Genomic DNA, 57566 nt, shown 5'->3' with positions numbered 1-57566 from the left:
CTTCAGCCGCGACAGGCTTTACTGACAATGCCTGTCGCGGCTGAAGCCGCTCCTACAAAAATGTCGCTACTCCTAACCGGCGCACACGGCGCTGCATTGGCTCGGCGCTGCAATCCTGTTGTCGCTGCTCAGCGCGAACGCAGCGCTGGCGACGCCCGGATCCGCTCGACCTTGTAGCCGCGCGCGCGCAGCGCTTCGACCACGCCGTCGGGGCCGAGCAGATGCAAGGCGCCGACCACCACCAGGGTGTCGCCCTGGCCATCGCGCAGGCGCTGTTCCAGCCGCGGCAGCCAGGCCTGGTTGCGATCGACGTTGATGCGCTGGTACAGGCGTGGATAGTCGCGCTTCATCTCCACGCCGATCTCCTGCCACAGCTGGCGCTCGTCGCCGCGGCGCCAGGTGTCGTGCAGGCGCCGGGTCTGCGCCGCGCCCTGTTCGGCATCGTCCAGCGCTTCGATCAGCATCTGCCGCTGCTCGACCGGCTCCATGCCGTCGAGCATCGCGATCTGCGTCTGCGCGGTTTCCAGGCCTTCCACGGCCTTTCCGGCCTGCACCGCCATGTCCATGAAATGCCGGTCCAGGCCGGCGTCGGCCTGCAGGCCCTGCGCCTTCATCTCGGCGATGCTGATGCTCAGGCCGACGAACCACGGCTCGAATCCGCCCATCTGCTGCAGCGGCAGGCCGTGGCCGTCGGCGTAGCGGCGCAGGCGCTGCCAGGTGGCCGCATCCAGGTCGTCCTGCAGGCGCTTGCCATCCTGGCGTTGCGCCGCCTGCAGCATCTGCGCGCCCAGTTGCGGCGCGTCCACGTCCTGCGGCGAAAGTTCGAACAGCAGCCGCGGCGACGCCGCGTACGCCGCATCGACCTCGCGCGCCAGCGGGTAGTCGTCCGGCTTGAGCAGATGGAACGAGCCGAGCAGGTACAGCGCGCCGCGCGGACCGTCGACCTTCCACAGCAGCGGCGTCGGCGGCGCTGGCCTGGCGCTGGGGGTAGCGACGGGAAGCGGTGCGCGCGCCGGCGCCGGTACGGCGGCGAACAGGGTCAGGCACAACAGCAGGCTGCGCAGCAGGCGCGGAATCGGCGTCATCGGAGTCTCGGGTCAGTCAGTGCGCGGCGGCGTAGCTCTTCTCGCCGGCCTCCACCGCCAGGTCCAGCCGGTTCTCCGGCGGCGGCAGCGGGCAGGTCGCGAACGGGGTGAACGCGCACGGTGGGTTGTAGGCGCGGTTGAAATCCAGCACCACGCTGCCGTCGGCGTCGGGCGCCGGCACGTCCAGGAAGCGCCCGGCCGGATAGCTGCCGCGGCCGCTGGTGCGGTCGGCGAACACCACGAACAGCGGGCGCCCGGGTTCGCCGATCGCTTCCAGGCGCAGGCGCTTGCCGTCGCGCTCGAACTCCAGCGCGCCGGCATTGGGCGAGTCGGTGGTGACGCCGATGATGTCGACGATCGGCAGGGTCTTGCCCGGCGCGTTGGGCACGAAGCGGCCGCGGATGCGCCAGGATTCGGCCGGCGGCCAGTCGCTCAACCCGGCGAAGCCGAGCCGGGTCGGCGCGTCGGCGTGCTTGACCCGCAGCGCATAGCGGCCGCCGCGCGCGATCAGGCTCAGCTTGCCCTTGCCGTCGTCGAACTCGACCACGCTGGGCGTGGCGTCGTGGTCGCTGTACAGGCGCGTGCGCCGCTGCAATGGCTTGCCGTCCATGCGCAGCGCCGCGCCGGGCTCCGGGGTCAGGAACACCTGCCCGTCCACGCGCGACACCAGCGCCATCCGCGCCGGTCCCACCGCCAGGCGGATGCCGCTGCCGGGACCGCTGCCGATGTAGTGTTCCTTCAGTTCCAGCCAGTGCAGGCCGACCAGGCTGGTCCAGCCGTCGGGCGCCTGCAGTTCCTGCCTGCGCTGTTCGCGCCAGCGCTGCTGATCGGCCAGGAACGCCTTGTCGGCGAGCGCCGGCGCGGCCGGTGCCGGCGCCTGCTTGCCGCATGCGCCCAACGCGAGCAGCGCGACGAGCAGCGCCGTCGTTCTTCCCCACTTGCCCATCAGCGCCCCCGTAAGAACCATCGATCGATCTCGCCCAGCGTGAAGCGCGCCCAGGTCGGGCGTCCATGATTGCACTGCCCGGAGCGCTCGGTGGCTTCCATGTCGCGCAGCAGCGCGTTCATTTCCGGCACGGTGAGGCGCCGGTTGGCGCGCACCGCGCCGTGGCAGGCCATCGTCGACAGCAGTTCGTCGCGCGCGCCGGCGACGCGGCGGCTGTGGCCGTGCTCGCGCAGGTCGGTCAGCACGTCGCGCAGCAGGGCTTCCGGTTCGGCCTGGGCCAACAGTGCCGGGATGCTGCGCACGTGCAGCGACTGCGGGCCGCTGCGGGTGATCTCGAAGCCCAGCGCGGCCAGTGTGTCCGCCTCGCGCTCGGCGGTGTCGGCATCGCGCTCGCCCACCGCCAGGGTGATCGGCACCAGCAGCGGCTGCGCATGCAGGCCGATGCCGTCGTGCGCGTTCTTCAGCCGTTCGTAGCCGATGCGCTCGTGCGCGGCATGCATGTCGACCACGATCAGGCCTTCAGCGTTCTCGGCCAGGATGTAGATGCCGTGCAGCTGCGCGATCGCATAGCCGAGCGGCGGCACGCCGCTGTCGGGCGAGGTCGGCGGCAGGCCGCCGGCCGCATCCTGGGCCTGCAGCGGCAGGGTCGCCGCCGCCCCATCGGCGCTCCCCGCGGGCGCGGCATACAGCGCCGCGTAGGCGGCCGGGGCCTCGTTGACGCGCAGGCCGAGCGGCGATTGCGCCGGGCGCCATTGCGCGCCGTAGCCGCCGCCCCCGGTGCCGCTGCCCATCGCGCCGGACATCGGCAGCGCGCCGCCGGCATACGCCATCGGCGGCGCCTGCGCGGCATCGCCGGCGGTCGGCGTGCTGCCGGCGCGGGTCTGCGCCAGCGCGTCCTGCAACGTGCGATAGACGAAGTCGTGGATCAGCCGCGCATCGCGGAAGCGCACCTCGTGCTTGGCCGGGTGCACGTTGACGTCGACCCGCGACGGCTCCAGTTCCAAGAACAGCACGTACGCCGGCTGGCGGCCATGGAACAGCACGTCGCCGTAGGCCATCTTCACCGCATGCGCGACGCTGCGGTCGCGCACCGAGCGGCCGTTGACGTACAGATACTGCTGGTCGGCGCTGGCGCGCGAATAGTGCGGCTGCGCGATCCAGCCGTGCAGGCGCAACCCGGCGCCGCTGTGGTCCACGCGCAACGCCTGGCGCGCGAAATCCTCGCCGAGGGTCTCGCCCAGCCGCGCATCCGAATACAGGTCGCCGGGCTTGTAGCGCCGCGACGGCTTGCCGTTGTGGGAGACGCGCAGCTCCACGTCCGGGCGCGCCAGCGCCAGCGAGCGCAGCCATTCCTCGATGTGGCCCAGCTCGGTGCGCTCGGCGCGCAGGAACTTGCGTCGCGCCGGCACGTTGTAGAACAGCTCGCGCACCTCGACCGTGGTGCCCGGCGCCTGCGCGCGCGGCTGCACCTGGCCGACCTTGCCGCCGTCGACCTGCAGCGCCACGCCATGTTCGTCGCCGGGACGCCGCGAGGCCAGGGTGAAGCGGCTGACCGAGGCGATCGACGGCAGCGCCTCGCCGCGGAAACCGAGCGTGCCGACCGACTCCAGGTCGTCGAGCGAGGCGATCTTGCTGGTCGCGTGCCGCGAGACCGCCAGCGGCAATTCCTCCGGCGCGATGCCGCCGCCGTCGTCGCGGATCCGGATCAGGCGCACGCCGCCCTCTTCCAGGTCGATGTCGACGCGGCGCGCGCCGGCATCCAGCGCGTTCTCGACCAGTTCCTTGACCACCGAGGCCGGTCGCTCGACCACCTCGCCCGCGGCGATCTGGTTGATCAGGATGTCGGGCAGCTGGCGGATGCTCATGCCGGCTCCCGCTTGCGCTGCGGCGCACGCGCGCAATGCGCGTGCCGGGCGATCGCGCCAGGCCCGGAATCGGGAGAACAGCAACGGTTACGGGACATCGGCACGGCTCACGGCGCGGACGCCGTCATGAGGATCAGCCGGCGATGATAGCCGAGCGCCTCAGCGGCTGCCGCCGGCGACGGTGCTGGCCGCTTCGGCCTCGGCCTGCGCGCGCGCCGCGAACAGCGTGCCCGGCGGCGGCTGCCGGGTGAAGAAGGTATTGACCCCGTCCAGCACCGCGCCGGCGAGGCGCCGCTGGTAGCCCGGATCGGTCAGCCGACGCTCTTCGTCCGGATTGGAGATGAAGGCGGTCTCGACCAGCATCGCCGGCATGTCCGAGGTGCGCAGCACCGCGAAGTTGGCGCGCTCCAGTTCCGGCTTGTGGTTGTTGCCGATCCGCTTGAGTCCGCCCAGCACGTGTCCGGCCGCGTCTTCGGAGGCCTTCATGTGCCCGCTCTGGGCCAGGTCCAGCAACACGCTGGCCAAGGTGCTGTCGGTCTTCTGCAGGCGCACGCCGCCGACCAGGTCGGCCGCGTTTTCCTTGTCCGCCAGCCAGCGCGCGCGCTGCGAGGAGGCGCCCTTGGTCGACAACACGTAGACCGAGGAGCCGGTCGCGCTGCGGTTCTCGGCGGCGTCGGCGTGGATCGAGATGAAGATGTCGGCCTTGGCCGCGCGCGCCTTCTGCGCGCGCATCGGCAGCGGGATGAATACGTCGCTGTCGCGGGTCATGTAGGCCTTCATGCCTGGCGTGGCGTTGATCTGCCGCGCCAGTTCGCGGCCGATCGCCAGGGTCACGTCTTTCTCGCGCTTGCCGGTCGGGCCGGTGGCGCCGGGATCCTGGCCGCCGTGGCCGGGATCGATAGCCACGATCAACGGCCGCATGCCCGGCTTCATCGCCACCCGCGACGGCGCGCTCGGCATCACCGGGCGCGCTTCGGCCGCGGCAGCCACGGCCGCGTCGTCGGCGCTGGCTAGGGCGTCGGGCTTCGCCGGGGTCGGCGCTGCCGCGACGCCCTGCTGGGCTGGCACGGTGCTGCCGGTCGATGGAGCCGGCACAAGGGTTCCGGTCGCCGCCACCGCGGCCTGGGCCGCAGCGGGCGCCGCCATCGCACCGGCCATCGGCGCCGGCGCCGGCGTCGGCGCTGCGCTGGACGCTGTCGTGGGTGCCGGCGCAGGCGCTGCACGCTGCACCACCGACGAGGTCAAGGCCGCGGTCGCGCGTGCCGCTTCCTGACGCGGATCGGGGGTCGGCTTGGCCGCGACCGCATCCGCGGCGGCGGCAGGCAGGGGATTGCTGGACGCGGTCGATGCCGGCGCGGCGGCACTGGCGCTGGCCACCGGCTTGGCCGACGCCGCATCGCCCGGCCACTCGATCACCAGCACCGAACTGCCGCCGACGGTCTGCATCTGCGGCTTGAACGCCACCACCGGGCTGCTCAGGTCGAACACGATGCGCAAGGTGCCGGGAACCGGATGGCCGGTGCGTACGGCGGTGACCACGCCGTTGCCGGCGGGCAGCTTCAGGCCTTGCGCGGCGGAGGATTCGGGCAGATCGACGACCAGCCGGTTGGGATTGGCCAGGGTCAGCGTGGTGAAGCCGCCGCTGCCCTGCAGCCGGATCTCGGCGCGGGTGCCGGTGGCGCCATTGCCGACCGACACCGCCTGCACCTGGCCCGCAAACGCCGATTGCGCCGCTAGGCACCAGCCTGCGGCGATGGCGGAACAGGCGAAAAATCGGATCCCCAGGCGCATAGGGGCGATTCAAGCATCACCGCGCCATAAACACAAGCGGTTTTCCCTTAATAATCCATAACCTGCCTGCACTTCCTAGTGTCAGCCGACAGAAAGACCGTGCAAGTCGTCCCGTTCTGCGACCCGCGCCAGCCACGCCTCGCCCACCGCGGTGCCGGCCCGCAACTGCACCGAGCGTCCGGCATCGTGCAGTGCCAGCGCCACGGCCAGATCGGCGGGCGGCAGCATGTCGCCGCCGCGTTCGGGCCATTCCACCAGCCACAGCGTCGCCGCGGCCTCGTCCAGACCCAGAAAATCCAGTTCGCCGGCCGCGCCGATGCGGTACAGGTCCAGGTGCCAGGCTTCGCCGTCGGGCAGCGGATAGCGCTCGACCAGGGTGTAGGTCGGGCTGCGGATCGCGCCCTGCACCCCCAGCGCGCGCAGCAGCGCCCGTGCCAGGGTCGATTTGCCGGCGCCCAGATCGCCATGCAGGTGTACCGTCGCCAGCGCAGGGCGGGTAGCCGCCAATAGCTGGCCCAGGCGCTCGGTGGCGTCGCTGTCGTGCAGATGGAGATGCATCATCGCTCCGCTTGCGGATTGGCCAGGTGGCGCAGCGCCGGCAGCAGGTCGGACGGCAGCAAGCCGCGCTGGCCGGCGGCGGCGGCGCGATCGCCGGCCGCGGCATGCAGCAGCGCACCGACGCTGGCCGCGTCGAACGCGTCAAGGCCCTGCGCGCGCAGCGCGGCGATCACCCCGGTCAGCAGATCGCCCATGCCGCCGACCGCCATGCCCGGATTGCCGGCGGCGATGACCCGCGGCACTCGCCCTGGCGCGGCGACGATGCTGCCGGCGCCTTTCAGCACCACCGTCGCCCGGTAGCGCTCGGCCAGCGCCGCGGCGGCGGCGAAGCGGTCGCGCTGCACCTCGGCGGTGGCGATGCCGAGCAGGCGCCCGGCCTCGCCCGGATGCGGGGTCAACACCGCGTCCGGCAACGCGCGCGGCGCTTGCGCCAGCAGGTTCAGCGCATCGGCATCGATCACCATCGGCAGCTCCGCCGCCAGCGCCAGCCGCCATAGGCCCTGCGCCCACTCGTCCTGGCCCAGCCCGGGACCGAGCGCGACCACGCTCGCCTTGCGCAGCAGCGGCGCCAGCGTGGCGCCGTCCTCGACCGCATGGGTCATCGCTTCCGGACACCGCGCCAGCAGCGGCGCCACGTGCAGTGCGCGCGTCGCCACGCTGACCAGGCCGGCGCCGGCGCGCAACGCCGATTCGGCCGCGAGCATGACCGCGCCACCGCTGCCGAGGTTGCCGCCGATGCACAGCACGTGGCCGGAATCGCCCTTGTGGCTGTCGCGCCGGCGCGGCGCCAGGCGCGTGCCCAGCGCCGCGGCGGCCCAGGCCTGCGCCTGCGGCGTGCAACCGTCGAATGCGGCGGCCGGCACGTCCAGCGTCGCCAGGGTGGCGTCGCCGACATGGTTCAGCGCCGCGCCGGTGTGCAATCCGGCATGGGCGACGATGAACTGCACGGTCAACGTCGCCGGCAAGGCCGCGCCGGGCACGCTGCCGTGCTCGGCATCCACGCCGCTGGGCACATCCAGCGCCAACACCGGCGCACCGAGCCCGGCGAGCGCACCCAGCAAGGCGGCCAGTTCGGCGTCGGGCGCGCGATTGAGGCCGATGCCGAGCAGCGCGTCAACGACCACGTCGGCCTGGTCCAGCGCGGCATCGAAGACCTCGATGCGGCCGCCGACGCCGATGTAGTCGGTGCAGGCGCGCTGCGCCAACGCCGATTGCGGGCCGCGCCCGGGAAGATGCAGCACGCGCACGCGGCGTCCGGCGCAATGCGCGAGCCGCGCCAGCACGTAGCCGTCGCCGCCGTTGTTGCCGGTGCCGCAGGCCACCAGGATGCGCTGCGCCTGCGGCCAATGCTGCAGCAGCGTCTGCCAGGCGGCCTGGCCGGCACGCTGCATCAGCGTGTAGCCGTCGCCGCCGAGCAGGGCCGTGGCCTGCGCGTCGAGGCGCCGCGCGGCGGCGGTGGCGTAGAGATCGAACGAGTCGGACATGCGCGAGATTCTATACTTGCGCCATGTCCAGCAACGTTGCTCCTGTCGACCCCCATGCCGCGGCTGCGCGCATTCGCGCGCTCGCGCGCGAGTTCGGCTTCCAGCGCTGCGGCATCGCCGGGATCGAGCTGCAACAGGACGAGGCGCATCTGCGCGACTGGCTGGCGCAGGGCCTGTACGGCACGATGCAGTGGATGGCGCAGCATGGCGACAAGCGCGCACGCCCGGCTGAGCTGATTCCGGGCACGCTGCGGGTGATCTCGGTCGGTCTGGACTACGGCCGCAACGACGACGATTCGGCCTGGGACACGCTGCGCGACGGCGAGCGCGCCTATGTCGCCCGCTACGCGCTGGGCCGCGATTACCACAAGCTGATGCGCAACCGCCTGCAGAAGCTGGCCGAGCGCGTCCAGGCCGAGATCGGCCACTTCGGCCATCGCGTGTTCGTCGATTCGGCGCCGGTGCTGGAGCGCGCCCTGGCGCGCGACGCCGGCCTGGGCTGGATCGGCAAGCACACCTGCCTGATCGACCGCAACGGCGGCTCCTGGTTCTTCCTCGGCGAGATCTACGTCGACCTGCCGCTGCCGATCGACCCGCCTGCCAGCGCGCATTGCGGCACCTGCACGCGCTGCATCGACGTGTGCCCGACCCAGGCGATCGTCGCGCCGTACCGACTGGATGCGCGCCGCTGCATCGCCTACCTGACCATCGAGCACGACGGCGCGATTCCCGAGGAACTGCGCCCGGCGATCGGCAACCGCATCTTCGGCTGCGACGACTGCCAGCTGGTGTGTCCTTGGAACAAGTTCGCCAAGCGCAGCGACGAGCCCGACTTCCGCGCCCGCAACGACCTCGATCGGGCCACGCTGGCGCAGCTGTTCGCCTGGGACGAAGACGAATTCCTGCGCCGCACCGAAGGCAGCGCGATCCGCCGCAGCGGCCACGAGCGCTGGCTGCGCAACCTGGCGGTGGCGCTGGGCAATGCGCCGACCACGCCGCAGGTGCTGGCCGCGCTTGGCGCGCGCGCGCAGCACGCTTCGCCGCTGGTCCGCGAGCATGTGCAATGGGCGCTGGCGCGGCATGCAGGCGCAGCGTCCACAAGCGACGGCGCCATGCCGCGACCGGCCGATCACGCCGACGTGCGACGATAGCCGCCCGCACCCATCGCAACGCCCGCATGCCCGATCGCGACGACCAGATCCTCAGCCCCAGCCAGCTCAACACGCTGGCGCGCGACCTGCTGGAAAGCGCGTTCCCGCTGGCCTGGGTGGAAGGCGAACTGGGCAACGTCACCCGACCCTCGTCCGGGCACCTGTACTTCACCTTGAAGGACGCGCGAGCGCAGGTGCGCTGCGCGATGTTCAAGCCGAAGAGCCAATGGCTGAAGTTCGTGCCGCGCGAAGGCCTGCGCGTGCTCGCGCGCGGCCGGCTGACCCTGTACGAGGCGCGCGGCGACTACCAGTTGGTGCTGGATCATCTGGAGGAAGCCGGCGAAGGCGCGTTGCGCCGCGCCTTCGAGGAACTCAAGGCCAGACTGGCCGCCGAAGGCCTGTTCGCCAGCGAGCGCAAGCGCGCCCTGCCCGCCTTCGTGCGCCGCCTGGCGGTGATCACCTCGCCCAGCGGCGCGGCGGTGCGCGACGTGCTGAGCGTGCTCGGCCGGCGCCTGCCGCTGCTGCAGGTGGACATCCTGCCGAGCCTGGTGCAAGGCGACAGCGCCGCGGCGCAACTCACCTCGCTGCTGCAGCGCGCCGATGCCAGCGGCCGCTACGACGCGATCCTGCTGACCCGCGGCGGCGGCTCGCTGGAAGACCTGTGGGCGTTCAACGACGAACGCCTGGCGCGGGCGATCGCCGCCGCGGCCACGCCGGTGGTGTCGGCGGTCGGCCACGAGACCGACGTGACCCTGGCTGACTTCGCCGCCGACCTGCGCGCGCCGACGCCGTCGGTCGCCGCAGAACTGCTCGCCCCCGACCAGCGCGATCTCGCCGCGCGCCTGCGCGGCCAGCACGCGCGGCTGCTGCAGTGGCAGCAGCACCGCCTGCGCCAGGCGATGCAACGCGCCGATCGCGCCTTGCTGCGGCTGCAGGCGCAGAGCCCGCAAGCGCAGCTGCAATTGCTGCGACGGCGCCAGCAGGATGCCGCGCGCCGCCTGCTGGCGCTGTGGCGGCAGCAGCAAGAACGCCGCGGCGCGCGCCTGCGCCATGCCGCCGCGGTGCTGCGCACGGCGCAACCGCAACGGCGCCTGGCGGCCCTGCGCGAGCGCCTGCTGGCGCTCGGCAGGCGCCCGCAAGCGGCGATGGCGCGCCAGCTGCAGGCCGACGCGCAACGCCTGCGCGCGCTGGCCCGCGCGCTGGAAACGGTCAGCCCGCTGGCCACGGTGACGCGCGGCTACGCGATCCTGACCCGGATCGACGACGGCACGCTGGTGCGCTCGACCGCGCAGCTCGCGCCCGGCGATCGCCTGCGCGCGCGGCTGGCCGACGGCGAGGTGACGCTACGTACAGAATGAGTGCGGCAACCTGTCGCGACCGTTGCTCATCGTTGCCCCCCTCATGCCACAGCAAACTTCCAACGAGCAACGCATCAAGGCGGTGCTGCAAGGCATGCGCCGCGCCGAGCGCGACAGGGCTGGCCAATTGTCGCGCACGAACGACACGCTCTCCCTGATCGGCGGCGCCACCTACGGCTCCGCCGGGGACGCGCAACGTGTGATCGACTGGCTGGCGCGCGATGTGCACACGCTGCCGCAGTTGCGTGCCGAACACCTGGCCGATGTCGGCGAGACCATCTGCATCGTCTGGAACGGCTGCGGCGGCGACCATGCCGCGCTGTCGCAGTGGTTGAACGGCCGCCATGCGCAGCTCGACGGCCATACGCCGCGTCAGCTGCTGCAGGACGGCGCCAGCGCCCGGCTGCTCGCCGCGGCCCGCGTGTCCTTCGCCGCTTAGCGGCAATGTGCCGCGCGCGCCGTCGCCGGAGGACCGGCGTGCGGACTCAATCCAGCGGTGCGACGACCAGCAACGGATCCAGGTCGTAGCCCATCGCCACCGCCCTGGCCTTGATCTGCTCGAATAGCGCACGCGGCATCCGCGGCGAACGCGACAGCACCCACAGGTATTTGCGGTCCGGTTCGCCGATCAACGCCCACTGGTAGTCCGGATCCAGCGCGATCACCCAGTAATCGGCCCAGACCATCGGCACCCAGGCCAGCCAATCGGGCGCGAAACGCACCTGCAATCGCCCGGGATGGCCTTGGACCCGCCGTGCCACGCCCTCGGCGGCGAGCACGCCGTCCTTGCCGGTCCGGCAGGCGTTGCGCACGCCGACCAGTCCGTCGTCGCGCAGCATGTAGGCGGCGGTGATGTCGCCGGTGCATTTCTTCTGAAACGACACCGGCAGGTGCGCGATTTCGTGCCATTGCCCGGCGTAGCGACCCAGGTCGAACTCTGCGACCGAGCTCACCGGCTGCGCGGCCCGCGCCGGCAGCGCTAGGCACAGCACACAGGCCAGCAGCATCGCGATCGATGAATGACGCATGCGCGATCCAGCAAGGGGAGAAGACAGCCTTATGCAGCAGCGCGGCAACGATGTAAAGCCGCGGCGCGACCGCGCGCGGCGATGCGGCAGGCGATTGGCCGCGGCGCAAAGTTGCCATGCGCGCGTCGTCCGCTGCGACTGCGCACGCGATGCGTGCGCGCCTTCCGCACGCCATGGCATCCGGGTGGGTCGCGCTGGCGCCGCTAGCTCAGCGCGACGGACCGGCAGACGCTGGCGCTGTTTGAACCGCTGGCGCCGGACCGGAACTCAGGATCGACGCGCCACCAGGCGTCAGGGGAACAGATCGGCGACTGCGAGATCCTCGCTGTGGCCGCCGCACTCCACCGGCTCGCGCAGGACGACCTGCTCGGCGACACCATCGCGGTGATGCAGGTACACGTTGACCTGCACGCATTCGGCACCGATCTGCTCGATGTACGGCGCGCCGTTGCCGACACCCGCCTGGGAGGCGGCATCCGCATCGGAAACATCCGCTGTTGCAGCGGCGCTCGCAGCTCCCGCAAACGCCCAGGCCATGGCACACAAGCAAAACCGCAACAATCCGCTGTTCATTGGCTTCCCCTGTTGGCCATGTACCCAATGATTGCGACAGCCGCGGCCAGTAGTTGAGCGGTATATTCCGAAAAAAGGCCGTATCCCATCATTTGTCTACGGCGCGTGAACATGCGCCCCCGTACGTGCGACGTCCTGTAAATGGTCGCGTCTGAGGCAGAAAGGCGGGGCAACGGCATCGGACAAAACATGAGTGACGTGCGGAAATCGGCATATCGCGTCGCTCAGCGCTGGCGCCCGCGCAGGCATGTACCGCGGAAGCCCGGGCAACGCGGTCGCAGCCCTCGGCGCGTATGCGGCGGCACGGCGCAATCGTGCGGCAGCGCTTGCCGCAAAGAAAAGGGCCTGCATTTCTGCAGGCCCTTGATGTAATGGTGGCCGAGGACGGAATCGAACCGCCGACACGGGGATTTTCAATCCCCTGCTCTACCAACTGAGCTACTCGGCCACTGCGCAACGCGGCAGGACCGGTGCGAGGACGCGCATCATAGCGATGCTGTCGGAATTGGGCAAGTGTGGTGTCTCCGGAATTTCCCTACCGCACGGCAGGGCGTGCGCCGACTGCACCGGACGGCAGCGCGCCCCATGCTGCAGGCGTCCTCGGCGCCTAGTCCATGCACGGCACGGATGCCGCTGGCGATGGTCATGGACCAGGTCGCCGAGGACAGCGCGACGTGGCAGGATCCCGCGCCACCGGCGTCCAAGCCGCTGCCATCGGAACGTTTTGTGCCGCTGGCGGTGGCACGTCCGATCCTTTGGGTCAGCCGGCGCGCTATGAAGGACTACTGCCGTATCTGCTGCCGGAGACGCATGATCTGCCTTGCAGGTGGGATCGCACTGCACATGCGGGTGCCGCGCTACCGGTTCGCAGGAGCGGTGGCGCTGCGACCAGCGCTGCGGCGCTGACCAAGCCGACGAGTTCGCGCAGGTCCAGGTGCAGCGAGCCTGCGGCGCCGATCTGCCCGCCCATGCTGTAGCGCGCGCCGCCGATCGAGACCGCGCCCGGCATGGCTGCGCTGCGGTACCGCGACACGGCGTGCATGGCGACGGGACGCCACGAGACGGCGAGCTTCTGCCGGAACCTCCTGCCGACAGGAATGTCCAGCGTCCACGCGCACGCCTTCGGCGTGCCCGCCCCACCACGCAGTGCCCAGGCGCCGTAGTATTCTTCGCCGATCTTCACGTCTTGGAATTCGGTTATGGGTCAGCGGCTTCGCTTCGGCTTGCTCGTGTTGTGCACTGCGCTGCTGGCTGGCTGCGGCGACGGCATGGTGCGCCGCGTGTCCGACCCCGCCGCCAGCGTGCAGCAACTCACCGTCAACATGGACGGCAGCTGGAAGGTGGACCTGCGCCTGCAGAACTACAGCAGCATCCCGATGCGCTACGACACCGTGCGCCTGGAACTGGGCGTGGGCGGCGAAGCCGCCGGGACCGTGCAGACCGCGCCCGGGATCTCGATCGGACCGGAAACGGCGGACGTGGTCAGCATCGCGCTGCGCCCCAGTTCGGCCGCCCGCATCGCCGTCGCCGACGCGCTGGCCGGGCGCCGCAGCCTCGAGTACACGCTCAAGGGCAGCATCGACGCGACGCCGGAAGAGAAGAAGCAGCGCAACTTCGAGATCGACACGCGCAACATGCTCAGCCCGGCGCCTGGACTGGACGGCGTCCTGCGTTGACGCCAACCGCCGCGCTGCCGGCGCTGCGGCGCGGGCACTGCGGTACCGGTATCGGCAGGCGACCTGCACCTGCCTGCCGCCTGGGCAGAATGTCTCCTCGACAAAGAAATAGCCTGAACTTGCTCCGCAGCGATTGGTCGTCATAGCGCGGCGAAGCGCTGCGGCTCGCGGCTGTATCGACATCGCCAAGACCTTCGCTGAACCCGGCAACCCTGCCGGCTCGCACTGCCCGAAGCGCCATCACCGCGCCAGTAGCTCGCCCAGAACCTCGCCGGTCGACGCCATGCCGTCGACCGGCGCTTCACCGATCGCAGCCACGACCTTCGCGGGCCCGCTGCTGTACTGGCCATCGCCAGCGCCCCACTGACCCACGCACCCGCCTCCGGCGGTCTGCGCCATCGCCAGCGCCGGGCGCATCGACGAGCCGCAGAACATCAATGCTCCACAAGAAACTGGGCACGTTCAGCTGCCATTACCGCCAAATTACTACATAAATGTAATATATATATATGTACGAAATAGGCAGCCACGCATGAGCCGCTTCGGTGCCACCGAACAGCGCCTGGACGTCACCGGCCGCAAGCATCCGGGTTTCCCGCGCGACGCGGCCACGGTCGTGCGCCTGATCAAGCTGCTGCACAAGCTGATCCTGGACCAGGGCAACGACCTGCTGCGCGCCTATGGCCTGAACTACTCCGAATACAACGTGCTGATGATGATCGACGCCAGTCCCGACGGAACCCTGAGTCCGTCGCAGCTGAGCGACGCGGCCAGCGAGAAATCGGCCAACATCACCCGCCTGACCAGCCATCTGGTCGACAAGGGCCTGATCCAGCGCAGCCCCAGCGCCGAGGACCGGCGCATGTTGCTGCTGCGCCTGACCGCCGAGGGCGAGCGCCTGATCGCGGCGTTCATGCCCGACGTGTTCGCGCAGCTCAGCGGCTATGCGCAGCACCTGCAGCGCGCCGAACTGGCGCAACTGGAAGCCCTGTTGAAGACATTGCTGCGCGGCGTGGAGCGCGACGCATGAGCGCGCATCGCGCCGATGCCGGTACCGGCGCGCCCGCAGGCGCGGCGCCGCCGCAGCGCCTGCGCACGCTGCTGGCCGAGGCCTTGCGCGGCGAAGGCGACGCCTGGCTGTTCGTGCTGCGCACGCTGCTGTCGATCTACCTCGCCGGCTGGATCGCGCTGCGCCTGGACCTATCCTCGCCGATGACCGCGATGATCACCGTGGTGGTGGTGATGCACCGACAGACCGGCATGGTGTTCGCCAAGGGATTCTATCGCGTGCTGGGCACGCTGATCGGCAGCGTCGCCGCGCTGGCGATGGTCGCGCTGTTTCCGCAGGAGCCAGTGCTGTTCGTGCTGGTGCTGGCGCTGTGGATCGGCCTGTGCACCGGGGGCGCGCTGCTGTACCGCAACTTCAAAGCGTATGCGTTCGTGCTGTCCGGCTATACCGTGGCGCTGATCGCGCTGCCGGCGGTGAACCAGCCGGAGAACGTGTTCACGCTGGTAGTCGCGCGCGTGACCGAGGTGCTGCTGGGGCTGCTGGTGACCGGCGTGGTCAGCGACGTGGTGTTCCCCAGCCGCCTGCGCCAGACCCTGCGCGATACCGTGCGCCGCGCCTACGACGGCTTCCTGGATTTCGTCCGCGACGCCACCGGCGGCCAGCTGCCGCGCGCGGCGATGGAGCAGGCGCACCTGCGCTTCGTCCGCGACGCGGTGGAGATCGAGGACCTGCGCAGCTCGGTGGTGTTCGAAGACCCGGAGGCGCGCGTGCGCAGCGGCCGCCTGCGCCTGCTCAACCAGCGCTTCATGGCCGTGTCCACCAGCTTCCAGTCGCTGCACCACTACATCAACCGGCTGCTGCGCCAGGCCGAAGGCGAGGTCGCCGAGGCGCTGATCGGCCTGTACCGACCGCTGAAGGCGGCGCTGAGCGAGCGCGGCGGCCGCGAGCGCACGGCCGACACCGCACGCCGGCTGGCCGAGTGCCGCGACGCGCTGGCACCGCGCGCCGCCGTGGTACGCGACACCCTGCCGAGCGCGCGCCATGAGGATTTCGATACCGGCGTGTCGCTGCTGCGGCGCTTCTTCGGCGAGTTGCACGACTATGTCGCCGCCGAGGCCGCGCTGGTCGCCCCGCAGCAATGGCGTACGCCGCAGGAGACCGGCGACACCGCGGTGTTCCTGCGCGGCAACGACTACGCGGCGGCGGCGCTGACCGCGCTGCGCAGCGCGCTGCTGGTGGCGGCGATGTGCTGGCTGTGGATCCAGGCCGGCTGGATCAGCGGCGCCACCGCGGTGTTCCAGGCGGTGGCGTTGAGCGCGATCCTGTCGTCCAGCGCCAACGCGCCGGCGGCGGCGCGCTCGCTGTTCAAGGGCTTCGTGTTCGGCGCCGCGCTGGGCGCGGTCTGCCAGTTGCTGGTGCTGCCGCAGATGGACGGCTACGTCCTGTTCGTCGCCGGCACCGCGCCGTTCCTGCTGCTGACCCTGTACCTGGCCTCCAAGCCGGCGCTGTTCGGCTTCGCCACCGGCACCAACCTGGCCTTCATCTCGATCCTGGCGGTGCAGCCCACGCCGCGCTTCGACGCCGTGGCCACCTTCAACAGCGTGGTGCCGTTGCTGCTGGGCACGCTGGCGGTGAGCGTGGCGTTCGTGTTCGTGCCGCCGGTGATCGGCACCCGCTGGCATCGCCGGCGCCTGCTGGAACAGCTGCGGCGGCAGACCACGCTGGCCGCGCGCGCGCCGCTGCCCGGCCTGCAGTTGCGCCTGGAAAGCGTCAACCGCGACCTGTTCCAGCAGATCGTCGCGCATACCCCGCCGGGCAGCGACGAGCTGCGCGACCTGCTCGGCTGGGCGCTGTCGGTGCACGAGACCGGGCGCACCCTGGTCGAGCTGCGCCGCGACGCCGCCGACGGCGACCTGCCGGCCGCGCTGGCGGCCGACGTGGACGCCGCGGTGCAGGCGCTGGCCGCGCTGTACCTGGCGCCCTCGCCGCCACGGCACCGCCTGGCGCTGCAGCGCATCGACGCGGCGCTGGCCGCGAGCCGGGTCGATGGCCAGGTGCCGCTGCGCTGGAAACGCACCCGCGAGCACTTGCACCTGCTGCGCGGCGCGCTGCTCGATGCCGATTCGGTACTTGCCGCACTCGCCAGCGGGCACCCGCCCGCCCCGCCCTCGCCAGGAGCCGCCGATGTCGCTGCCCGCTGAAATCTCGATCGCCGGCGTGTACGTGCCCGGCCTGTTGGTGCTGGCGGTGCTGCTGCTGTTCGCCGCCTGGGCGGTCGATGCGCTGGCCGGCCGCGCCGGGCTGTACCGCTACGCCTGGCACCCACCGCTGTTCCGCCTGGCCTTGTACGTCGCCGTGTTCGCCGCGTGCGGCCTGCTCCTTTTGCCGTGAGTCCCGCCATGAAGACCCCTGCCCTGATCCGTTTCACCCTGACCGCCGCGGTCGTGCTGATCGCCGCCCTGCTCGCGCATGCGCTGTGGCGCCACTACATGCTGTCGCCGTGGACCCGCGACGGCCGCGTGCGCGCCGAAGTGGTGCGCATCGCCCCGGACGTGTCCGGCTTGGTCGATGCGGTCGCGGTGACCGACAACCAGCACGTCGAGCGCGGCGACGTGCTGTTCAGCGTCGATCGGCGGCGCTTCGAGCTGGCCCTGGCGCAGGCCCGCGCCGACCTGGCCGCGGCGCAGGCGCAGGCGCGCTCGGCCGGCGCCAGCATCTCCGCCGCGGCCGCCAGCCAGGCGGCCAGCGAGGCCGAATTCCAGATGCGCCGCGCGCAGGCCGAACGCCGTGCCCGCGCCGCGGCGGTGATCTCGGCCGAGGCCCGCTCCGATGCCGAGGCCACCGCGCGCTCGGCGCAGGCCGACGTGCACCGCACCGCCGCCGTGCGCGGCCAGGCCAGCGCCGCACAGGCGCAGGCGCTGGCGGCGGTGGAGCAGGCCCAGGCCGCGGTCGACCTGGCCGCGCTGGATCTGCAACGCACCCAGGTCCGCGCCACCGCCGACGGCTACGTCACCAACCTGGACGTGCGCGTCGGCGACTACGCCCAGGCCGGCGGCGCGCGGTTGGCGCTGGTACGCGACGACGCGATGTGGGTCTACGGCTACTTCGAGGAAACCAAGCTGCCGCAGGTGCACGTCGGCGATCGCGCCGATATCCGCCTGATGAGCGGCGGGGTGCTGCTGCACGGCCGGGTCGAAGGCATCGCCCGCGGCATCGCCGACAGCGACAACCCGACCAGCGCCTCGCTGCTCGCCGACGTCAGCCCCACCTTCAACTGGATCCGCCTGGCGCAGCGGGTGCCGGTGCGGGTGCGCATCGACCCGGCCAGCGTGCCGGAGGGCACGATCCTGGCCGCGGGCATGACTGCGACAGTCACGGTGCATGGAAAGCCGTGATTGGGGAGTCGGGATTGGGGATTCGTAAAAGCCAGCTGCGGGCCCCGATCCATCCACACCGCGCGACCGCCGTTACGAATCCCGAATCTCCAATCCCCAATCCCCAATCCCGGCCCCACATCCATACGCCGTAGTATCCTGCGCATCTCGGCCGCGCCGCGGCCTCTGTTCCGAGCGACCGCATGAGCACCTACCAAGCCCCGTTGACCGACCTGCGCTTCGCGCTGCACGACGTGCTGCAGGTGGAGGCCCTGTTCGCCCGCCTGGGCTACGCCGAGGCCACCGCGGACGTGGTCGATGCCGTCCTGGAGGAAGCCGCGCGCTTCACCGGCAGCGTGCTGGCGCCGCTGAACCGGGTCGGCGACGAGCATGGCTGCACGCTGGACGCGGCCACCGGCGCGGTCACCACCGCACCCGGTTTCCGCGAGGCCTACCGCCAGTTCGCCGACGGTGGCTGGACTGGCCTGACCGCCGCGGTCGAATTCGGCGGCCAGGGCCTGCCGCACACGCTGGGCGTGCCGCTCAACGAAATGGTCAACGCCGCCAACCTGGCCTGGGGCAACTTCCCGCTGCTGTCGCATGGCGCGGTCGAGGCGCTGAAGCAGCATGGCGAGGCCTGGCAGCAGGAGGTGTTCCTGAAGCCGCTGGTCGACGGCCGCTGGACCGGCACCATGTGCCTGACCGAACCGCACTGCGGCACCGACCTGGGCCTGCTCAAGACCCGCGCCGAACCCAACGCCGACGGCAGTTGGTCGGTCAGCGGCACCAAGATCTTCATCACCGCCGGCGAGCACGACTTCACCGACAACATCGTGCACCTGGTGCTGGCGCGGCTGCCGGACGCGCCGGCCGGCGCCAAGGGCATTTCGCTGCTGGTGGTGCCCAAGTTCAAGGTCGCCCGCGACGGCAGCGTCGGCGAGCGCAACGCGGTGCGCTGCGGCTCGCTGGAGCACAAGATGGGCATCCACGGCTCGGCCACCTGCGTGATGAACTTCGACGGCGCGCAGGGATACCTGGTCGGCCAGCCGCACAAGGGCCTGCAGGCCATGTTTACGATGATGAACACGGCGCGGCTGGGCGTCGGCCTGCAGGGCATCGGCCTGTCCGAGCGCGCCTACCAGAACGCCCTGCGCTACGCGCGCGAGCGCCTGCAGTCGCGCTCGCTGACCGGGGCCAAGCTGCCGGACAAGCCGGCCGACCCGATCCTGGTGCATCCGGACGTGCGCCGCATGCTGCTGACGGTGAAGGCGCTGACCGAAGGCAGCCGCCTGCTGGCGCTGCACGCCGCGACCCTGATCGACGTCGCCCACCATGCGCAGGACCCGGCCGAGCGCGAGCGGGCCGACGTGCTGGTCAGTTTCCTGACCCCGATCTCCAAGGCCTGCCAGACCGAATGGGGCGTGGAGAACACCTATCACGCGCTGCAATGCTTCGGCGGCCACGGCTACATCCACGAGCACGGCATGGAGCAGCTGGCGCGCGATGCGCGCATCACCACGCTGTACGAAGGCACCACCGGCATCCAGGCGCTGGACCTGATCGGGCGCAAGACCGCGTCCAGCCAGGGCGCCGGGCTGAAGCTGTTCCTGGCGCAGATCGAGGCCTTCACCGGCGAGAATGCGGACAATCCGGCGGTGGCCGAGTTCATCGCCCCGCTGCGCGAGAAGGCCGGCGAATGGGCGGCGCTGACCAAGCGCATCCTGCAGCGCGCCGCCGGCAATGCCGACGAGCTGGGCGCGGCCAGCTACGACTACGTGTTCTATTCCGGCTACGTGGTGCTGGCCTACTGGTGGGCGCGCAGCGTCGCCGCGGCCGAGGCCTCGGCGCAGAGCGAGGCGTTCAAGCAGTCCAAGCGCGAGACCGCGCGTTTCTACTACGCCAAGCTGCTGCCGCGCACGCTGACCCACGCCGCGGTGATCGAGGCCGGCGCCGAACCGCTGATGGCGATGGCCGACGCGCACTTCTGAACCCTGCGCAAGGCGCGACCGGCAGCGCATGCGCCGGTCGCGCAGATCCGTCCCGGTTCGATACACAAATCGTCAACAATCGGGTATAAGCTGTTTTCCCGATGGAGACAGACACAACAACGCTTGGTCTGATCGATACCGGAGCCTTCGCCGCTTCGGCCGGCGGCGCGTCGTTGCCGCCGCCCCCCTCCCACCTGCCTTCGGTCCGCCTGCTGTCGCTCGATGCGCACGGCCGGGTGCTGGACTGGATCAACTGGCAATCGGCCGCTTGCCTGTATGCGCGCGGCGCGGTGGCCTGGACCCTGGGCGAACCGTGCATGCACATCCATGGCGGCATGTCGCGCGCCAGCGGCGAGCGCAGCGTGCTGCACCTGCATCCGATCATCGCCGCGCGCGGCCATGCCCGTTCGCGCGCGCTCGACCCCACTCCGACCCTCACCAACACTGCGCTGTTCGCCCGCGACGCGCAGCTGTGCCTGTACTGCGGCCAGCAGTTCAGCCGCCCGCAACTGACCCGCGACCACGTGTTGCCGGTGTCCAAGGGCGGCCGCGACACCTGGGAGAACGTGGTCACCGCGTGCTTCCACTGCAACTCGCGCAAGGGCAACCGCACCCCGCAGCAGGCGTCGATGCCGCTGCTGGCGGTGCCCTACCGGCCGAGCTGGATCGAGCACCTGATCCTGTCCAACCGCAACATCCTGGCCGACCAGATGTCGTTCCTGAAGGCGCAACTGCCCAAGCGCTCCAAGCTGTCGGTCTGACCCGCCACGGCGGCGCAGTCGGCGCCCGTCCCTGCGACGGATTGCCGCACCCGGGCGCCGCAGCGGCCCGCGCTGCGCCCAGCTGAACCGGTTTGCTTGCCCGTCTTCGGAATGGGGAGGAAAATGATCGGTCCGCTGAATCCAGATTCCGATGATCGATCCCACCCGCTATCCGCGCCTCTCGCGCATCCAGATCCCCGCCGAACTGCGCCGCTTCGAGGAATCCGAGCTGCCGGCGATCGCGGAGGAGCTGCGCGCCTACCTGATCGAGTGCGTCGGCAAGAGCGGCGGCCATTTCGGCGCCGGCCTGGGCGTGATCGAACTCACCGTCGCCCTGCACTACCTCTACGACACCCCCGTGGATCAGCTGGTGTGGGACGTCGGCCACCAGACCTACCCGCACAAGATCCTGACCGGGCGCCGCGACCAGATCCACACGGTCAAGCAGGCCGACGGCGTGGCGCCGTTCCCCAAGCGCGAGGAAAGCGACTACGACACCTTCGGCGTCGGCCATTCCTCCACCTCGATCTCCGCGGCGCTGGGCATGGCCATCGCGCTGCAGCGCGCCGGCGACGAGCGCAAGGTGGTGGCGGTGATCGGCGACGGCGCGATGACCGCCGGCATGGCCTACGAGGCCTTGAACCACGCCGGCGGCATGGAGCCGGAGCCGAACCTGCTGGTGATCCTCAACGACAACCGCATGTCGATCTCCGAGGCGGTCGGCGGGGTCACCAAGATGCTCGGCCGGATGAGCGGCAGCAAGACCCTCAATGCGATCCGCGAGGGCGGCAAGAAGATCCTCGGCGACAAGAAGAGCAATCCCACCGCGCGCTTCGTGCGCCGCTGGGAAGAGCACTGGAAGGGCATGTTCGTGCCGTCCACGCTGTTCGAGGAGATGGGCTTCCACTACACCGGCCCGATCGACGGCCACGACCTGCCGGCGCTGATCGGCGCGCTAAAGACCCTGCAGACCCTGAAGGGGCCGCAGCTGCTGCACGTGATCACCACCAAGGGCAAGGGCTACGAACTGGCCGAAGGCGACCAGATCGGCTACCACGCGGTCGGCCCGTTCGACCCGAGCAAGGGCCTGGTGTCCAAGCCGGGGGCCAAGGCGCCGACCTATACCGACGTGTTCGGCGAGTGGATCTGCGACATGGCCGCCGCCGAGCCAGCGCTGCTGGCGATCACCCCGGCGATGCGCGAGGGCTCGGGGCTGGTGCGCTTCAGCAAGGAATACCCGCAGCGCTACTTCGACGTGGCGATCGCCGAGCAGCACGCGGTGACGCTGGCCGCGGGCATGGCCACGCAGGGCGCCAAACCCGTGGTGGCGATCTACTCGACCTTCCTGCAGCGCGGCTACGACCAGCTGGTGCACGACGTGGCGGTGCAGAAGCTCGACGTGCTGTTCGCGATCGACCGCGGCGGCGTGGTCGGCCCGGACGGCGCCACCCATGCCGGCAACCTGGACCTGAGCTTCCTGCGCTGCGTGCCGCACCTGGTAGTGATGGCGCCGGCCGACGAGGCCGAGTGCCGGCAGATGCTCAGCACCGGCCTGCAGCATGCCGGCCCGGCCGCGGTGCGCTACCCGCGCGGCACCGGTCCCGGCGTGGCGCCCGGCGCGACGCTGGACACGCTGCCGATCGGCAAGGCGCAGCTGCGCCTGCAGGGCGCCACGCTGGCGCTGCTGGCGTTCGGCGCGACCGTGGCGGCGGCCGAACAGGTCGGCCGCGAACTGGGCTTGAGCGTGGTCAACATGCGCTTCGTCAAACCGCTGGACCGCGCGCTGGTGCTGGAACTGGCGCGCAGCCACGACGGCTTCGTGACCATCGAGGACAACGTGGTGGCCGGCGGCGCCGGCTCCGGCGTGGCCGAGCTGCTCAATGCCGAAGGCGTGCTGCGCCCGGTGCTGCACCTGGGCCTGCCGGACGCCTTCCAGCACCACGCCAGCCGCGAGCAGTTGCTGGCCGAAGCCGGCATCGACGCCGCCGGCATCCGCGCCGCGGTGCTGGCGCGCTGGCCGCAGCTGGCCGCCGGCGCCAGCACGCCGCGCACCGCGGCAGGCTGACGCCGGCCAGGCTCGGCACGCCGGGAACGACAGGCGCGGCGCGCCCAGGCAGCGCGCGCCGCACGTCGGCGCATCAGGGCGCGATCACCTCGTAGCCGCGTGCGCGCAGCCGGTCCAGCGGGCCGTCGGCCTCCTGCAAGGTCTGCATCGACAACACCGCGAAGCTGGAGCGGTGCTGCGTAAGCGCCCGCTCGGCCGTCTCCAGCCATTTGTCCCGCGCACGCCGGCGCACGTCGCCCAGGCCCAGCTTGCGCGCGATCGCCGCTTCTCCCACCGCATCCACGCACACCCGGTACTGGTCGTTGCCCGGCAGCCCGGCGAGCGCGTCGAGATCGCCTTCGGACCAGGCATTGGCGCGTTGGCGCATCGTCTCCAGGTCGCTCTGGATGACCTGCAGGGTGCGCGCGAAACAGCGGCTGTCGTTCAACGAGGTGGCGCGGAATTCCTGCAGCGCGCGCTTGGCGTCGGGCACCTTCACTTCCACCACCACCGGCACGATCGGCACCTTGGCGCGCTTGGCCGCGCGCGCGATCACCGGCTCGGTGACGCTGGCCATGCTCAACCCCGACTTGCGCATCGCCGCCTCGTAGAGTTCCTGCGCGGCGAAGACCGGGCGCCATTTTTCCACGCTGCCGTCGCGGCCCAGGTAGCGCGCCTTCAGCGGCAGCCAACGCGCATACAGATCCGCCGGCAGCACCTGCTGCAGGGTCTTGTCGTCCGGGTTGCGCCGCGCCTTCAGCAGCGACGGCAGCAACAGCATGCTGCGGAACACGCCCAGATCGGCGGACAGCGACAGCGTCGGCGCGGTGATGACCTGCTGCGACTGGCCGATGACCCGCTCCACTTCGCCCGATTCCCACTGCATGCGCTTGGGCAACGGCGACACCGTGCCCAGGATCCACAGCACATGCTCGCCACGGCGCACCTGCCACAGCCCCGGACCAGGCTGGCGGCCGGTCACCAGCACCGCGTCCAGGTCGACCACCGGCGGCGCAGCGGCCGGCACTGCCGGCGGCGGAACCGGCTGCGCGGCGGCCAGCGCCGCGCATGCCAGCAACACCGCGGCACAGCCACCTCGTACCGCATTCGCCAAGCGCATCCGGCCGCACTCCAGGAATTGGATCGGCGCCGAACCCGGCGCGACGTTGTTCAGACCGCCAGCGTAGGCAGTTCCGCGGCCAACGGATCGGCAGCGGACAGCAGTTCGAAGCGTTCCCACAGAAAGCCCGGCGCCACCACGCAACGCACCAGGCAATAGTCGTCCAGCGGCCGCGCCGCTTGCCAGCTGCCGGCGGCGATCACCACGGCGGCCAGGCCGCCGCGTTCGCTGGCGTCCAGCCGATGGCGTTGCAGGCCGTGCTGCGGATCGAAGCTCAGCAGTTCCAGCGCGCCGCCCTCCTCCCACTGCCAGGTCTCGTCGGCATCGATCCGGTGCCAGTCGCTGTGTTCGCCGTGCACCAGCAGGAAGCGGATCGCGGTGCAGGCCGGACGCGTCGTCGCCTCGTGCTGGACCTGCAGCGTGGAGGTATGTACGCGGGCATAGTGCCCGCCTTCGGGATGCGGCTGCAGCGACAGCTCGCGCAGCAGGGTCTGGATACGGGAGGAGGATGCGGTCGCCATGCGTCAGTCTAGGGTTCGCCAGCGCGATTGGAATAGGCCATTGCGCACGGTCGCGTGGCCCATCGTGCTGTGCCAACCGATCGCACGCGGCACTGTGTGCCGGCCGGACCCGGCCGCACGCACCGGCACTTCCTTCCGTGCACGCGCCGATGCGTGATCGCTGCGGCGCGGTTCAGGGCGTGCGCTGGATTTCCGGCACCGTCGTCCCCTGGCCCAGGCGCCGGCCATTGCACAGGCACACGCCGAAGAACACCAGCAGGTCCCAGCTGTAGCGCTTGAGCAGGCGGCGCGGCTCGCGCAGCAACCGGTACATCCACTCCATGTGCAGCCGCCGCACCCATTCGGGCGCGCGTTGCGCCTTGCCGGACAGGAAATCCAGCAACGCGCCGACCCCGAACAGCAACGGCGCGCGCAGCTGCGCGGCGTGGTCGAGGATCCAGGTTTCCTGCAGCGGATTGCCGAACGCCACCAGCACCACGTCGGCGCCGCTGGCGTTGATGCGATCGGTCAACCCGGCGCCGGCGGCGGCGAACTCGGCGTAGCCGTCGCAGGTGCCGACCACGTCCTGCCCCAGCGTCTGCCGCAGCGTCTGCGCGGCGGACTCGGCCACGCCCGGACGGCCGCCGAGCAGGAAGAAGCGCAGCGGCCGCTGGCTGTGCCGGCACAGGTACGGGATCAGGTCGGTGCCGTTGAGGTTGCCGGCGAAGCGCCGGCCGTGCACCAGCAACGCGCCCAGGTCCATGCCGATGCCGTCGTTGACGATGCGCACGCCCGGCGCGCGCAACCGCGCGCGCAACGCCTGGCACTGCACCACGAAGTTGGTGTTGGCGAAGAACACCTGGCGCTGCTCGCCGCGCGCGCGCGCCTGGAACAGCGCATGCGCGAACGCCGCTTCGGTGGTGCGCAGGATCGGATAGCCGCCCAGCGCCATCACCTCCTGGGTTTCGGGCTGGCGGTCACCAGAGGTCATGGGGGAAGCTGTCCAACAGACCGCGCTGCACGCTGTCCAGATCGAAACCCGCGTTGCCGCCCAAGGCCAGGCACTCCTCCACGCTGTGGCCGGCATGCCACTGCATGCGTCCGGTGCCGTGGTAGTAATCGTCGTACTTGAACCGGTCCTCGCCATTGCCCCAATCCAGGTAGACCGACGGCACGCCGTAGGCCTCGGCCAGGATCAGGCCGTGCAAGGAGCTGGACACCACCAGTTCCGCGCCCAGCAGTTGCCGTACGAACGTGGCTGGTTGCCGGTTCGGCAACACCAGCTGGTCCTTGTAGCGCGCATATTTTTCCGATGGTTCGTTGAAGTGCGGCACGATCAGGAACGGCTGCCGCGTGGCCGGCGGCGCCAGCGCCTCGCGCGGGAAGAACAGCGGCATCAGCAGGCCCGGATCGCCGTAGATCTCCGGCACCTCCAGCCCGCGCTCGCGCAGGAACGCGCGGGTCTTGGGGCCGCGCACGGCGCGCACGTCGAGGCTGCGGAAGGTATGCCGGTCGGCCGGAATCTTGCCGTTGATGCCGCTGCCCCACACCGTGTCGCCATCCCTGGCGAAGTGCAGCACCGAGCCGATCGCGATCAGGCGCCGGCGCTTGTCGCGCTTGTCCAGCAGGGTGCGGTCGCGCTGGCCGAGGACATTGGAAACGATGATCTTGGACAGGTGATCGCCGACATTGATCTCTCCGTTCTTCGGTTTCCACCAGAACAGCGCACGCCGTTCTTCGTAGTCAATCCATTTTTGCAATGCGGACATGCGGGCTCCTCCTCCAGATGCGCATACGATCTTGGTTCGATAGTGGCGGGCTGCCGGCGTCTCAGGTCGCGCTGTCGGCGAACAGCCGCGTTTCCGGATAGGCCGCCGGATCGAGCACGCGGTCGGTGGTGTCGGACCAGCTCAGGCACTGGCGATGGCGCTCGTGCGGCGCCTGCAGCGCCTGTCCGATCGCCGCGACGATCGAGGCCTCGTCGCCCGGCGTGTAGCCGAAACGCGAGGGATAGCGGCCGACCACCGCGTTCGGGCACACCGCCGGCAGGCCGAAGAAATCGTACTGCAGCAGCTTCATCGAACTGTCGGCCAGGTATACCGGCACCTGTTCCGAGGCGTACGGGGCGATGCCGAAGCGCGCGTGCTTGATGTAGCGGATGGTCTCGGCGTGCTTCATCTCGCCGTACACCACCACGTTGTCGCCGTAGCCCGGCGCGCGGCCCATGCCCGAACCGATCACGTGGAAGGTGACCTGCGGGAAGGCGCGGCTGGCGGCGACGAAGAAGTCCGGATCGAACAGCATCGAGCCGACCGCCACTGCATGGATACCCTCGGCGTACGGCGACGGATCGCCGAGCGTGTCCAGGTTGTGGTCCACGCCGTGGCCGACGTGGAACACGTTGTGGCGGCTGGAGATCTCGTCGGCCATCGCCGGCGATACCAGCGCGATCACGTCCAGGCTCGGCGCCACCCGCTCGAACTCGCGCTCGATGTAGTCGGCCACGTTGATCGTGCTCAGCCCGTCGGAGGCGCGGTAGACCTTGCGCGCGGTCGGGTTGATGCGCGCCGCCAGCTCGATGAAGGCCACCGCGATACCGCTTTCGAACACGATCACGTCCGCTTCCTGCATCCAGCGCAGCAGCGTGGCCGGCGGCTTGGCCGCGTACAGCTTGAACATCAGGTCTTCCAGCGGCCGCAGCCAGCGCCGCCGGGTGTTGAACGGATGCACGGGCGCGCGCCACAGGTAGCAGTCCACGCCGTTGTGCCTGACCACGGTGTTAGCGGTGGCGTCCAGCGGCAGGCGCAGGTCGCCCTTGAGCCGCGACAGCAGGCTGTAGCGCAGCGAGAAGAAGCGCGTGGTGCCGCGCTTGGCCAGCTCGTCGGCGATGAAATGGATGTTGGCGCGGCGCGGCGTGCGGTAGTCGTGCGCCGACAGCACCAGGTAGCACGGTGGGCGTCCGGCGATGGCCGCGGCCGGTGCCGCGGCGAGCGTCGCCGACGCGGAAGAATCGCTCATGGCATCGCTCCTTTGCGGGAAGGGGTTTCGGGAAATGTCGCCTGGCCGCGGGTCATCGCTTGGCCCTGGCATCGCGCAGCAGCGTACGCATGTTGAGGATCGCCATCACGTCGCGGCGGAACGCCGGCCACAGCGCGAATACCAGCACGCAGCCCAGCGCCATCGCCGCGCTGCCCACCGCCAGCTGCTGCCACAGCGAACCGCCGCCCCACTGCTGCGCGGCGAAGTACGCCGCCACACCGCAGGCGCCATAGCCTAGGATCGCGCGCAGGCCGTTGTTGAACAGCTCCATCGCCGGCACCTGCGGCGCCACCTTGGCGATCCAGATCACCGACAGCGGCCACATCACCAGCAGGCCCAGGGTGTAGCCGACGGTCACGCCCATCACGCCCCAGATCGAACCGGCGAAGATGCAGGCGATCAGCATCACCCGCCCGACCACCGAATACACCAGTTGCTGGCGCATCAGGCCCAGCGCCAGGAACACCCAGTAGGTGGCGTAGGACGCGGTCTGGAAGATGCCGCCCAGGGTCAGCACCTGGAACAGCGGCACCGCCGGCCGCCACTGTTCGCCGAGCACCAGCACGATCAGCGGCAGCGCCAGCGCGCAGGCGAAGGAGAACAGCGCCACGATCAGGTGCACCATCACCGTCTGCCCGCGCAGCAGGAAGCTGCCGAAGCGCGGCGGATCGTCCTGCAGCTGCGACAGCACCGGCAAGGCCACCGAGGTGGCCGGCGCATTGATCTGGTTCAGCGGCATCATCAGCAGCTGGAACGCGCGGTTGTACAGGCCCAGCGCCTCGGCGCCGATGCGGTGGCCGATGATCACCTGGCCGACGTTGCGGCTGGCGTAGCCGAGCAGCTGCGCGGCCATCAGGTTCCAGCCGAAGCTCAGGAACGCGCGCATCGGCGCATCGCGGCGGTAGCCGCGCGGCAGCCAGCGCGCGCAGGCGCCGGCGATGGCCAGGTTGACCAGCGCCTGCACCACCTGCTGCCAGACCAGCGCCCAGTAGCCGTAGCCGGCCAGGGCCACGCCGACGCCGGCGATCAGGCCCAGCACCTGCGCGCCGACGTCGCTCAGCGACACCTGGCCGAAGCGCAGCCCGCGGCTCAGGTGCGCGCGGTACTGGGTGGTCATGCCGTTGAGCAGGAAGGTCACCGCCAGCGCCTGCGAGATGCCCAGCAGCGCCGGTTCGCGATAGAAGTGTGCGATCCACGACGAGGACAGGAACACCACCACCGCCAGCACCAGGCCGATGCCGCTGTTGATCCAGAACAGGTTGTCGCGCTGCTCGCGGCTGACGTGCTTGGCCTGGATCGCGGCCGAGGACAGGCCGAAGTCGCGCAGGATCTCGGCCATGCCGACGATCGCGGTGACCATCGCCATCAGGCCGTAGTCGTAGGGCGTGAGCAAGCGCGCCAGCAGCACGATGCCGCCGAACTGCACCACCATCTTGGCCAGCTGCCCGGCCATCGTCACCGCCGCGCCGCCGGCCGCGCGCGACCCCAGGCTGCGTTCCGGCGGCGCGGCCGGCGGCGGCGCTCCGGCCACGCTCATGCCAGCGCCTCGACGCGCTGGCCGAGCGCGTCCAGATAGCTGCGGTAATGCTGCACGCCGATCGCGCTCCAGTCGCGCCGCGACAGGTCCGGCGTGGCATCGGCCGGCAGCCGCTGCGCCTGCGCCAGCGCGTCCGCCAGCTGCGCCGCATCCAGCTCGCCCCGGTACAGCAGCACCCACTGCGGCCCGACCTCCGCGGCGATCGCCGCATTGGCTTCGTTCCACGGCGCCAGCACCGGCCGCGCCAGCGACAAGGCCAGCAACAGCGTGCCGGAGTTGTGCATCTGCCGGTACGGCAACACCACCAGTTCGGCCTCACCCACCTCGCGCGCCAGCACCTCGTCCTCCACGTACTGCAGGCGCGCGCTGATCCGCGGATCGGCGGCGCAGGCCTGCTCGACCACGGCACGGATCTGCGGATTGATCGGGTTGCCGGCGATGCGCAGGCTCAGCGTCGGATCGGGCAAGGCCTGCAGCGTCGCCACCAGCGTTTCCACGCCCTTGTACGGACGCAGCAGGCCGAAATGCAGCAGCCGCCCGCGTACCCGCGGCGGCTGCGGCATCGCCGCGTACCAGTCGCGATAGTGGCCGTGCAGGATGGTGTCGGTGGCCGGCGCGCGCTCGGGCGTGGTGGCGTTGATGCGGATCCAGCGCGCGGTCAGCCGATCGGTCCAGCGCAGCAGCTGGCGCTCGCGCCAGCCCTTGTCCTCGTGCGGGGCCACGTTGTGCAGCGTGCGCACCAGCGGCACGCCGGTGAGCCACAGCCGCAGCAGCAGCAGCGCCATGCACGCCTGCTTGGCCAGCGTGCCCAGGCCGCTGCGGTGCCGCATCATGTATTCCGGCCAGTGCACGTGCAGCACGTCGTAGCGCGACAGCAACGCCGCGCGCATCGAGAAGAAGCGCAGCTGCACCTGCTGCGGCAACGCGGCGTACAGCTGGGTCAGGTACGGGTTGGTGGTCGCGGCCGGCCGTTCGGTCGACAGCAACACGGTGATCGACGGACCGGGCACGCGCGCATCGCCGCTGCAGCGCGGTTCCACGCTCATCGCACGCCCTCCGCAGTGCCCAGCGCCGCGCGGTACTCGTCCAGGTAGGCGCCGACCACCTGCTCCCAGTCGTAGCGCTGCGCATAGGCCATGGCCGCCTGCCGCTGCGCGGCGAACGCAGCGTCGGTGGCGGCCGCATAGGCCTGCACCGCGTCGGCGGCGCGCTGCGCATCGGCCGGATCCACCAACACGCCCTGCGCCGATTCGCGCACCAACCGCGCGAACGGCGGGATGTCGCTCAACACCGGCAGCAGGCCGGCGCTCATCGCCTCGACCGCGGCTAGGCCGAAGCCCTCGTGCCGCGACAGGCACACGAAATACTGCGCATTGCCGAGCAGCTGCGCCAGTTCCTCCTGCGACGGCGCCACGTGCAGCTGCACGCGCTCCTGCAGGCCGCGCTCGGCGATCGCCTGCAGCAGGTCGGCATGGGTGAAGTCGTACTCGCGCCCGGCCACGATCAGCCGCCACGCCGGATCCTGCGCCGCCAGCGCGCGCAGCAGGTCCAGCGTCTCCAGCAGGCCCTTGTTGACCGACCAGCGCCCGAAATAGATCAGCGTGCGTCCGGGCGAGGCGCTGCCCTGCCCGGCAAACTTGCTCACGTCCACGCCGTTCTCGATCACCCGCAGCCGCTGCGGCGCGACCACCGCGGAGAACACTTGGCCGTCGTTCTCGCTGGTCGCCACGATCCGCGCGTAGGCCCAGGCCGAGGCCCGGGTCAGCGTCTTGAACCACAGCATCTTCAGCCGCGAGGCATAGGTGGTGTGGAAGAACCCGCCGTGGGTGGACACGATCATCGGCGTGCCGTGCAGCAGGCGGGTCAAGGCCAGGAAGTCGTAGAAGAAATCGATGCCATGCACGTGCACCAGGTCGGCGCCGCGCAGCGTCGCCAGCACCTGCGGCGCCAACGGATAGCGCGAGGAGCCGCGGAACGGCACGCGCACGATCGGCACGCCCTGGTACACGTCGTGTCGCGCCAACCGCTCCTGCGGCCGGGTGAAGACCCGGTCCAAGGTGACCACCTCGACCTGATCGCGGCCCTGCTGCAGATGCCGCCGCGCGATGTTCAGCACCACCTCCTCCATGCCGCCAACGGACGGATGGAACTGGCGCACGACATGTACCACTTTCATTGAGCGCTCCCGTGCGACAGCGCACAGCGTTGTTGCGATGGCGCCATCAGGGCGCCTCCTGTCTGGCCGGTTCGCGGCGCAGCCCGATCATCCACGGCGCCACGCGCACGATCACCGCGCGGATCGGCACGCTGGCGATCACCGCGAGCACGCCCACCGATACCGCCCAGGTTGGCCCCCAGGCATCGCCGCGGACCAGGCCGGTGCGGCTGGCGACGCCGGCCATGACCGAGAACAGCAGCGTATGCGTGCACAGGATCAGCAAGGTGTTGCGCCCGATCCACTGCACCCAGGCCCATTCCTGCACCAGTCGCGCCGCGCATAGCCCCATCGCACTGCCGAGCAGGCTCGCCGCCAGGAACGCCAGCGGCGAATGGCCGAACTTCATCATGTTCACGTCCACCCGGCCGTTGTTCCAGGCGATCGCGTACCACGCCGCGCCGAGCAGCAACGCCGCCAGCGCATTGCCCATGCGGCTACGCGGCAGGCGCGCGCTGCGCTTGGCCGCGGCCGCACCGACCGCGAAGAAGCACAACGCCACCGGCAGCACATCCAGCGCGAACGGCAGCCGGTAGTCCTGGGTCGGGAACCAGATCGCCCAGCCCCAGGCCAGCAGCAGCGACAGCAGCGCCAGCACGTCCAGCGACAGGCGCCGGCGCAGGTACAGATAGGCCAGCGTGGTCACGAACAGCGCCGGCAGGAACCACAGCGCCGGCATCACGTAGAGCTTGGGGCCGATGCCGCTGACCAGGCCCAGCAACGGTTCCCACCATGGCCGGTCGCCCCACAGCTGCGCCTTGGAGCCGATGTTGCGGGTCAACATCCAATACGCGTACGCGACCACGAAGAACGCCAGGTACGGCAACAGCAGGCTGCGCGCCAGCTTGGTCCAGGTCGCCACGCCCAGTGGCCGCTTGCCGAACGCCTCCCCGACCCAGCCGGACAGCACGAAGAACATCGGCACGTGGAAGCTGTAGGCCAGGATCACATAGGCCTGCGGGATGCCCTTGGCATGACCGAACACCACCAGCAGGATCGCCAGCGCCTTGGCCGCGTCGATGCGCGCATCGCGCGCGGCGCGGGTCCCGCGCACACCGGTTTTGGTCGGCTCCTCGGCCAGCACCGTCTGCAACGGCTGCGTCGCTGCGCTCATGTCGCCACCGCCTCAGGTCGTTGCGTATCAGTGGCCGGCGGTAGCGCGTCCAGTTCGCGCCGCCGCGGCACCATCTGCCACAGGCAGCCGCAGACGAACCACCACAGCGCCGCGGTCTTGATCGAGAAATAGCCGTTGGACACCAGCAGGCTCAGCGCGAACGCGAAGATCAACAGGTTCTTGAACAGTTGGCCCTCGATCGTGCGCATCAGCATCGCGAACGAATAGGCGAGCAGGAACGCCAGCACCATCACCACCGACTGCGAGGAGATGAAATAGGCGATGCCGCTGTCGAAATACGTGTACGGCGACTGGGGATCCAGGCCCAGCCACGATTCGGGGGTCATGTTGCGGATCGAATAGACGGTGAAGAACACGCGCCCCAGGGTGGTGTCCTCGTAGCTCTGGATGCCGGACGCCCACACCATCAGCCACGCGCCCAGCAACACGCCGAAGAAGATCAGAAAGCCCAGGCGCTGATCCATGCGCCGCAGCAGCGGGGTCAGCAGCACCATCATCACGCAGGTGCCGGCGGCCAGGCGTCCATCCGAGGCCACGATCAGGAAGCCGATCATCGCCACCGACGCGGCGATGGCCAGCGGCCGCATCCAGCGCCAGAAGGTCAGCAGGATCGCGGTGAAGAAGATGATGAAGTTGCCCATCGTCACCGGCTCGATGAACACCGAGGAGGCGCGCGGCAGGTTGGAGGACGGCAGGAAGTTGCGCGCGCCCGGCCGGGTCGCGCTGACGAACAGGTTGCTGTCCGCGTTCCAGAAACTGGACGCCGCGGCGCCGCGCGCATTGACGAAGTAGCTCTTCGGATTGACCACGTCGCCGTACAGCTTGGGCAGCGCCAGCTCGAACAGCGCCACCAGCGACACAATCAGCGCCATGCGCAGGAACAGCTTGGGCAGCGACCCGGTATAGGCCGCGCCCAGCACCAGGAACGCGAACGGGATCAGCGCATCACGGAAGAACTTCGGATCGATCGACCAGACCAGGAACAGCCGTACCAGCATCAGCAGCACGATCGCCGCGAGCCCGGTGAACACCAGGGCGGTGCGCTTGCGGTCCAGCGCCCACAGGCCGATCACGAAGCAGGCGCCGTAGACCCCCAGTTCGGCGACATAGGTCATGGCCGGGCTGACCCGGAACACCTTGGCGTTCACCAGCGCGAGCAGGAAGTTGTAGCCGATGGCGAACAACAGCAACAGCTCGATCAGCAGGTTGCGGCGCCGCTCGCGCAGCGTCATCACCGGCGCGGTCAGCACGCGCCGCCTCGCGAGACGGAAAAAAGCGGCACAACGACGACGCGGCGACCACGCACGCGACAGCTGGCCACCGCCCTCATCGCGCGGCGGCATGCGCCCCGGCCGCCGCCGTCCCCGCTGCCGACGGCGACGACGGGGCGGCGCCGGCAGCGGGGACGGTCGGCGGAGTAACGGTACATCGGGCGCATCAGTAGGCGGTCTTCTGCCCGAGCACCTTCACCGCGGTGAGCACGATGATCCGCGTATCCAGCCACAGCGACCAACGCCGGATGTAGTCCAGGTCGTACTGGATGCGCTTCTTCATCGTCCGCAGCTCCGGCGTCTCGCCGCGGAACCCGTTGACCTGGGCCCAACCGGTGATGCCCGGCTTGACGTAGTGCCGCTGCATGTAATGGTTGATCAGCTTCTCGTAGTGGGTGTTGTGCTGCGCCGCATGCGGACGCGGCCCCACCACCGACATGCTGCCGCCGAGCACGTTGAACAGCTGCGGCAACTCGTCCAGGCTGGTGCGGCGCAGGAACGCGCCGAACGGCGTGATCCGGCTGTCGCCACGCGTGGCCTGCACCACCACGTCGCTGGGCTCCTGCTGCACGCGCATCGAACGGAACTTGTACATGTAGAACTCGCGCCCGCCCAGTCCATGACGGCGCTGGCGGAAGAACACCGGACCCGGCGAACTCAGCTTCACCCCTACCGCCACCGCCAACATCACCGGCCACAGCACCGCGAGCGCCGCCAGCGCCACCACCTTGTCCTGCAGCGCCTTGGCGACCACGAAGTAGGTGTTGCGGTCCACCCCGCCCTGGCGCAGGTTGATCACCGGCACGTTGCCGATCTGGTCGCCGGACTGGTTGAGCATGCCGAAGTCGAACAGGTCGGGAATCAGCCGGACCTGGATCGGATAACGGTCCATCTGCTGCAGCAGCTGCTTGATGTGGTCGCGTTCGCCCAGCGGCAGCGAGATCCACACCTGCTCGACCTCGTTGTTGTTGAGGTACTCGATCAGCGATTCCGGCGTGCCGGCCCCCAGGCACTGCAGCTTCTTCGGATGGTCGGCCACCGACAGGTCGTAGTCGCTGCTGAAATAGCCGACCAGCTGCATGCCGACCCATGGGTTGCGGCTCAGGTAGTTGTGGATCTTGACCACCGGGTGGCGCAGGCCGACCACGACCACGCGCTGCACGTCCACGCCTTCCGAGCGCAGGTGGTTGAGCACGCCGCGAACCATGGTGCGCGAGACCAGCAACGTGGCCAGGCTGCTGGTGAACCACAGCCCGATCCACAGCCGCGACACCTGCTGTCCGAACTGCACCACGAAGGCGTGCACCGCGAACAGCGCGAACACGCCGCTGCAGGCCAGGCCCAGCACCATCATTTCGCGCAACAGGCCGCGTCCGCGCCAACTGCGGTACAGCGGGAACAGCGCGAAACAGATCACCGCGTACAGCAGCGTGGTGCCGATCGCGACCCGGTAGGACGCTTCCGGCAACCAGTTGCCGAACAGCAGGCGGTGGCTGACCAGCGCCGCGGCGACGATGACCGTCAGATCCGAAACGCGGAGCACGATATCCGCCGCGGCCGCATATTTGGACAGCAGGCGGGGGGACGAAGTTGTATAGGTGGCGCTACTCAGGTCTGCCAAAAGCATGGTCGGGATTCCCATCCAAACTCGGGTCGGTGGCATGCGGGGGAACATGCGACGTCGTCGAGCCTCGATCTCATCTGCCAGTGGACCGCTGCGGTGCCTTCCTCACCGACCCCAGGTCCACGGCAGCCCGTGTTACTTCAACAGAACGACGACTGCGTACAACCGGTCAGGAAAATAATCGATCGCCTTGGTTCTTAGCTGAATCACGTATCACCTCGCTGAAGAATTTGCGTAGAAAAAATGACGTGTGCTCGCATCGGCGCAGCGATCGCGATCGCGATCGCGGTCACGCTGCCGCATGGCGCCGGGCCATTCATGCCGCGGCCGCCGCATTGGCTTCGCGCAGGAAATAGCGGATCAGAGCGATCGTGATCGCCATGAACAGGCCGAACACGAAGGCCAGCGCCAGGTTCAGCAAGGTCTTGGGCGAACTCGGCCGGCCCGGCACGTCGGCCCGGTCCACGATCGACACGTTGTTGGTGCCGACGTTGCCGGCCACGCCGATCTCCTTGTAGCGCTGCAGCAGCGCGTCGTAGAGCTGGCGGTTGGTGTCGGCTTCGCGCTTGAGCATGTTGTAGCGGATGCTGCGGGTCTGCAGATCCAGCTCTTCGTTCTTCAGGCCGGAGATGCGCTCGGACAGCAAGGTCTCCTGCTGCCGCGCCGCCTCGTAATCGTTCTTCAGCGCAGTGCGGATGTTGGCGATCTCATTGGCGATCTGCCGCTTGGTCTCCGCGATCTGGTTCTGCAAACGCTGCATTTCCGGATAGCCGGGCTGGAAGGTCGCCAGCTTCTGCTGGTACTCGGTCGCCAGCCTCACCTGTTCGGTCCGCAGGTTCTGGATCAGCGGGCTGCTGATCACCTGCGGCAGGCCCAGGCCGTCGCCGATCCCGGCCTGGCGCCAGGCCGACTCGGCCTTGATCCGCGCATCCTGCGCGGCCGCCAGGCGCACGTTGAGCTCGCTCATGTTCTGCGTCGGCAGCGACGGCTTGTCGTCGCCCAGCGACACGATCTGCTCCTTGCTGGAGTAGTCGACCGTGTTCTTCTCCGACTCCTCGACCTTGTCGCGCAGCTGTTCCAGCCGCTCGGACAGGTACTTGGACGCGAACGAGGACGCCTGCAGGCGCCGCTCCTGGGTCGAGGCGATGAACATCTTGGCGTAGGTGTTGGCCACGCGCGCGGCCAGCGCACGATCGGGCGAATCGAAGTTGATCCGCACCAGCCGCGAGTCGCGCACCGGCTCGATCTGCAGCGCGTCAAGCACCGGCCCGACCAGCGCGTTCTCGGCCGCGGTGGCGCGCGCCTGCGGCGACGGCGCGCGGCCATCGCCATTGCCTTGCAGCTTCTCCAGCGCCTCGTCGACCAACGGTTTGAAGGTCGGCTCCTGGGTCAACCGTGCCTCGCGGATCACCGCGCGGGCCAGCGAACGGCTGCCGAGCAGCTCGTACTGGGTCTGGTAGAAATCGCGATCCTGCGGCGATTCCACCGGCATCAGGTTCGCCACGTTGGTGACGTTCAAGGCCTCGCGCTCGATCTGCAGCACGCTGGTGGCGCGATACTTGGGCGTCATCAGCAAGGTGACCAGCAGCGCCAGCAGCACGACCGCGGCGGTGATGCCGACGATCAACCAGCGCTGCCGGTACAGGGCGTTCCAGTAGTCCAGCAGGCTGATGTCGGCCGGGCTCAGCGGTGCCGATGCCGAGGAGGAGCGGTGATGCATGCCGTGGGTACTCATCGGTAGGCCCGCCAGATCATCACGAACGGCGTCAGTTCCACCAACGTGCGCAACAGCAGGCGCGCATCGGAGCGATACACCACGACGATGTCGCCGCCGTAGATTTCAGGATCGGGGGATGCGCCCTTCTCGATATCGCCAAGGTCGAACCGCGCCAGCATCTTCTGCCCACCGACGTTGCGGAACACCACCACGTTGCCGCGGCTGGCGACATTGTTGACGCCCTTGCCCAGCGCCAGCGCCTGCTGCAGGGTCAGCGCGGAACCTGCGATCGGATAGATGCCCGGCTCGGTGACCGCGCCGCTCACGGTGACCCGGTTGCCGGTGAATTCGTCGACCAGCACCGACACCTGCGGGTTCTGCACATAGCCGTTGCGATAGCGCTGGGCGATGTCCTTCTGCAATGCGTTGACGCTGAGCCCGGCCGCCTTGACGTCGCCGATCAGCGGCAGCGAGATGCGGCCCTCGTTGTCGACCCGCACCTGGCGTTCCAGGTCGTCGATCTGGAACACCTTGACCGTCAGCAGATCGCCGGGGCCGAGCAGGTATTCCGGCTGCCCCATCGAACCTGCCAGCGGATCGCCTGGAGGCAAGTCCGTCCGCAGCTTCGGTCCGCTACTGCAGGCGGACAGGAAGACCAGACAGGAAAGGGCCAAGCACAGTGCCCAGTTGAACGTGCCGAAAAGTTTACCCATGCGCGATGCCGATGCCCTCTGTCGAGTGGTTTTGAGAACGCCGCACTCTCCCCACCGGCCGATGCTCCATCACCGGTCGGGTAAGACGATTGCAGTGTCATTTCCAGCCTCGGGCGACTGCCCGGGCCAACAGTGAAGCCTCGTGTTGCAGTGCACTATGGCACAGCTGTCTGCCCTCACCAAGACGTCATCCGACATTTTTTTGACGCCATACCGGAGGGATTCAACTACATGTCCGGATATTCAGCAATGCGAACGACGCAGTGCAGCAAAAGACACGACGTTAACGTGACGCATGTCAAAGCCTTGACGGCCCTCCTCCGCACTTCCGCGCCGGCTTCCCGGCGTCGCCGGCAGTCTGCCTTCCCGGTGCGTGGATTGGATGAGCCGAAATTGAACCGGCGTCGGCGCATTTGTCTACACCGCCGCCCGATTCCAGCCGCGGCAGTGCCCTGCGCCGGTCATCGGCCCATTTAGCGGAAGCGGCTTCAGTCGCGGCACGCCTGACCGAAAACGTATCGCACCCGGCCTGCTCCCCAGCGCCACAGCGTCCGCGACGGCCATTCCGGCGCGCAGATTCGGCGCTGCACTGCGGCACATACCCCTCCAGCCTACCGTTCATCCGCTCGCTGAGGCCATGGCCAATGTTCAGAACAAGGCGGGCCGCCGACTGGGCGCAAACGAAAAAGGCCCATGTCGCTGACATGGGCCTTCGAAGATGGTCGGGGTAGCCGGATTCGAACCGACGACCACTAGTCCCCCAGACTAGTGCGCTACCAGGCTGCGCTATACCCCGGTAAAAACGTCCGCCGTTGCGGCGGTCCCGCCTCGCGGCGAGCTGGCGATTATAGCGGGATTGGCGCGGCCATTCCTAGCCGGTTGCGCCGCTGCGCTCACCGCCGCAGCAACTGCAGCACTTCTTCCAGTTCCTGCCGCACCTGCTTGATGATCTGGTTGCTCAGCGCCGACTCCTGCCGCGCGCCCTCGCCTTCCAGGCGCAGCCGCGCACCGCCGATGGTATAACCCTGTTCGTACAGCAGGCTGCGGATCTGCCGCACCATCAACACGTCGTGGCGCTGGTAGTAACGGCGGTTGCCGCGGCGCTTGACCGGCTCCAGGCTGGGGAATTCAGTTTCCCAGTAGCGCAGCACGTGCGGCTTGACGTCGCACAGCTCGCTGACCTCACCGATGGTGAAGTAGCGCTTGGCCGGAATCGGCGGAAGTTCGCGGTTACTGCCCGGGTCCAGCATAAGCCTCCACTCGCTCCTTGAGTTTCTGTCCCGGGCGGAAGGTCACCACCGTCCGTGCCGAGATCGGAATTTCTTCGCCGGTCTTGGGATTGCGACCGGGCCGTTGGTTCTTGCGGCGCAGATCGAAGTTGCCGAAGCCGGACAGCTTCACCTGCCGTCCCTGCTCCAGCGCATCGCGCAGCACATCGAAGAAAGCATCGACGAATTCCTTGGCCTCGCGCTTGTTCAGCCCGACTTCGTCGAACAACCGTTCGGCCATTTCCGCTTTGGTCAACGCCATTGCCCTGCTATCCCCGTACGTCTCAGCCGCGAATCCGCGCATCGTGTTCGCGCGCCAGCGCCGCCACTGCATCGGCGACCACGGCATCCACATCGCGATCCGTCAGAGTGCGCGAGTTGTCCTGCAAAATCAAGCCCATAGCGAGACTCTTGAAACCCGCCTCGACCCCCGGCCCGACGTAGCGGTCGAACAGCACCACCTCGCGCAGCAGCGGCCCGACCGCGCCGCGCACTCTGCTGGCCAGCGCCGACCAGGCCACCGCCTCCGGCACCAGGAACGCCAGGTCGCGGCGTACCGACGGGAACCGCGACAGCTCGGCGGCACGCGGCAGCGCGCGCGCGGCCAGCGGCGCCAGGTCCAGCTCGAACCCGAGTACGTCCACGTCGATCTGCATCGCCTGCAGCACCCGCGGATGCAGCTGGCCGATCCAGCCGATCAGGGCGCCGTCGCGATACACGTCGGCCGAGCGGGTCGGATGCGCGAACGAACGCGCCGATGGACGGTAGTCCAGGCGCGCGCCGGCGGCGCTGGCCAGCGCCTCCAGGTCGCCCTTCAGATCGTGGAAGTCGACCTTGCGCGCCGGCAGGCCCCACTGCAGCGCGTCGGCATCGCCGCACACCGCCGCGGCCACGCGCTGGGTCTCGGCTGGCGCCGCGCCGGCCGCCGCGGCCGCCTCGAACGCCTTGCCCAGCTCGAACAGGCGCACGCGCCCGGCCTGCCGCGCGGCGTTGCGGCCCAGCGCCGCGACCAGCCCGGGCAGCAGCGCCGGGCGCATCACCGCCAGTTCGGCGCTGAGCGGATTGGCCAGCGCCACGCGCCCGGCGTCCAGGCCCCACTGGTCCAGCAGGCCGGCATCGACGAAGGCGTAGTTGATGGTTTCCAGCATCTCGCGCGCGACCAGCTGGCGGCGCACGCTCAGTTCGTCCAGCTGCGTCTCGCTGCCCATGGCGATGCGCGACGCGCCGCCAGGCAGCGTGGTCGGCAAGCGGTCGTAGCCGTGGATGCGCGCCAGTTCCTCGATCAGGTCTTCTTCCAGGGCGATGTCGAAGCGGCGGCTCGGCGCGGTGACCTGCCAACCGTCGGCGGCGGCGGCGACGGCCATGCCCAGCGCGCGCAGGATGCGCTCGACCTCGGCGTCGGCGATCTCGATGCCGAGCACGCGCACGATGCGCGCGCGGCGCAGCGCGATCGGCGCCGGCGCCGGCAGGTAGTCGGGCAGCTCGGCCTCGACCACCGGGCCGGCACGGCCGCCGGCCAGTTCCAGCACCAGCCGCGTCGCCAGTTCCAGCGCCTGCCGCGGCAATGCCGGATCCACGCCACGCTCGAAGCGGTGGCCGGCATCGGTGTGCAGGCCGAGCTTGCGGCCGCGGCCCATGATCGCCGCCGGCGCGAAATGCGCCGCTTCCAGGAACACGTGCCGGGTCGCATCGGTGACGCGGGTGTCGTAGCCACCCATCAGGCCGGCCAGGGCGACCACGCGGTCGTCATCGGTGACGGCCAGGAAGCCATCGTCGAGCGTCGCGTCGCGGCCGTCGAGCAGCTTCAGCGTCTCCCCGGCGCGCGCACGGCGCACCCCGACCGGGCCGTGCAGCGTGTCCAGGTCGAAGGCATGCATCGGCTGGCCCAGTTCCAGCATCACGTACTGGGTGACATCGACCAGCAGCGACACCGGGCGCACGCCGCTGCGGCGCAGGCGCTCGGCCATCCACAGCGGCGTCTTCGCCGCCGGGTCCAGATCCTCGACGACGCGGCCGCAATAGCGCGGCGCATCGCCGCCCGCCTGCAGGCGCACCTCGAGGCGGCGCCCGCTGGCGACGGCGACCGGCTCGGCCGCGAACGGCAGCACTTCGCTGGCGCAGGCCGCAGCCACGTCGTAGGCGATGCCGCGTACGCCGAAGCAGTCGGCGCGGTTCGGGGTCAGCTTGATCTCGATGCTGGCGTCGGGCAGGCCCAGGTACTCGGCCAGCGCCTGGCCGATCGGCGCGTCGTCGGGCAGTTCGAACAGGCCGGACGCATCGCTGTCCAGGCCCAGTTCCTTGGCCGAGCACAGCATGCCGTTGGATTCCACGCCGCGCAGCTTGGCCGCCTTGATCGCGATGCCGCCGACCTGGGCGCCGACCAGCGCCAGCGGCGCGACCAGCCCGGCGCGCGCGTTCGGCGCGCCGCAGACGATCTGCAGCAAGCCGCCCTGCCCGGCATCGACCTGGCATACCTGCAGCCGATCGGCCTCCGGATGCCGCGCCGCTTCGACGATGCGCGCCACCACCACCTGCTGCAGCGACTCGCCAAGCGGCGTGACCTCTTCGACTTCAAGACCGATAGCGGTCAGGGTCGCAGCCAGTTCGTCGCGCGAGGCCTGGGTGGGGACGTGGCTGCGCAGCCAGTTTTCGCTGAATTTCATTGAGAGGCCGGGATTTGGGATTCGGGATTGGAGATTCGTAACAGCGGCTTCATGCGGGACCAGAAACCAGGATGGACCCGCTTTCGCGAATCCCAAATCCCGAATCCCCAATCCCGGCCCTCAGGCAAACTGCCTGAGGAACCGCACATCGTTCTCGAAGAACGCGCGCAAGTCGTTGACGCCGTAGCGCAGCATCGCGAAGCGCTCCACGCCCATGCCGAAGGCGAAGCCGGTGTAGCGCTCCGGATCGATGCCCACGCTGCGCAGCACGTTCGGATGGACCATGCCGCAACCGAGCACCTCCAGCCAGCGGGTGCTGCCGTCGGGCTGCTGCCAGGCGATGTCCACTTCCGCGCCGGGTTCAACGAACGGGAAATAGCTGGGACGGAAGCGCATCTCGAAATCGCGCTCGAAGAACGCACGCACGAACTCGGACAAGGTGCCCTTGAGGTCGGCGAAGGTGGAATGCTCGTCGACCAGCAGGCCTTCGACCTGGTGGAACATCGGCGAATGGGTCTGGTCGCTGTCGCTGCGGTAGACCTTGCCGGCGGCGATCATGCGCAGCGGCGGCGCATGCTCGGCCATGTAGCGCACCTGCACGCCGGAGGTATGCGTGCGCAGCAGGCGGCCGTCGCCGAAGTAGAAGGTGTCGTGCATCGCCCGCGCCGGATGGTGCGGCGGAAAATTCAGCGCCTCGAAGTTGTGCCAGTCGTCCTCGATCTCCGGGCCGTCGGACAGCTCGTAGCCCAGCCGCGCGAAGATCTCGGTGATGCGCTCCAGCGTGCGCGTGACCGGATGCAGTCCGCCGCGCTCGCCGCGCCGGCCCGGCAGGGTCACGTCGATGCGCTCGGCCGCCAGGCGCGCGTCCAGCGCTGCGCTTTCCAGCAGCGCGCGGCGTTCGGCCAGCGCCGCGGACACCGCATCGCGCGCCTGGTTGATCGCCTCGCCGGCCAGCTTGCGCTGCTCCGGCGGCAATGCGCCCAGCTGCTTCAGCTGTGCGGTGATGCTGCCGCTCTTGCCCAGCAGCGCGACCCGCAACTGCTCCAGCGCCTCGGGACTGTGCGCGGCGGCGATGTCCGCCAGCGCCTGCTCGCTCAGGGATTGGATTTCACTCATTGCACTCGCGCCTCAATTCAGCCGACCACCCGATCCGGATACGGTGCTCGGGAGACACCCGATCGCGCGCAACACTCGCCATCGGGATGCACAAAACGCAAAAAGGGGAAGGACTCGCGCCCTTCCCCTGCATGTCTGCTATTTCCCTGCTGTTGTTCAACAGTCCGCACATGGATGTGCGGGCCGTTGCAGAGGGACCTGCATTATGCCGCCAGCGCGCCCTTTGCCTTCTCCGCCAGGGCGGCAAAGCCCTGCGCGTCGTGCACGGCGATGTCCGCCAGCACCTTGCGGTCCAGGGTGATGCCGGCCTTGAGCAGGCCGTTCATGAAACGGCTGTAGCTCAGGCCGTTGATGCGGGCCGCCGCATTGATGCGGGTGATCCACAGCGAACGGAACACGCGCTTCTTCTGCTTGCGGCCGATGTAGGCGTACTGCTGCGCCTTGATCACCGCCTGCTTGGCGACGCGGAAGACCTTGCGACGGGCGTTGTAGTAGCCCTTGGCCAGGTTCAGAACTTTCTTGTGACGACGGCGTGCCTGGACGCCACGTTTTACTCGAGCCATGGTTCAGTCCTCAGAGGTAAGGCAGCATACGGTCAAGACGGCCAGCGTCCTCGGCACGAACATGGTTCGTCTGCCGCAGGTTGCGCTTCCGCTTGGTCGCTTTCTTGGTGAGGATATGGCTACGGTTGGCGTGGCCGCACTTGTACTTGCCGGAGGCGGTCTTGCGGAAACGCTTGGCCGCCGCCCGGTTGGTCTTGATCTTGGGCATTGCAATGTCCTTGATGGTGTTTTGTCACTGGTCAGGGCGGTGGCTTGCGCCACGCTTTCCATCCGTGCCCGTACCGGCTTGTAAGCCCTTGATCCTCAAAGAATCAGGGCGGGTCCTATTGCCGCGTGAACGGCAAACCCGATGCACTGGGCCGCGCATTATGCCAGGGCTTGGAATGCCTTGCAAATCATGCATTTCGATCTGGACGCTGGCGCGCTGGGATTCGGGATTCGGGATTCGGGATTCGGAAGGCTGCGGCATCGGCGGGTGCTTGCGCACCATCGGACAGGGAGCGCTCGCAGTGCGCTGCTGTCTCGAGCGGATACTGGCCCCGCCCTGCGCGCGACACCCGATGGCGCAGCAGGCGACTTACCCCGGACAGCGGGCAGCCACGCCCCTCCACCGCCTGACGGCGGCGGCAAGCGACATCGGAAAACGCGAAGGGCGCCAGCAGGCGCCCGGCAGCGGCCGCGCTCCCGCACATGGGCGGGGGCGCGATCCTGAGCTGCTGCGGTCAGCGCTTCTTCGGCGCGATCATCATCACCATCTGCCGGCCTTCCAGGCGCGGACGCGATTCGATGACGATGTCTTCGCCGAGGTCGGCTTCGATCCGCGACGCCATTTCGCGCCCGAGCTCCTGATGGCTCATTTCACGGCCACGGAAGCGGATGTTGACCTTGACCTTGTCGCCCTCTTCGAGGAAGCGGCGCATGTTGCGCAGCTTGATCTGGTAATCGCCTTCGTCCGTGACCGGACGGAACTTGATTTCCTTGATCTCGACCTGCTTGGTCTTCTTCTTGGCTTCGTTCGCCTTCTTCTGCTGCTCGAACTTGAACTTGCCGAAGTCCATGATCTTGCAGACAGGCGGATCGGCCTGCGGCTGGATCTCGACCAGGTCGAGCCCATCCTCTTCGGCCAGCGCCAACGCTTCGTCGCGCGTCAGCACGCCGACCATCTCGCCGTCCTTGCCGATCACGCGAACGCGCGGGACACGGATCTCTTGGTTCTTGCGGTTCTGTTTGTTGTCAGGGGTACTGATGTTGCAATCTCCCAGGGGAATCGGACCGACGCGGACGGAGGCTCCGCCCGCATCGGGGTTGTCTTACGCCAGCTGCTCGGCGAGCAGCCGTTCGGCGAAGGCGGCAACCGACATGGTTCCCAGATCCTCCCCCGATCGCGTGCGTACTGCAATGGCGCCGTTTTCCTTCTCGCGGTCACCCGCCACCAACAGGTACGGCACCCGCTGCAGCGTGTGTTCGCGAATCTTATAGCCGATTTTTTCGTTCCGCAAATCGGCCTCGATGCGGAAGCCTTGATTTGCAAGGAGTTTCCGCACGCTGTCTACGTAGTCGGCCTGGGCATCGGTGATGTTCATCACCATCGCCTGCACCGGCGCCAGCCAGGCCGGGAACGCGCCGGCATGGTGCTCGATCAGGATGCCGATGAAGCGCTCCATCGAGCCGACGATGGCCCGGTGCAGCATGACCGGGTGCTTCTTCTGGCTGTTCTCGTCCACGTATTCGGCGCCGAGGCGGCCGGGCATCATGAAGTCCACCTGCATCGTGCCCAGCTGCCAGGTGCGGCCGATCGCGTCCTTCAGGTGGTACTCGATCTTCGGGCCGTAGAAGGCGCCCTCGCCCGGCAGCTCCTGCCATTCCACCCCGCACACGCCCAGGGCGCTGCGCAGCGCCGCTTCGGCCTTGTCCCAGGTCACGTCGTCGCCGAGGCGCTTTTCCGGGCGCAGCGCGATCTTGATCTGGATGTCGTCGAAGCCGAACGCGGCGTACACCGCCAGCGCCTGCTGGTGGAACGCGGTGACCTCCGCCTCGATCTGCGACTCCAGGCAGAACACGTGCCCGTCGTCCTGGGTGAAGCCGCGCACGCGCAGGATGCCGTGCAGCGCGCCGGAGGGCTCGTTGCGGTGGCAGGCGCCGAACTCGCCATAGCGGATCGGCAGGTCGCGGTAGCTGTGCAGGCCCTGGTTGAACACCTGCACGTGGCCGGGGCAGTTCATCGGCTTGACCGCGTAGGTGCGCTTCTCCGACTCGGTGAAGAACATCGCGTCCTGGTAGTTGTCCCAGTGACCGGACTTCTGCCACAGCGACACGTCCAGGATCTGCGGGCAACGCACCTCGCCGTAGCCGCTGTCGCGGTAGACCTTGCGCATGTACTGCTCGACCACCTGCCACAGCGACCAGCCCTTGGGATGCCAGAACACCAGGCCGGGCGCCTCTTCCTGCAGGTGGAACAGGTCCTGGGCCTTGCCGATCTTGCGATGGTCGCGCTTGTCGGCCTCTTCCATGCGCAGGATGTAGGCGTCGAGCTGCTTCTTGTCGGCCCAGGCGGTGCCGTAGATGCGCTGCAGCTGCTCGTTCTTGGCGTCGCCGCGCCAGTAGGCGCCGGAGATGCGAGTCAGCTTGAACGCCTTGAGGAAGCGCGTGTTGGGCACGTGCGGGCCGCGGCACATGTCCACGTATTCCTGGTGGTAGTACAGGCCCATCGCGGTGATGTCGTCGGACATGTCCTCGATCAGGCGCAGCTTGTAGTCCTCGCCGCGCTGGCGGAACAGCTCGATCACCTCGGCGCGCGGAGTGACCTTCTTGACCACGTCGTAGTCCTGCGCGATCAGCTGCTGCATGCGCTGCTCGATCGCCGCCATGTCCTCGGGGGTGAACGGGCGCTCGCTGTAGATGTCGTAGTAGAAGCCTTCGGCGATGACCGGACCGATCACCATCTTGACCTCGGGGTACAGCTGTTTGACCGCGTGACCGACCAGGTGCGCGCAGGAGTGGCGGATGATCTCCACGCCCTCGGCGTCCTTGGCGGTGATGAGGCGCAGGCTGGCGTCGTGGTCGATCAGGTCGCTGGCGTCGACCAGGCGGCCGTCGACCTGGCCGGCGATGGTCGCCTTGGCCAGGCCCGGACCGATGAACTGGGCCACGTCCATGGGGCTGACGGGGTGTTCGAATTCGCGGCGGCTGCCGTCGGGAAGCGTGATCGTGATCATGGGAGTCGGTAAGAAGGAAAGCGATGCGGAGCGGGCGTTTCCCGCCGCGCGCCGGAAGCCGGCGGCGCTAGGCGCGGGATACAAAGAAGGCGCCACAAGGGCGCCTGCTCGGACAGCCTTGGGCGGGGTTTCATGCTGGGGCGATGGTAGTGCTCATGTCGCACGCTCGGCCGGCGTTGCCGCGGGCCACCCGTCATTCCGCGTTGAATAGTTGTGGAATGGTAAACCAATTCGGCGGCGTTGGGGATTTGGCGGGCTGGACGCTTGGTGTCGGGACCGGGGACCGGGGACCAGGGACCCGGACAAGCCTTGGCTGTGGCTGACCGTGTGCATGGCAATCGATTGATTGCCTGCCAGCACGGTAACAACGAAAGTTGCATGCACTGCGCTCTTCCGGGTCCCCGGTCCCCGGTCCCTGGTCCCGCCCCAACGCTGCGCCGCAGCAAGTGCTATCCCGTACGCCATGGCATGCTTCGGACTGTTTCCCTGCAATGCGAGCGCCGTCATCAAAGGCAAGGCCACATCGCTCGATATCGCCTATCTGGCGGGCGTGTCGCAGCCCACCGTGTCGCGCGCCCTGCGCGGCAGCCCGGCGGTCAACGAGCAGACCCGGCGCAAGATCCTGGCGATCGCCAACGAGCTGAACTACAAGGTCGACAAGCACGCCTCCAGCCTGCGCCTGCGCAATGCCGGCACGTTGGCGTTGCTGTTCTTCGAAGACCCGACCACCGACGATTCGCTGATCAACCCATTCTTCCACGCGATGCTGGGCTCGATCACCCGCGCCTGCGCGCGTCACGGCTACGACCTGCTGGTGTCGTTCCAGCAGCTGTCGGACAACTGGCGCGCCGACTACGGCGACAGCCAGAAGGCCGACGGCCTGATCCTGCTCGGCTACGGCGACTACCTGCAGGCGCAGCAGCGGCTGCAGCACCTGGTCGAGCAAGGCACCCACTTCGTGCGCTGGGGCGCGGTGCTGCCCGGACAGCCCGGGGTGTCGATCGGCAGCGACAACTTCCAGGGCGGCCACGACATCACCGCACACCTGCTGGAGCAGGGCTGCCGGCGCATCGCCTTCCTCGGCGACGCCTCGAACCACTATCCCGAATTCCTCGAGCGCTACCGCGGCCATGCCCAGGCCCTGCGCGCGGCCGGGTCTGACCTCGTGCCCGGGCTGCAGGTGGACGCGATCACTACCGAGCAGTCCGGCTACGAAGCGGCACAGGCGCTGCTGGGCGGCGGCGAACGCTTCGACGCGGTGTTCGCCGCCAGCGACCTGATCGCGATCGGCGCGCTGAAGGCGTTGCGCGAACACGGCCTGCGCGTGCCCGAGGACGTGGCCCTGGCCGGCTTCGACGACATCCCCGTCGCCGCCTGCGTGGCGCCGGCGCTGTCGACCGTGCAGCAGGACACCAAGCTGGCCGGCGCGGTGCTGGTCGAGACCCTGCTGGCGCAGATCGCCGGGCAGCCGGTCGACAGCCGCACCCTGCCGGTGACGCTGGCGTTGCGCGGCTCGTCGCTGCGCAGTTGACCGCATAGCGGCTGCGGACCGGTAGCCCCGATGCATTCCGCTCCGGCATACCAGGCAGAGCCACGCACGCCGTTCGCTTCAGCCGCGACGAACGGCGCACTCCTGTTATCCAGCGTTGGAAGCAGTCGGGACTGAAGTCCCTCCCACAATGGACCAGCGGGCTCGCCGTAAGTCACTGTGGGAGCGACTTCAGTCGCGACGAACGGAGTCGGAGACCGCGACGACGCGGCAATCTGCATCCAGGCTCAAGCCTCTGCTGCAGTGCCCGGCTTCCCCGCAGAAGCGGCTTAGCCTTGACGCTCTACCGTATGGGCGTCACGGCTAAAGCCGCTCCTACAAGAGCAAGCATCAAGGGACAGGCTACTGCGGCGGCGCCACGCCGTCCTTGGCCGCCATCAGCCAAGCGAGCCGTGCGCGCAAATCAGGGCGCACGATCGGCGCATCGGACAGGAACACCCGCACGCCATGCGCCGGCACTTCGGCACGCAAGGCGTCCGCGACCTCGATCGTGCTGCCGTCGAAGCCGTCGCGCCAGGTGCCAGGCTGCAGGTAGCGGTTCGCCTCCAGCGTCTTCGGCGCATCGCTCTTGTTCAGCAGCACCAGCGCGGTCTGGGTGCTGCCCGCATGCTGGTATACGCGATAGAACACCGCTTCGTCGCCGGCCAGGCGCAGGTTGAGCTGCAGCCCGCGCTGCAATGCCGGGCTGCGCTGGCGCAGCTGCGCGATGCGCTGCAACGGCGCGAAGATCGGACTCTGCGGCGCGGCGTCTGTCCGCTCCTGGCCGAAGTAGTTGCGGTTGCCCGCATGCTCGGCGCGGCCACGCATGAAGCCGGTTTCCGAGCCGTAGTAGATCACCGGGATGCCGCGCGCGGTGAACAGCCAGTTGTGCGCATCGATGAAGCCGGCGTCGCTGGCGTCGAGCCGCGCCATGTCGTGGTTGTCGTAGAAGGTCATCAGTTCGTACGGATTGGCGTACGGGCCGCGCTCCAGGTACAGCGGCGCCTGCAACTGCTCGAAGCCGCCGCGCGCATGCCCGAACACCGAGGCCAGCGCCTGCTTCAGCGGGAAATCCAGCACGCTGACCCCGGCGTTGCGCGCCCAGGTGTGTCCGGCGATCTTGCGCGCATCGTAGTCGAAGGCCTCGCCGAACATGAACATGCCCGGCCGCTGCGCGCGAATGCGGCGCACGAATTCGTGCCAGAAGCTGTCCGGCATCCAGCCGATGGTATCGATGCGGAAGGCGTCGGCGCCCTGCCCCAGCCATTGCGAATAGGCACCGACCAGATACTCCATCACCGCCGGATTGCGTTCGTTGAAGTCCGACAGTTCGGCCAGGCCGCCACCGGTGTTGTAGAACGCATGCAGCGGGTTGTGCGTCGGGTCCAGCTTGGCCGGTGGCAGGTTCTGGTGGTCGGCGACCAGTGTGCCGTCGCGATCGAACACCTGGCCGAACAGCGGTTGCCGCTGCGGCATCGAATAGGCCGGCGAGCCGTGGTTGCCGACGATGTCCAGCACCACCTTCAGGCGCTGCGCATGCATCGCCTGGGTGAAGCCGGCGAAATCCAGGCCCGGGCTGGGCAGGTGCTCGTCCAGCTTGTAGAAATTGACGCCCCAGTAGCCGTGGTAGCCGGTCTTGCCGCGATCGCTCAGGTTGCTGCCCCATGTGATCGGTTTGCCGCCGGTGAAGGCCTCGTCCGGATTGTCGACGATCGGCGTGATCCACACCGCGCCGAAGCCCAGGCCGCGGATGTAGCCGGCATTGTCGACCACGCCCTTGAAGTCGCCGCCCAGGTAGCCGATGTTGTCGCTCTCGCCCGGCGGCGCCGGCAGCGGGATGTCGAAGGTGCGGTGCGCCCCGCCCTGGTCGCGATGGTCGTTGCCGGGATCGCCGTTGACGAAACGGTCGGTGACCACGAAATACACCGCCTCGCTGGCGAACGGCTCCAGCGTGCCGTAGTACTCCGCCGACTGCGCCCGCGCCGGCGGCGCGCAGGCGCCCAGCAGCGCCAGCGCCAGCAGCGACATCCGATAGGTCATTGCCTTGCTCCATGTTCGGCGGGAACCCGCAGCATGCACAGCGCCGCCAGCAGCAGGCTGACGCCGCCGATGCCCAGCGCGTACAGCGGCCGGCCGCCGAGCCAGTGCGTGAGCACGAAGCCCAGCACGCTGACCGCGACCAGCTGCGGGATCACGATGAAGAAATTGAAAATGCCCATGTACACGCCCATCTTCGCCGCCGGCACGCTGTCGGACAGCAAGGCGTACGGCAGCGACAGGATCGAGGCCCAGGCGAAGCCGACGCCGAGCATCGACAGCAGCAGCCACTGCGGATCGCGGATCCACAGGAACGACAGCAGGCCGGCCGCGCCCAGACATAAATTGAGCAGGTGGCTGACGCGCAGGCCGAACGCGCGCACCAGCAGCGGGATGACGATCGCCGCCAGCGCAGCGAAGCCGTTGTACGCGCCGAACAGCACGCCGACCCAGTTGGCGCCGTCGTTGTACGCCGCCGAGGCGACGTCGCTGGCGCCGTAGTGCGTCTGCGTCACCGCCGCGGTGGTGTAGATCCACATCGCGAACAGCGCGAACCACGAGAAGAACTGCACCCAGGCCAGGCGCCGCATCGCCTGCGGCATCGCCTGCACGTCGCGCATGATCGCCGCCAGCATGTGGCCAGGCCGCAGCCGCGGTGCCAGCCATCGCAACAGCCCATAGCCGACGAACAAGCCGGCCAGCACGTACAGCATGCGGTCGCCGCCGCTCCAGAAGATCGCCGCCGCGCCGGCGAGGCCGAGCACGAGCCACAGCGCCGCGACGCCATCGGAACGCGGCATGGTCGCCGCATGCTCGGCGACAAGCGCTGGTGCTGCATCGTCGAACCCCTGCAAGGTCTCGGGTGGATATTCGCGGGTGCGCAGCACGGTCCAGCCGATGGACAGGAACAGCACCGCGCCGCCCAGGTAGAACGCGTAGCGCACCGTGGCCGGCACATGGCCGGGCGCGGCGGTATTGCTCACGCCCCAGTGCGCCAGCAGCCACGGCAGCATGCTCGCCACCACCGCGCCGACGCCAATGAAGAAACTCTGCATCGCATAGCCGCTGGCGCGCTGGCGCTGCGGCAACTGGTCGCCGACGAAGGCGCGGAAAGGCTCCATCGAGATGTTGATCGACGCATCCAGGATCCACAGCGTGCCCACGGCCACCCACAGCGCCGGCGAGTTCGGCATCGCCAGCAGCGCCAGCGTGGTGAACAGCGCGCCGACCATGAAATACGGACGGCGCCGGCCGAAGCGGTTCCAGGTGCGGTCGGACAGATGGCCGACGATCGGCTGCACGATCAAGCCGGTCAGCGGCGCGGCGATCCACAGGCCCGGCACCTGCTCCATGTCCGCGCCCAGGGTCTGGAAGATGCGGCTGGCATTGGCGTTCTGCAGCGCGAAGCCGAACTGGATGCCGAGGAAGCCGAAGCACATGTTCCAGATCTGCCAGAACGACAGCGCCGGCTTGGCGCGCGGCATGGGCATGGCGCTCATCGGCGCACCTGCACTGCGCCGGCCAGCGCGATCAGCAGTGCGGCCACGTCCGCAGCGTTGACCACACCGTCGGCGCCGCCCTGGCCGCCGGTGTAGCGGGCGAAGTGCTGCAGCGCGCTCATGTTCGCCGCAGGCACCACCCGGATGCGGCAGGCCTGCCCGGCCTTCAGCGCGAACACCGCCGTAGTGGACTCCTGTTCGCCGACGCTGTGCGGCATCACCACCGGCATCCGCTGCGGCGCGGCGTCGCCGCACTGCAGCTGCAACTGTTTCACCGCGGCGGTGACGCCGGTATTGATCGGGCCATGCGCATTGACGTAGCGCAGGCTCAGCCGGTAGTCGCCATCGTGCGGGGCGGTCCAGCGCCAATCGTCGCCGCCGGCCAGGCGCACCACGTCGCCGACGCAGACGCTGGGACTGTGCAGCGATTCCCAGTGCGCGCCGCGCCGGGTCAGGCTCAGGCACTGCACCTGCTCGCGCAGCGGCAAGCGCGCACCGTCGGCAGCGCCCGGCTGGCGCTGGCCATCGACGTACAGCACCGTGTCGGCGGCCGCCGCGACGCGCCAACCCTGCGCGTCGCGGTCGACGCGCGGCGCCGGTGGCGTCAGCGGGGCGAATGCATCCTTGGCCGCGAGCAACGGCACCGGCGCACTCGCCGTGTCGCGCGCGACCAGTTGCACGGTGGTCACGCCGTCCTGGGTACGCGTGTCGCCAGCCACCAGCAGGTCGCCGTGCAGCTGCGCCGGCCGCCGCAGCACGATGCGCCGGTTGCGCAGTTGCAACGCGATCTCGTCGTTGTCGCCGAACAGCATCGGCACCAGGCTCACCGGCAGCTTGGGCGCGACCTTGCCGTCGTCCTCCACTCCGAACACGCCTTCGATCACCATCGCCAGATAGCCGGCCACCGACCACAGCTGGCGCGGCGAATTGACCACCGGTCCGCTGAGCGGGCCATCGTCCACGTGCGCGGCCTGGCTCAGGAATTCGTAGTTCTCCATGTTCGAACCGGCCAATGCGGCGCCACGCAGCAGCGAGCGCACTTCGAAGGCGATGCGCGCACTGTCGTCGGTATGCCGCGCCGCGCGCAACGCATAGGCGCTGACGAACGGCCAGATCGCGCGGTTGTGGTAGATCGGCACGTCCTGCTGCTGCGGCCACACCACCGGGCTGCCGGTCTCGACCGCCGGATAGCGTGCCAGCGCCTGGCGTGCGCGTTCGCGCGGCAGCACGTCGGTCAGGACCGCCAGCGACAGGCCGAGCAAATCGTAGCTCTCGTAGGCGACCGGATGCGCGGCGCTGCCGATGTAGCTGGCATAGGTTCCGCGGTCCTCGCGCCAGAAGCGCTGCGCGATCGCCTGCTTGAGCGCGTCCGCCCAGCCGGCGTAACGCGCCGCGGCCGCGCTATCGTCCTGCTCGCGCGCCAGCCGCTCGCCCAGGCGCAGCGCCTGGTAGTGCAGCACGTTGGTGGACAGCGCGTACGACTCGGCGATGAAGCGCACGTCGTTGCGGGTCCAGGCCGGATAGGTCTGTTCGCGCCAGTCCAGGAACGAGGTCTCGCCACGGTATAGGCCGATCTGCGGATCGAATGCGAATTCGCGGTCCTGTGCCAGGGTCGCCGCGAGCGCGGCACGGGTATCGGCCGCGAACGTCGCGTCGTCGAGCAGATGCCGCGCGGCCAGGAACCAGACCACGCGGTCGCTGCTCACCGGCCAACTGCCGCCGGAACCGGTGTCCTGGGCCACGAACAGGCCCGGCCGCGCGTCCGCGCCGCGCATCGCCGACAGCTTGAAACGCAGCGAGCGCCGGGTACGCTCCGGGTCCAGCCGCGCCAGCGCGAGATCGGCCGCGTAGCTGACGTCGCGGGTCCACACATAGGGCCAGCGTTCGCCGGTCTGATAGCAATCGCACGGCAACGGCTTGCCGTGGTCGAAGGCCGGATCGCGGATCGCGTCCACCTGGTCGTCGCGCAGTTCCTGCTGCGCCAGCGCGAACAGCGCATCGAACAGCGGGCTGGCGGTTTCGCTGCGCAGCAGCTGCGCCACCAGCGTGCGCGTGCCCTGCGCCGAGGTCAGCACGAAGCCGCCGTCGGCAGCGGCCGCGGCCTGCGCGGTCTGGCCGCGCCATTGCAACGACGTCTGCCACGCAGACGCCGACACCGCGGCACCCAAGGTGGCGGCCAAGCAGATCATCTTCAGCATCGAAGCGGCGGACCGGCTCGCGCCCGTCGGCCTCCCTCCCTCTTTGCCTGCATTGTGGGTTCGCAGCACCGGCATGCCGGCGCCGCGGTCGCGGCCTCTTCTTCGAGAAGCGCTGCAGACATGGTAGACGCGCCGCACCGTGGCGCGCACATCTGCATACGTATTCATCGCCCACCCCGCAGCGGCGCCGCAGCGCCTCGCTATAGTCGCCGCACGTGCCACGGCCGCCTTGGGAGGGGACATGCTGCAGCTTCATGCCATGCCACGCGTGCGCCGCGCGCCATACCTACCGCTCCTGTTTGCGGCTGCGTTGTTGTGCGTTGCACCGCTGCTGCGCGCAGAGCCCAAGACCGTGGCCAGCGTGAACTCCCCGGGCGAGGTGCTGCAGGTCGCACTGCAACTGGACGACGGCAAGCCCAGCTACCGCGTGCAGCGCCTCGGCGACCCGGTGATCGGCGATTCCAGGCTGGGCTTCCAGTTGCGCGACGGACGCCTGGACCGCGCTCTGGCGATGGCACCTTCCGCATGACGACCCTGCGATACCGAGCACGCATGCGCGTGACCATCGCGAACACGACATCGCAATCGTGGAATCGATTCCACCGTGATGAAACCCAGTGAATACGTATGCAGCCGACGTTCGCGATGGACTGCCGTGTCTACCATACGTCGCAGTCGTGTCACCGCATCGTCGGCAGCGCGATACCTACATCCGGCGATTTGGCCGGGCCAGAAAATTCGCAAGACAACATTGCCTGGGAGGGGAAAATGTTGAACCACAAGCGCAATGCGCTGACGCTGGCGTTGGCCATCGCCATGACGCCGATGCTGGCTACCGCACAGTCCGCAACGCAGACCGGCACCGCCACCGCACCGGCGCAGAATCCGGTCACCGAACTGGACAAGGTCCAGGTGACCGGCATCCGTCGCGGCATCGAGAGCGCGATCGCGGTCAAGCAGGACGCCACGTCCATCGTCGAGGCGATCTCGGCCGAGGACATCGGCAAGCTGCCGGACGTGAGCATCGCCGAATCGCTGGGCCGCCTGCCCGGCTTGGCCGCGCAGCGCGTGGCCGGTCGCGCCCAGGTGATTAGCGTCCGCGGCCTGTCGCCCGACTTCGCCACCACCCTGCTCAACGGCCGCGAGGTGGTCAGCACCGGCGACAACCGCAGCGTCGAGTTCGACCAATACCCCTCGGAATTGGTCAACGGCGTGACCGTGTACAAGACCCCGGACGCGGCGCTGGTCGGCCAGGGCTTGTCGGGCACCATCGACATGCAGACCGTGCGCCCGTTGAGCTTCCCGGACCGGGTGATCGCGGTCAGCGGCCGCCTGCAGAAGACCTCGCTGGGCAAGGCGGCCGATGTCGACGCGTACGGCAACCGCTTCAGCGCCAGCTACATCGACCAGTTCCTCGACAAGACCCTGGGCATCTCGATCGGCTACGCGCACAGCGACAACCCGATCCAGGAGAACCAGGTCGGCCTGTACGAGCCGTGGACCACCGAGCATACCGACGCCGGCAACCGCCCCGGCCTGGCCCCGGGCACCTACTTCTCCGACGGCATCAAGGCCTTGCGCCGCACCGGCAACAACAAGCGCGACGGCGTAATGGCCACCGTGCAGTTCCGCCCGTCCAACGCCTGGACCAGCACCTTCGATGCGTTCCACACCGAAGCCGAGCAGATCGACACCGCCAACCAGTTCGAGGTCAACCTCAGCAACTACAACGGCAACTACACCCCCGGCCTGCTGATCGGCAATCCGCAGCTGAATGCCGACAACACCTTCACCGGCGGCACCGCCAGCGGCGTCTATCCGCTGGTGCGCGGCATGTACAACAAGCGCAAGGACAAGATCGACGCGTTCGGCTGGAACAACGAGATCAACGTCGGCGACGTCAGGCTCGTCGCCGACCTGAACTATTCCAAGGCCACCCGCGACGAGTTGAACCTGGAGAACAATCTGCAGCTGACCCCGATGCCGCAACTGGATACCGTCGGCGTCACCGTCAACCCCAACGGCTTCTCGCAGATCTCACCCGGGCTGGACTACTCCAACCCCGATGCGCTGTTCCTGACCAACACCATCTACGGCTCCGGCTACGGCAAGGTGCCGCAGATCGAGGACCGCCTGAAGGGCGGCCGCCTGTCGGCGACGCTGCCCGCGCCGCAGGCCCTGTCGTGGTTTTCGGACATCGACGTGGGCGTGAACTACGCCGACCGGCGCAAGCAGAAGACCCAGGCCGAGGGCAACATCCTGCTCGGCGCGCAGGGCGATGCCAGCATCGCCGGCGACCTGCAGTACGACCCGGTCAACCTGGGCTTCGCCGGCATCGGCTACATCCCGGCCTGGAACGTCCCGGCCGCGGTCGGGCGCTACATGACCTTCGACCCGGTCACCGACCTCGACTACCTGATTCCGAAGTCGTGGACCGTGCAGGAGAAGATCACCACCGCCTGGTTGCGCGCCAACATCAATACCGATATCGGCGAAGTGAGCGTGCGCGGCAACATCGGCGTGCAGATGCAGCACACCGACCAGAGCTCGCAGTCCAACTATTTCGACCGTTCGCGCCCGGCGGGCCAGAACGTGCTGCCGATCGATTCCGGCAAGTCCTACAACGACTGGTTGCCGAGCTTGAACCTGGCCTTCACGTTCCCGCACCAGCAGACCCTGCGCTTCGCCGCCGCCAAGCAGGTCGCGCGCCCGCGCGTGGACCAGATGCGCGCCGGCCTGGAATTCGGCGTCGACACCTCCACCGGCAGGCCCGGCGGCAGCGGCGGCAACCCGCTGCTGGATCCGTGGCGCGCGACCGCGCTGGACCTGTCGTACGAGAAATACTTCGACGAAAAGGCCTACGTGGCCGCGGCGATCTTCTACAAGGACCTGAAGAGCTACGTCTACACGCAGTCGCGCGACGACTACGACTTCTCCGACCTGGTCGCCAGTTACGTGGTGCCGCCGGGCATGACCGCCCCGGTGCAGACCATCGGCACCTTCTCCTCGCCGCAGAACGGCAAGGGCGGCACCCTGCGCGGCCTGGAGCTCACCGCCTCGCTGCCGCTGGACATGCTGACCGACAGCCTGCGCGGCTTCGGCGTGCAAGCCAGCGCCACGTTCAACGACAGCGACATCAAGATCCTCGACCCGGAAAGCGCGTCCAGCGTGGGCTCGGATCCGATCAGCCTGCCGGGCCTGTCCAAGCGCGTGTACAACTTCACCGCCTACTACGAGCGCAACGGCTTCGAAGCGCGCGTCAGCCAGCGCCGGCGTTCGGACTTCATCGGCGAGATCGGCAACTTCAACGGCAACCGTACCCTGCGTTACGTGGTCGGCGAGAACGTGACCGACGCGCAGCTCAGCTACAGCTTCGGCGACAGCAGCACCTTGAGTGGGCTGACCCTGCTGCTGCAGGCAAGCAACCTGACCAACGAAGCGTATCGCACCTATGCCGGCCGCAAGGACCGCCCGCTGGAATACACCGAGTGGGGCCGCACCTACGTGCTCGGGGTGAATTACAAGTTCTAGGCCAACCCCTCCTGCCTGCAACACGCCCGTCGGCGCATGCCGGTGGGCTTTTTTTTGCCGTCAATTAGCGCGCCATGGCGTGCGGCGCTAAGCGCATGGCGGCGCGTGTTGCGCTCGATCTGGGCACTGTCACTGGACGAAGCAACACAACGCGATGCGGGTGCATTGAAGCGGCCGCCTCGCGCGCGGCTGCCGCTTGCCAACCGCCAGGGACTGGAGGGCCCGGCCAATACGCCGCTGCGTGGACCGCGAAGGTGCCGATGGCGGCACGCGCGCTGTTCGCCAGCAGAATCGCGCTGGTGGCGGCAGTGTCGCTGAGCACCCACAGCGCACTGATCCGTGCTGACGTGAACGCCGCAATTGGCTGGCGCAGCAGAGCCAGCGGG

At 69.0% G+C, this 57566-nt stretch carries 48 protein-coding genes and 2 tRNA genes; 14 read left to right on the top strand and 36 right to left on the bottom strand.

Annotated elements, in window-relative coordinates:
- Positions 1-128: 128 nt before the first annotated feature.
- The 6 genes from VDQ83_RS15985 to VDQ83_RS15960 all read right to left on the bottom strand — a co-directional run bounded on the left by VDQ83_RS15985 (position 129) and on the right by VDQ83_RS15960 (position 7729).
- Entirely contained in the window at positions 129-1085 is a 957-nt protein-coding gene (locus VDQ83_RS15985) for a TraB/GumN family protein (RefSeq protein WP_455435685.1), read from the bottom strand.
- Positions 1086-1101: 16 nt separating this feature from the next.
- On the bottom strand, positions 1102-2031 hold the full coding sequence (locus VDQ83_RS15980) for a DUF1684 domain-containing protein (protein WP_455435689.1): 930 nt from the start codon (positions 2029-2031) through the stop codon (positions 1102-1104).
- Positions 2031-3896, bottom strand: coding sequence for a DNA mismatch repair endonuclease MutL (gene mutL, locus VDQ83_RS15975; RefSeq protein WP_455435684.1), 1866 nt, complete (start codon positions 3894-3896; stop codon positions 2031-2033). Before mutL ends, VDQ83_RS15980 begins: the two co-directional genes overlap by 1 nt.
- Before the next feature lie 159 nt (positions 3897-4055).
- Positions 4056-5687, bottom strand: a complete 1632-nt coding sequence (locus VDQ83_RS15970; RefSeq protein WP_455435683.1) for an N-acetylmuramoyl-L-alanine amidase — start codon at positions 5685-5687, stop codon at positions 4056-4058.
- An 81-nt stretch (positions 5688-5768) separates the two neighbouring features.
- Positions 5769-6248, bottom strand: coding sequence for a tRNA (adenosine(37)-N6)-threonylcarbamoyltransferase complex ATPase subunit type 1 TsaE (gene tsaE, locus VDQ83_RS15965; RefSeq protein ID WP_455435682.1), 480 nt, complete (start codon positions 6246-6248; stop codon positions 5769-5771).
- Positions 6245-7729 carry an NAD(P)H-hydrate dehydratase gene (locus VDQ83_RS15960; protein WP_455435681.1) on the bottom strand — a complete coding sequence of 495 codons (1485 nt, stop codon included), beginning with the start codon at positions 7727-7729 and terminating at the stop codon, positions 6245-6247. The genes tsaE and VDQ83_RS15960 overlap by 4 nt, the downstream gene beginning before the upstream one ends.
- Positions 7730-7752: 23 nt before the next feature.
- Between VDQ83_RS15960 and queG the strand changes: the two genes are divergently transcribed.
- From queG to VDQ83_RS15945, 3 genes are read left to right on the top strand one after another with little or no spacing between them, the layout of a single operon-like run.
- Positions 7753-8880, top strand: a complete 1128-nt coding sequence (gene queG / locus VDQ83_RS15955) for a tRNA epoxyqueuosine(34) reductase QueG (RefSeq protein ID WP_455435680.1) — start codon at positions 7753-7755, stop codon at positions 8878-8880.
- 26 nt (positions 8881-8906) lie between these two features.
- The gene (gene xseA, locus VDQ83_RS15950) at positions 8907-10238 is read left to right on the top strand and encodes an exodeoxyribonuclease VII large subunit (protein WP_455435679.1); all 1332 of its coding nucleotides are present in this window, start codon (positions 8907-8909) and stop codon (positions 10236-10238) included.
- A gap of 43 nt (positions 10239-10281) precedes the next feature.
- On the top strand, positions 10282-10677 hold the full coding sequence (locus VDQ83_RS15945; RefSeq protein ID WP_455435678.1) for a hypothetical protein: 396 nt from the start codon (positions 10282-10284) through the stop codon (positions 10675-10677).
- A gap of 46 nt (positions 10678-10723) precedes the next feature.
- On the opposite strand, the gene VDQ83_RS15940 is transcribed toward VDQ83_RS15945, so the two are convergent.
- The 4 genes from VDQ83_RS15940 to VDQ83_RS15925 all read right to left on the bottom strand — a co-directional run bounded on the left by VDQ83_RS15940 (position 10724) and on the right by VDQ83_RS15925 (position 13022).
- Entirely contained in the window at positions 10724-11266 is a 543-nt protein-coding gene (locus VDQ83_RS15940) for a lipocalin family protein (RefSeq protein ID WP_263394875.1), read from the bottom strand.
- Positions 11267-11557: 291 nt separating this feature from the next.
- Complete coding sequence (locus VDQ83_RS15935; RefSeq protein WP_455435677.1) at positions 11558-11839, bottom strand: hypothetical protein; 282 nt, start codon at positions 11837-11839, stop codon at positions 11558-11560.
- Positions 11840-12211: 372 nt separating this feature from the next.
- A tRNA-Phe gene (locus tag VDQ83_RS15930) sits at positions 12212-12287 on the bottom strand.
- A 324-nt stretch (positions 12288-12611) separates the two neighbouring features.
- On the bottom strand, positions 12612-13022 hold the full coding sequence (locus VDQ83_RS15925) for a hypothetical protein (protein ID WP_455435676.1): 411 nt from the start codon (positions 13020-13022) through the stop codon (positions 12612-12614).
- A 16-nt stretch (positions 13023-13038) separates the two neighbouring features.
- On the opposite strand from VDQ83_RS15925, the gene VDQ83_RS15920 reads away from it, so the two are divergent.
- Positions 13039-13515 (top strand): NDR1/HIN1-like protein, encoded by a 477-nt coding sequence (locus VDQ83_RS15920; RefSeq protein ID WP_455435675.1) that lies wholly within the window; start codon positions 13039-13041, stop codon positions 13513-13515.
- A 240-nt stretch (positions 13516-13755) separates the two neighbouring features.
- Here the strand turns inward: VDQ83_RS15920 and VDQ83_RS15915 are convergent, their stop codons facing one another.
- Positions 13756-13950 carry a hypothetical protein gene (locus tag VDQ83_RS15915; RefSeq protein ID WP_455435674.1) on the bottom strand — a complete coding sequence of 65 codons (195 nt, stop codon included), beginning with the start codon at positions 13948-13950 and terminating at the stop codon, positions 13756-13758.
- Between the two features lie 97 nt (positions 13951-14047).
- Here VDQ83_RS15915 and VDQ83_RS15910 point away from each other — a divergent pair, with 97 nt between their 5' ends.
- The 7 genes from VDQ83_RS15910 to dxs all read left to right on the top strand — a co-directional run bounded on the left by VDQ83_RS15910 (position 14048) and on the right by dxs (position 22712).
- The gene (locus VDQ83_RS15910; protein ID WP_309917106.1) at positions 14048-14545 is read left to right on the top strand and encodes a MarR family winged helix-turn-helix transcriptional regulator; all 498 of its coding nucleotides are present in this window, start codon (positions 14048-14050) and stop codon (positions 14543-14545) included.
- On the top strand, positions 14542-16725 hold the full coding sequence (locus tag VDQ83_RS15905) for an FUSC family protein (protein WP_455435673.1): 2184 nt from the start codon (positions 14542-14544) through the stop codon (positions 16723-16725). Before VDQ83_RS15910 ends, VDQ83_RS15905 begins: the two co-directional genes overlap by 4 nt.
- Entirely contained in the window at positions 16709-16915 is a 207-nt protein-coding gene (locus tag VDQ83_RS15900; RefSeq protein ID WP_455435672.1) for a DUF1656 domain-containing protein, read from the top strand. Before VDQ83_RS15905 ends, VDQ83_RS15900 begins: the two co-directional genes overlap by 17 nt.
- Positions 16916-16923: 8 nt before the next feature.
- The gene (locus VDQ83_RS15895; RefSeq protein WP_455435671.1) at positions 16924-17919 is read left to right on the top strand and encodes a biotin/lipoyl-binding protein; all 996 of its coding nucleotides are present in this window, start codon (positions 16924-16926) and stop codon (positions 17917-17919) included.
- A gap of 182 nt (positions 17920-18101) precedes the next feature.
- Positions 18102-19886, top strand: coding sequence for an acyl-CoA dehydrogenase C-terminal domain-containing protein (locus tag VDQ83_RS15890; protein WP_455435670.1), 1785 nt, complete (start codon positions 18102-18104; stop codon positions 19884-19886).
- A 101-nt stretch (positions 19887-19987) separates the two neighbouring features.
- Positions 19988-20647: an HNH endonuclease gene (locus VDQ83_RS15885; RefSeq protein WP_455435669.1), complete on the top strand. Its 660-nt coding sequence runs from the start codon at positions 19988-19990 to the stop codon at positions 20645-20647.
- 151 nt (positions 20648-20798) lie between these two features.
- The gene (gene dxs / locus VDQ83_RS15880) at positions 20799-22712 is read left to right on the top strand and encodes a 1-deoxy-D-xylulose-5-phosphate synthase (RefSeq protein WP_455435668.1); all 1914 of its coding nucleotides are present in this window, start codon (positions 20799-20801) and stop codon (positions 22710-22712) included.
- Between the two features lie 73 nt (positions 22713-22785).
- Here the strand turns inward: dxs and VDQ83_RS15875 are convergent, their stop codons facing one another.
- The 22 genes from VDQ83_RS15875 to thrS form a co-directional block, all read right to left on the bottom strand.
- Complete coding sequence (locus VDQ83_RS15875) at positions 22786-23805, bottom strand: TraB/GumN family protein (RefSeq protein WP_455435688.1); 1020 nt, start codon at positions 23803-23805, stop codon at positions 22786-22788.
- Positions 23806-23861: 56 nt separating this feature from the next.
- Positions 23862-24332 (bottom strand): cupin domain-containing protein, encoded by a 471-nt coding sequence (locus tag VDQ83_RS15870; RefSeq protein WP_455435667.1) that lies wholly within the window; start codon positions 24330-24332, stop codon positions 23862-23864.
- A 172-nt stretch (positions 24333-24504) separates the two neighbouring features.
- Positions 24505-25302, bottom strand: coding sequence for a WecB/TagA/CpsF family glycosyltransferase (locus VDQ83_RS15865; RefSeq protein WP_455435666.1), 798 nt, complete (start codon positions 25300-25302; stop codon positions 24505-24507).
- On the bottom strand, positions 25289-26080 hold the full coding sequence (locus VDQ83_RS15860; protein ID WP_455435665.1) for a polysaccharide pyruvyl transferase family protein: 792 nt from the start codon (positions 26078-26080) through the stop codon (positions 25289-25291). Before VDQ83_RS15860 ends, VDQ83_RS15865 begins: the two co-directional genes overlap by 14 nt.
- A gap of 61 nt (positions 26081-26141) precedes the next feature.
- Positions 26142-27329, bottom strand: a complete 1188-nt coding sequence (locus VDQ83_RS15855) for a GumK N-terminal domain-containing glycosyltransferase (protein ID WP_455435664.1) — start codon at positions 27327-27329, stop codon at positions 26142-26144.
- A gap of 52 nt (positions 27330-27381) precedes the next feature.
- Entirely contained in the window at positions 27382-28887 is a 1506-nt protein-coding gene (locus VDQ83_RS15850; protein ID WP_455435663.1) for a lipopolysaccharide biosynthesis protein, read from the bottom strand.
- Entirely contained in the window at positions 28884-29933 is a 1050-nt protein-coding gene (locus VDQ83_RS15845; RefSeq protein WP_455435662.1) for a glycosyltransferase, read from the bottom strand. The genes VDQ83_RS15850 and VDQ83_RS15845 overlap by 4 nt, the downstream gene beginning before the upstream one ends.
- Complete coding sequence (locus VDQ83_RS15840; protein WP_455435661.1) at positions 29930-31063, bottom strand: glycosyltransferase family 4 protein; 1134 nt, start codon at positions 31061-31063, stop codon at positions 29930-29932. Before VDQ83_RS15840 ends, VDQ83_RS15845 begins: the two co-directional genes overlap by 4 nt.
- 46 nt (positions 31064-31109) lie before the next feature.
- Positions 31110-32216, bottom strand: coding sequence for an acyltransferase family protein (locus VDQ83_RS15835; protein ID WP_455435660.1), 1107 nt, complete (start codon positions 32214-32216; stop codon positions 31110-31112).
- Positions 32213-33469, bottom strand: a complete 1257-nt coding sequence (locus VDQ83_RS15830; RefSeq protein WP_455435687.1) for a polysaccharide biosynthesis protein GumE — start codon at positions 33467-33469, stop codon at positions 32213-32215. Before VDQ83_RS15830 ends, VDQ83_RS15835 begins: the two co-directional genes overlap by 4 nt.
- 205 nt (positions 33470-33674) lie before the next feature.
- Positions 33675-35135, bottom strand: coding sequence for an undecaprenyl-phosphate glucose phosphotransferase (locus VDQ83_RS15825; protein ID WP_455435659.1), 1461 nt, complete (start codon positions 35133-35135; stop codon positions 33675-33677).
- 313 nt (positions 35136-35448) lie between these two features.
- On the bottom strand, positions 35449-36882 hold the full coding sequence (locus VDQ83_RS15820; RefSeq protein ID WP_309917710.1) for a GumC family protein: 1434 nt from the start codon (positions 36880-36882) through the stop codon (positions 35449-35451).
- A complete protein-coding gene (locus tag VDQ83_RS15815; RefSeq protein WP_263394895.1) occupies positions 36864-37562 on the bottom strand; it encodes a polysaccharide biosynthesis/export family protein in 699 nt (232 codons plus the stop codon). The genes VDQ83_RS15820 and VDQ83_RS15815 overlap by 19 nt, the downstream gene beginning before the upstream one ends.
- A gap of 719 nt (positions 37563-38281) precedes the next feature.
- Positions 38282-38358, bottom strand: a tRNA-Pro gene (locus VDQ83_RS15810).
- 97 nt (positions 38359-38455) lie between these two features.
- Positions 38456-38812, bottom strand: coding sequence for a MerR family transcriptional regulator (locus tag VDQ83_RS15805; RefSeq protein ID WP_009597860.1), 357 nt, complete (start codon positions 38810-38812; stop codon positions 38456-38458).
- Positions 38793-39092 (bottom strand): integration host factor subunit alpha, encoded by a 300-nt coding sequence (locus VDQ83_RS15800; protein WP_003466661.1) that lies wholly within the window; start codon positions 39090-39092, stop codon positions 38793-38795. The genes VDQ83_RS15805 and VDQ83_RS15800 overlap by 20 nt, the downstream gene beginning before the upstream one ends.
- A gap of 22 nt (positions 39093-39114) precedes the next feature.
- Positions 39115-41493: a phenylalanine--tRNA ligase subunit beta gene (gene pheT / locus VDQ83_RS15795; protein WP_455435658.1), complete on the bottom strand. Its 2379-nt coding sequence runs from the start codon at positions 41491-41493 to the stop codon at positions 39115-39117.
- 120 nt (positions 41494-41613) lie between these two features.
- Positions 41614-42609, bottom strand: coding sequence for a phenylalanine--tRNA ligase subunit alpha (gene pheS / locus VDQ83_RS15790; RefSeq protein ID WP_455435657.1), 996 nt, complete (start codon positions 42607-42609; stop codon positions 41614-41616).
- Positions 42610-42812: 203 nt separating this feature from the next.
- Positions 42813-43172, bottom strand: coding sequence for a 50S ribosomal protein L20 (gene rplT, locus VDQ83_RS15785; protein WP_003466653.1), 360 nt, complete (start codon positions 43170-43172; stop codon positions 42813-42815).
- 10 nt (positions 43173-43182) lie between these two features.
- Positions 43183-43380, bottom strand: coding sequence for a 50S ribosomal protein L35 (rpmI, locus tag VDQ83_RS15780; protein WP_002811096.1), 198 nt, complete (start codon positions 43378-43380; stop codon positions 43183-43185).
- Positions 43381-43894: 514 nt separating this feature from the next.
- On the bottom strand, positions 43895-44434 hold the full coding sequence (gene infC, locus VDQ83_RS15775; RefSeq protein WP_080601535.1) for a translation initiation factor IF-3: 540 nt from the start codon (positions 44432-44434) through the stop codon (positions 43895-43897).
- Between the two features lie 48 nt (positions 44435-44482).
- On the bottom strand, positions 44483-46387 hold the full coding sequence (thrS, locus tag VDQ83_RS15770) for a threonine--tRNA ligase (protein WP_455435656.1): 1905 nt from the start codon (positions 46385-46387) through the stop codon (positions 44483-44485).
- 463 nt (positions 46388-46850) lie between these two features.
- Here thrS and VDQ83_RS15765 point away from each other — a divergent pair, with 463 nt between their 5' ends.
- A complete protein-coding gene (locus VDQ83_RS15765; RefSeq protein ID WP_455435655.1) occupies positions 46851-47918 on the top strand; it encodes a LacI family DNA-binding transcriptional regulator in 1068 nt (355 codons plus the stop codon).
- Between the two features lie 360 nt (positions 47919-48278).
- On the opposite strand, the gene VDQ83_RS15760 is transcribed toward VDQ83_RS15765, so the two are convergent.
- Genes VDQ83_RS15760 through VDQ83_RS15750 form a run of 3 tightly spaced genes read right to left on the bottom strand, consistent with a single transcriptional unit; the run spans position 48279 to position 53649 of the window.
- Complete coding sequence (locus tag VDQ83_RS15760) at positions 48279-49955, bottom strand: alpha-amylase family glycosyl hydrolase (protein ID WP_455435654.1); 1677 nt, start codon at positions 49953-49955, stop codon at positions 48279-48281.
- The gene (locus tag VDQ83_RS15755; protein ID WP_455435686.1) at positions 49952-51436 is read right to left on the bottom strand and encodes an MFS transporter; all 1485 of its coding nucleotides are present in this window, start codon (positions 51434-51436) and stop codon (positions 49952-49954) included. Before VDQ83_RS15755 ends, VDQ83_RS15760 begins: the two co-directional genes overlap by 4 nt.
- Positions 51437-51447: 11 nt before the next feature.
- On the bottom strand, positions 51448-53649 hold the full coding sequence (locus tag VDQ83_RS15750; protein ID WP_455435653.1) for a Six-hairpin glycosidase-like protein: 2202 nt from the start codon (positions 53647-53649) through the stop codon (positions 51448-51450).
- A gap of 361 nt (positions 53650-54010) precedes the next feature.
- On the opposite strand from VDQ83_RS15750, the gene VDQ83_RS15745 reads away from it, so the two are divergent.
- Positions 54011-54178 carry a glycoside hydrolase family 97 N-terminal domain-containing protein gene (locus VDQ83_RS15745; RefSeq protein WP_455435652.1) on the top strand — a complete coding sequence of 56 codons (168 nt, stop codon included), beginning with the start codon at positions 54011-54013 and terminating at the stop codon, positions 54176-54178.
- Between the two features lie 239 nt (positions 54179-54417).
- Positions 54418-57180 (top strand): TonB-dependent receptor, encoded by a 2763-nt coding sequence (locus VDQ83_RS15740; protein ID WP_455435651.1) that lies wholly within the window; start codon positions 54418-54420, stop codon positions 57178-57180.
- The last annotated feature ends 386 nt before the right edge of the window (positions 57181-57566 follow it).

This window comes from Xanthomonas sp. WHRI 7945, assembly GCF_035026585.1.
This window is presented reverse-complemented; position numbering and strand designations above follow the sequence as displayed.

Bases quoted from the DNA above. Each gene is read 5' to 3' on its own strand.
- tsaE (WP_455435682.1), bottom strand. From the start codon at position 6,248: ATGATGCATCTCCATCTGCACGACAGCGACGCCACCGAGCGCCTGGGC.
- VDQ83_RS15805 (WP_009597860.1), bottom strand. From the start codon at position 38,812: ATGCTGGACCCGGGCAGTAACCGCGAACTTCCGCCGATTCCGGCCAAG.
- pheS (WP_455435657.1), bottom strand. From the start codon at position 42,609: ATGAGTGAAATCCAATCCCTGAGCGAGCAGGCGCTGGCGGACATCGCC.
- VDQ83_RS15865 (WP_455435666.1), bottom strand. From the start codon at position 25,302: ATGACCTCTGGTGACCGCCAGCCCGAAACCCAGGAGGTGATGGCGCTG.
- VDQ83_RS15755 (WP_455435686.1), bottom strand. From the start codon at position 51,436: ATGCCGCGCGCCAAGCCGGCGCTGTCGTTCTGGCAGATCTGGAACATG.
- VDQ83_RS15940 (WP_263394875.1), bottom strand. From the start codon at position 11,266: ATGCGTCATTCATCGATCGCGATGCTGCTGGCCTGTGTGCTGTGCCTA.
- VDQ83_RS15960 (WP_455435681.1), bottom strand. From the start codon at position 7,729: ATGTCCGACTCGTTCGATCTCTACGCCACCGCCGCCGCGCGGCGCCTC.
- VDQ83_RS15760 (WP_455435654.1), bottom strand. From the start codon at position 49,955: ATGACCTATCGGATGTCGCTGCTGGCGCTGGCGCTGCTGGGCGCCTGC.
- pheT (WP_455435658.1), bottom strand. From the start codon at position 41,493: ATGAAATTCAGCGAAAACTGGCTGCGCAGCCACGTCCCCACCCAGGCC.
- dxs (WP_455435668.1), top strand. From the start codon at position 20,799: ATGATCGATCCCACCCGCTATCCGCGCCTCTCGCGCATCCAGATCCCC.
- mutL (WP_455435684.1), bottom strand. From the start codon at position 3,896: ATGAGCATCCGCCAGCTGCCCGACATCCTGATCAACCAGATCGCCGCG.
- VDQ83_RS15935 (WP_455435677.1), bottom strand. From the start codon at position 11,839: ATGAACAGCGGATTGTTGCGGTTTTGCTTGTGTGCCATGGCCTGGGCG.
- VDQ83_RS15920 (WP_455435675.1), top strand. From the start codon at position 13,039: ATGGGTCAGCGGCTTCGCTTCGGCTTGCTCGTGTTGTGCACTGCGCTG.
- VDQ83_RS15850 (WP_455435663.1), bottom strand. From the start codon at position 28,887: ATGAGCGTGGCCGGAGCGCCGCCGCCGGCCGCGCCGCCGGAACGCAGC.
- VDQ83_RS15830 (WP_455435687.1), bottom strand. From the start codon at position 33,469: ATGACGCTGCGCGAGCGGCGCCGCAACCTGCTGATCGAGCTGTTGCTG.
- VDQ83_RS15945 (WP_455435678.1), top strand. From the start codon at position 10,282: ATGCCACAGCAAACTTCCAACGAGCAACGCATCAAGGCGGTGCTGCAA.
- VDQ83_RS15855 (WP_455435664.1), bottom strand. From the start codon at position 27,329: ATGAGCGATTCTTCCGCGTCGGCGACGCTCGCCGCGGCACCGGCCGCG.
- VDQ83_RS15840 (WP_455435661.1), bottom strand. From the start codon at position 31,063: ATGAAAGTGGTACATGTCGTGCGCCAGTTCCATCCGTCCGTTGGCGGC.
- VDQ83_RS15800 (WP_003466661.1), bottom strand. From the start codon at position 39,092: ATGGCGTTGACCAAAGCGGAAATGGCCGAACGGTTGTTCGACGAAGTC.
- xseA (WP_455435679.1), top strand. From the start codon at position 8,907: ATGCCCGATCGCGACGACCAGATCCTCAGCCCCAGCCAGCTCAACACG.
- rplT (WP_003466653.1), bottom strand. From the start codon at position 43,172: ATGGCTCGAGTAAAACGTGGCGTCCAGGCACGCCGTCGTCACAAGAAA.
- VDQ83_RS15970 (WP_455435683.1), bottom strand. From the start codon at position 5,687: ATGCGCCTGGGGATCCGATTTTTCGCCTGTTCCGCCATCGCCGCAGGC.
- VDQ83_RS15895 (WP_455435671.1), top strand. From the start codon at position 16,924: ATGAAGACCCCTGCCCTGATCCGTTTCACCCTGACCGCCGCGGTCGTG.
- VDQ83_RS15870 (WP_455435667.1), bottom strand. From the start codon at position 24,332: ATGGCGACCGCATCCTCCTCCCGTATCCAGACCCTGCTGCGCGAGCTG.
- VDQ83_RS15890 (WP_455435670.1), top strand. From the start codon at position 18,102: ATGAGCACCTACCAAGCCCCGTTGACCGACCTGCGCTTCGCGCTGCAC.
- VDQ83_RS15835 (WP_455435660.1), bottom strand. From the start codon at position 32,216: ATGAGCGCAGCGACGCAGCCGTTGCAGACGGTGCTGGCCGAGGAGCCG.
- queG (WP_455435680.1), top strand. From the start codon at position 7,753: ATGTCCAGCAACGTTGCTCCTGTCGACCCCCATGCCGCGGCTGCGCGC.
- VDQ83_RS15885 (WP_455435669.1), top strand. From the start codon at position 19,988: ATGGAGACAGACACAACAACGCTTGGTCTGATCGATACCGGAGCCTTC.
- VDQ83_RS15910 (WP_309917106.1), top strand. From the start codon at position 14,048: ATGAGCCGCTTCGGTGCCACCGAACAGCGCCTGGACGTCACCGGCCGC.
- VDQ83_RS15740 (WP_455435651.1), top strand. From the start codon at position 54,418: ATGTTGAACCACAAGCGCAATGCGCTGACGCTGGCGTTGGCCATCGCC.
- VDQ83_RS15915 (WP_455435674.1), bottom strand. From the start codon at position 13,950: ATGTTCTGCGGCTCGTCGATGCGCCCGGCGCTGGCGATGGCGCAGACC.
- rpmI (WP_002811096.1), bottom strand. From the start codon at position 43,380: ATGCCCAAGATCAAGACCAACCGGGCGGCGGCCAAGCGTTTCCGCAAG.
- VDQ83_RS15985 (WP_455435685.1), bottom strand. From the start codon at position 1,085: ATGACGCCGATTCCGCGCCTGCTGCGCAGCCTGCTGTTGTGCCTGACC.
- VDQ83_RS15750 (WP_455435653.1), bottom strand. From the start codon at position 53,649: ATGCTGAAGATGATCTGCTTGGCCGCCACCTTGGGTGCCGCGGTGTCG.
- VDQ83_RS15980 (WP_455435689.1), bottom strand. From the start codon at position 2,031: ATGGGCAAGTGGGGAAGAACGACGGCGCTGCTCGTCGCGCTGCTCGCG.
- VDQ83_RS15815 (WP_263394895.1), bottom strand. From the start codon at position 37,562: ATGGGTAAACTTTTCGGCACGTTCAACTGGGCACTGTGCTTGGCCCTT.
- VDQ83_RS15900 (WP_455435672.1), top strand. From the start codon at position 16,709: ATGTCGCTGCCCGCTGAAATCTCGATCGCCGGCGTGTACGTGCCCGGC.
- VDQ83_RS15860 (WP_455435665.1), bottom strand. From the start codon at position 26,080: ATGTCCGCATTGCAAAAATGGATTGACTACGAAGAACGGCGTGCGCTG.
- thrS (WP_455435656.1), bottom strand. From the start codon at position 46,387: ATGATCACGATCACGCTTCCCGACGGCAGCCGCCGCGAATTCGAACAC.
- VDQ83_RS15765 (WP_455435655.1), top strand. From the start codon at position 46,851: ATGGCATGCTTCGGACTGTTTCCCTGCAATGCGAGCGCCGTCATCAAA.
- VDQ83_RS15845 (WP_455435662.1), bottom strand. From the start codon at position 29,933: ATGAGCGTGGAACCGCGCTGCAGCGGCGATGCGCGCGTGCCCGGTCCG.
- VDQ83_RS15905 (WP_455435673.1), top strand. From the start codon at position 14,542: ATGAGCGCGCATCGCGCCGATGCCGGTACCGGCGCGCCCGCAGGCGCG.
- VDQ83_RS15825 (WP_455435659.1), bottom strand. From the start codon at position 35,135: ATGCTTTTGGCAGACCTGAGTAGCGCCACCTATACAACTTCGTCCCCC.